The 57,671-nt window shown below is 46.6% G+C and carries 40 protein-coding genes and 2 pseudogenes (1 of these 42 only partly in view); 2 read left to right on the plus strand and 40 right to left on the minus strand.

Annotated features, from left to right (window positions below):
- The first annotated feature begins 9 nt into the window (after positions 1–9).
- Complete coding sequence (locus tag NI000_RS12250) at positions 10–1,146, plus strand: chitinase (RefSeq protein WP_253410870.1); 1,137 nt, start codon at positions 10–12, stop codon at positions 1,144–1,146.
- 222 nt (positions 1,147–1,368) lie between these two features.
- On the opposite strand, the gene NI000_RS36740 is transcribed toward NI000_RS12250, so the two are convergent.
- The 38 genes and pseudogenes from NI000_RS36740 to NI000_RS12435 all read right to left on the minus strand — a co-directional run bounded on the left by NI000_RS36740 (position 1,369) and on the right by NI000_RS12435 (position 53,966).
- Entirely contained in the window at positions 1,369–1,491 is a 123-nt protein-coding gene (locus tag NI000_RS36740) for a hypothetical protein (protein ID WP_301292469.1), read from the minus strand.
- A gap of 106 nt (positions 1,492–1,597) precedes the next feature.
- Positions 1,598–2,491: a hypothetical protein gene (locus NI000_RS12255; RefSeq protein ID WP_253410872.1), complete on the minus strand. Its 894-nt coding sequence runs from the start codon at positions 2,489–2,491 to the stop codon at positions 1,598–1,600.
- A 94-nt stretch (positions 2,492–2,585) separates the two neighbouring features.
- A complete protein-coding gene (locus NI000_RS12260) occupies positions 2,586–3,062 on the minus strand; it encodes a protease inhibitor I9 family protein (RefSeq protein WP_253410874.1) in 477 nt (158 codons plus the stop codon).
- A gap of 286 nt (positions 3,063–3,348) precedes the next feature.
- Positions 3,349–4,224, minus strand: coding sequence for a hypothetical protein (locus NI000_RS12265; RefSeq protein ID WP_253410876.1), 876 nt, complete (start codon positions 4,222–4,224; stop codon positions 3,349–3,351).
- Between the two features lie 94 nt (positions 4,225–4,318).
- A complete protein-coding gene (locus NI000_RS12270) occupies positions 4,319–4,828 on the minus strand; it encodes a protease inhibitor I9 family protein (protein WP_253410878.1) in 510 nt (169 codons plus the stop codon).
- A gap of 149 nt (positions 4,829–4,977) precedes the next feature.
- Positions 4,978–5,138, minus strand: a pseudogene (locus tag NI000_RS12275) (IS3 family transposase); the annotation flags it as partial.
- A gap of 525 nt (positions 5,139–5,663) precedes the next feature.
- Positions 5,664–6,866: a family 16 glycosylhydrolase gene (locus NI000_RS12280; protein WP_253410880.1), complete on the minus strand. Its 1,203-nt coding sequence runs from the start codon at positions 6,864–6,866 to the stop codon at positions 5,664–5,666.
- 247 nt (positions 6,867–7,113) lie between these two features.
- Positions 7,114–8,415, minus strand: a complete 1,302-nt coding sequence (locus tag NI000_RS12285) for a 6-phospho-beta-glucosidase (protein WP_253410882.1) — start codon at positions 8,413–8,415, stop codon at positions 7,114–7,116.
- On the minus strand, positions 8,412–9,395 hold the full coding sequence (locus tag NI000_RS12290) for an N-acetylglucosamine kinase (protein WP_253410884.1): 984 nt from the start codon (positions 9,393–9,395) through the stop codon (positions 8,412–8,414). The genes NI000_RS12285 and NI000_RS12290 overlap by 4 nt, the downstream gene beginning before the upstream one ends.
- A 13-nt stretch (positions 9,396–9,408) precedes the next feature.
- Entirely contained in the window at positions 9,409–10,428 is a 1,020-nt protein-coding gene (locus NI000_RS12295; RefSeq protein WP_253410886.1) for a LacI family DNA-binding transcriptional regulator, read from the minus strand.
- A 56-nt stretch (positions 10,429–10,484) separates the two neighbouring features.
- Positions 10,485–12,074, minus strand: a complete 1,590-nt coding sequence (locus tag NI000_RS12300) for an extracellular solute-binding protein (RefSeq protein WP_253410888.1) — start codon at positions 12,072–12,074, stop codon at positions 10,485–10,487.
- A gap of 60 nt (positions 12,075–12,134) precedes the next feature.
- Positions 12,135–13,001 carry a carbohydrate ABC transporter permease gene (locus NI000_RS12305; protein WP_253411150.1) on the minus strand — a complete coding sequence of 289 codons (867 nt, stop codon included), beginning with the start codon at positions 12,999–13,001 and terminating at the stop codon, positions 12,135–12,137.
- A gap of 62 nt (positions 13,002–13,063) precedes the next feature.
- Entirely contained in the window at positions 13,064–13,981 is a 918-nt protein-coding gene (locus NI000_RS12310) for an ABC transporter permease (protein ID WP_253410889.1), read from the minus strand.
- Positions 13,982–14,339: 358 nt separating this feature from the next.
- Complete coding sequence (locus NI000_RS12315) at positions 14,340–16,118, minus strand: glycosyl hydrolase family 18 protein (protein ID WP_375540964.1); 1,779 nt, start codon at positions 16,116–16,118, stop codon at positions 14,340–14,342.
- A 433-nt stretch (positions 16,119–16,551) separates the two neighbouring features.
- Positions 16,552–21,609: a DUF4132 domain-containing protein gene (locus NI000_RS12320; RefSeq protein ID WP_253410891.1), complete on the minus strand. Its 5,058-nt coding sequence runs from the start codon at positions 21,607–21,609 to the stop codon at positions 16,552–16,554.
- A gap of 19 nt (positions 21,610–21,628) precedes the next feature.
- Positions 21,629–22,048 carry a hypothetical protein gene (locus NI000_RS12325; protein WP_253410893.1) on the minus strand — a complete coding sequence of 140 codons (420 nt, stop codon included), beginning with the start codon at positions 22,046–22,048 and terminating at the stop codon, positions 21,629–21,631.
- 221 nt (positions 22,049–22,269) lie between these two features.
- Entirely contained in the window at positions 22,270–23,067 is a 798-nt protein-coding gene (locus NI000_RS12330; RefSeq protein WP_253410895.1) for a protease inhibitor I9 family protein, read from the minus strand.
- Between the two features lie 386 nt (positions 23,068–23,453).
- The gene (locus NI000_RS12335) at positions 23,454–24,092 is read right to left on the minus strand and encodes a phospholipase D-like domain-containing protein (protein ID WP_253410897.1); all 639 of its coding nucleotides are present in this window, start codon (positions 24,090–24,092) and stop codon (positions 23,454–23,456) included.
- Positions 24,093–24,135: 43 nt separating this feature from the next.
- The gene (locus NI000_RS12340) at positions 24,136–25,014 is read right to left on the minus strand and encodes a hypothetical protein (RefSeq protein ID WP_253410899.1); all 879 of its coding nucleotides are present in this window, start codon (positions 25,012–25,014) and stop codon (positions 24,136–24,138) included.
- Positions 25,015–25,909: 895 nt separating this feature from the next.
- Positions 25,910–27,496: an extracellular solute-binding protein gene (locus NI000_RS12345; protein ID WP_253410901.1), complete on the minus strand. Its 1,587-nt coding sequence runs from the start codon at positions 27,494–27,496 to the stop codon at positions 25,910–25,912.
- Between the two features lie 57 nt (positions 27,497–27,553).
- Positions 27,554–28,432 (minus strand): carbohydrate ABC transporter permease, encoded by an 879-nt coding sequence (locus NI000_RS12350; RefSeq protein ID WP_253410903.1) that lies wholly within the window; start codon positions 28,430–28,432, stop codon positions 27,554–27,556.
- A 17-nt stretch (positions 28,433–28,449) separates the two neighbouring features.
- Positions 28,450–29,391 carry an ABC transporter permease gene (locus NI000_RS12355; RefSeq protein ID WP_253410905.1) on the minus strand — a complete coding sequence of 314 codons (942 nt, stop codon included), beginning with the start codon at positions 29,389–29,391 and terminating at the stop codon, positions 28,450–28,452.
- A 38-nt stretch (positions 29,392–29,429) separates the two neighbouring features.
- Positions 29,430–31,007, minus strand: a complete 1,578-nt coding sequence (locus tag NI000_RS12360) for a glycoside hydrolase family 3 protein (protein ID WP_253410907.1) — start codon at positions 31,005–31,007, stop codon at positions 29,430–29,432.
- A gap of 92 nt (positions 31,008–31,099) precedes the next feature.
- The gene (locus tag NI000_RS12365; RefSeq protein WP_253410909.1) at positions 31,100–32,281 is read right to left on the minus strand and encodes an ROK family transcriptional regulator; all 1,182 of its coding nucleotides are present in this window, start codon (positions 32,279–32,281) and stop codon (positions 31,100–31,102) included.
- Positions 32,282–32,510: 229 nt separating this feature from the next.
- Positions 32,511–33,503, minus strand: coding sequence for an aldo/keto reductase (locus NI000_RS12370; protein ID WP_253410911.1), 993 nt, complete (start codon positions 33,501–33,503; stop codon positions 32,511–32,513).
- 42 nt (positions 33,504–33,545) lie between these two features.
- Positions 33,546–34,937 (minus strand): carbohydrate binding domain-containing protein, encoded by a 1,392-nt coding sequence (locus NI000_RS12375; RefSeq protein WP_253410913.1) that lies wholly within the window; start codon positions 34,935–34,937, stop codon positions 33,546–33,548.
- Between the two features lie 253 nt (positions 34,938–35,190).
- Positions 35,191–36,075, minus strand: coding sequence for an AraC family transcriptional regulator (locus tag NI000_RS12380; RefSeq protein WP_253410915.1), 885 nt, complete (start codon positions 36,073–36,075; stop codon positions 35,191–35,193).
- 238 nt (positions 36,076–36,313) lie between these two features.
- Positions 36,314–37,144 (minus strand): family 16 glycosylhydrolase, encoded by an 831-nt coding sequence (locus NI000_RS12385; protein ID WP_253410917.1) that lies wholly within the window; start codon positions 37,142–37,144, stop codon positions 36,314–36,316.
- Between the two features lie 306 nt (positions 37,145–37,450).
- The gene (locus NI000_RS12390; protein WP_253410919.1) at positions 37,451–38,143 is read right to left on the minus strand and encodes a Crp/Fnr family transcriptional regulator; all 693 of its coding nucleotides are present in this window, start codon (positions 38,141–38,143) and stop codon (positions 37,451–37,453) included.
- Positions 38,144–38,285: 142 nt separating this feature from the next.
- Complete coding sequence (locus NI000_RS12395) at positions 38,286–40,862, minus strand: Ig-like domain-containing protein (RefSeq protein ID WP_253410920.1); 2,577 nt, start codon at positions 40,860–40,862, stop codon at positions 38,286–38,288.
- A gap of 120 nt (positions 40,863–40,982) precedes the next feature.
- Positions 40,983–41,465, minus strand: a complete 483-nt coding sequence (locus NI000_RS12400) for a protease inhibitor I9 family protein (protein WP_253410922.1) — start codon at positions 41,463–41,465, stop codon at positions 40,983–40,985.
- A gap of 65 nt (positions 41,466–41,530) precedes the next feature.
- The gene (gene fliD, locus NI000_RS12405) at positions 41,531–43,312 is read right to left on the minus strand and encodes a flagellar filament capping protein FliD (RefSeq protein ID WP_253410924.1); all 1,782 of its coding nucleotides are present in this window, start codon (positions 43,310–43,312) and stop codon (positions 41,531–41,533) included.
- Positions 43,313–43,335: 23 nt separating this feature from the next.
- Positions 43,336–47,124 (minus strand): S-layer homology domain-containing protein, encoded by a 3,789-nt coding sequence (locus NI000_RS12410; protein WP_253410926.1) that lies wholly within the window; start codon positions 47,122–47,124, stop codon positions 43,336–43,338.
- 1,313 nt (positions 47,125–48,437) lie between these two features.
- A complete protein-coding gene (locus NI000_RS12415; RefSeq protein WP_253410928.1) occupies positions 48,438–50,384 on the minus strand; it encodes a heparinase II/III domain-containing protein in 1,947 nt (648 codons plus the stop codon).
- A 39-nt stretch (positions 50,385–50,423) separates the two neighbouring features.
- Complete coding sequence (locus NI000_RS12420) at positions 50,424–51,305, minus strand: carbohydrate ABC transporter permease (protein ID WP_253410929.1); 882 nt, start codon at positions 51,303–51,305, stop codon at positions 50,424–50,426.
- 14 nt (positions 51,306–51,319) lie between these two features.
- Positions 51,320–51,577, minus strand: a pseudogene (locus tag NI000_RS12425) (sugar ABC transporter permease); the annotation flags it as partial.
- Complete coding sequence (locus NI000_RS12430; protein ID WP_309247892.1) at positions 51,550–53,394, minus strand: stalk domain-containing protein; 1,845 nt, start codon at positions 53,392–53,394, stop codon at positions 51,550–51,552. The pseudogene NI000_RS12425 and the gene NI000_RS12430, both read right to left, overlap by 28 nt.
- Positions 53,355–53,966 (minus strand): hypothetical protein, encoded by a 612-nt coding sequence (locus NI000_RS12435; protein ID WP_253410931.1) that lies wholly within the window; start codon positions 53,964–53,966, stop codon positions 53,355–53,357. Before NI000_RS12435 ends, NI000_RS12430 begins: the two co-directional genes overlap by 40 nt.
- A gap of 533 nt (positions 53,967–54,499) precedes the next feature.
- Between NI000_RS12435 and NI000_RS12440 the strand changes: the two genes are divergently transcribed.
- The gene (locus tag NI000_RS12440) at positions 54,500–55,501 is read left to right on the plus strand and encodes an NAD-dependent epimerase/dehydratase family protein (protein ID WP_253410933.1); all 1,002 of its coding nucleotides are present in this window, start codon (positions 54,500–54,502) and stop codon (positions 55,499–55,501) included.
- A 129-nt stretch (positions 55,502–55,630) separates the two neighbouring features.
- Here NI000_RS12440 and NI000_RS12445 read toward each other — a convergent pair whose 3' ends face one another.
- On the minus strand, positions 55,631–56,533 hold the full coding sequence (locus NI000_RS12445; RefSeq protein WP_253410935.1) for an AraC family transcriptional regulator: 903 nt from the start codon (positions 56,531–56,533) through the stop codon (positions 55,631–55,633).
- A 159-nt stretch (positions 56,534–56,692) separates the two neighbouring features.
- Positions 56,693–57,671: the 3' portion of a glycoside hydrolase family 35 protein gene (locus NI000_RS12450; protein ID WP_253410937.1), read on the minus strand. 797 nt of this gene lie beyond the right edge of the window; only the last 979 of its 1,776 coding nucleotides appear in the window; its start codon lies beyond the right edge, outside the window; its stop codon occupies positions 56,693–56,695.

A 57,671-nucleotide genomic window follows, 5' to 3' on the forward strand; every position in this document is an offset into this window, starting at 1 on the left:
GATTTATTAATGAGCTTTGCACAGATAGTGCTTCGGAAAACAATTAGGAAAGCGTTTTCCTTAATGGTGGTCGCTCTGCTCCTATTATGCCTAGTACCGGCGATGGCGCTTGGTGCGGAAGGCGTGCAAGGGAAGACCGAACCGGCGCCGTCCGGAGGCGGGGGCAAGATCGTCGTTGGCTACTGGCACAACTTCGATAACAGGTCCTCGGTGCTCAAGCTGCGGGACGTCTCGAAGAAATACGACGTGATCAACGTCGCCTTTGCCGAGCCGGTTTCTCCGGGCAGCGGTACGATGACCTTTACGCCATTCAATGCGACGGTGGACGAATTCAAAGCGGATGTCGCGTATTTGAAGAGCCAAGGTAAAAAGGTGCTGATCTCCCTCGGCGGCGAAAACGGCACGGTTACGCTGTCCGATGCGACGAAGAAGCAGGAATTTATCAGCACGATGACGTCGATTATCCAAACGTACGACTTCGACGGGATCGATATCGACCTGGAAGGCAGCTCGGTCGCGCTGAACGGCGGCGATGCGGACTTCAAAAACCCGACCACGCCGGGCATCGTGAACCTGATTGACGCGGTCCGTACACTCAGCGGCACGTTCGGCAGCGGCTTTGTGCTGACGATGGCTCCGGAGACGGCATACGTGCAAGGCGGGATGGTCGCTTACGGCGGTCCTTGGGGCGCCTACCTGCCGATCATCCACGCGCTGCGCGACAAGCTGACGTATATTCACGTTCAGCATTACAACAGCGGCTCGATGATGGGGCTTGACGGCCACTCTTACGCACAAGGCACAGCCGACTTCCATGTTGCCATGGCGGAGATGCTGCTGAAGGGCTTCCCTGTCAATTACAATGCAAACAACGTATTCCCGGCGCTGCGTCCGGAGCAAGTTGCTATCGGCGTACCTGCGGTGCCGAGCGCGGGGCCAGGTGGCGGATATACGTCGGCGGCCGAGGTACAGAAGGCGATCACGTATCTCGTCAAGGGCACGTCGTTCGGCGGCAGCTACAAGCTGCAAAACCCAGCCGGCTATCCCGGCTTCAAAGGACTCATGACTTGGTCCATCAACTGGGATGCGGCGAACGGGTACAGCTTTGTCAACAGCCACCGTGCGTTCTTGGACGGCTTGAAATAACGGCATTGGTGTAACTTAAAAAAGCCTCCGGCTTCTATGGACTCAGTATCCATAGGCTCGCCGGAGGCTTTATTAGCGCGCTTGGTCAATGGCCGGTGGCATAAGTGTCGGGGGAAGCACCGTCCAGAAACGGATTGCGCCGGCCGGTATGGTACACGTACAGCTCGTGCATCTCCCGCGTGTGTAGAACAGCTTGCGCTCGGCTTGTTGCAGTATATGATGTTATTTCTTTCCTGAATAGGACTTGTCTCCAATTACCTTCTTAATTTCCACGCTAAAGATGGCCTTCAGGAGCAGGTATTTAAACATCCGGATCAGGTCTATGGCGTTTAAACCGTTATCCATAGGTACAAAGGAAAAATCCATGAGTTCCCGCAGCTATCAATGGCCTCCCTAATCTCCAAAGGACTTTTTACACCTAATTTAAAATTCTACGAATACCTGCATCACCTTAGCTGCCGAAGGCTGCTCCGTCAGGATTTAAGATTTTATAGTATTGCTCCCACAATAGATCAGTCTGAGATGTTTTCCCTTCCTTTTTGAGCTTTGCGATTTGATTATACAATTCCTCCAACTTCTTCAACTCGTCTTTGCTTAGAGAATTAGGAAAGCCTATCTTCTCTTCTTGAAAAGATGGGATTTCTTCGTATTTACCCAGAAGATCGTAATATTGAATGTCTAAGCTATAACTTTCATCTTGCAGCTTCCGAGCCTGATTAAAGAGAGCTTCCATTTTTGACAAGTCAGATGAACTAATCGATTTAGGCAGATGTTGTTTTTCTTCATCAAATAAGTTCACCGGTAGAGTATAAGCAGGCTCCCTTAATCCATAATAATCTTGAAAAGGGGCTGGCTCTTTTGATCCATAATCGAAAGCAGGCTCTTTTGATGCATAAGGATGTAAGATTTTATAGCATTGCTCCCACAATGGATCAGTCTGAGATGTTTTCCCTTCCTTTCTGAGCTTGGAGATTTGATTGTACAATTCCTCCAACTTCTTCAACTCATCATGGCTTAGTGAACTGGGCAAGCGTTTCTTTACTTCCTGAAAAGACGGGATGTCTTTATATTTACCAAGAAGGTCGTTATATTGAATGTCTAAGCTGTAAATTTCATCTTGCAGCTTCTGAGACTGATTATAGAGAGCCTCCATTTTTGTCAAGTCAGATGAACTAACGGATTTAGGCAGATTTTGTTTTACTTCATCAAATGGGTTTACCGGGAGAGTACCGGCAGGCTCTATTGATGCAGATGGATTAGAACTAGGTGCACTAAAAACAGGGATAGCTAGCATTGAAGCTGACAGGCTAAGTACAATCGAAGCAGTAATTAATTTTTTTTTCATAGGTTGTTCCTCCTATTTTTGGTTTTGGTAACTACGTATCGTTATTGAACTATGTTAGTCAGAATTTAAAATAGCCCTTGCCCCGCATCCTGCCTTAGCTGCCGAAGACCACTTCATCAGACTCTATATAAGAAACAAGGTCAAGATCCTTCAAAACAAGAATTTGCTCTTTCGTTAATTCTGCAGCAAATCCTTCCATTCCAATTTCATCGTACTTAGATGTTGTTTCAAACTTACCAATTTTCTTTTCTAATTCCTCATACACGTTATCATCAGTAGAATCTTCGAGTAAAACGATGCAAGGGATTTTGCCCGATGCCCCCTTAACTTTTTCGAGAAATTCTTTCGAAATTTTTTCAACAGGCATAATACTCACTTCGTCTTTGATTGGTAGAGTGCGATATTGATCTTCCTTAGGAACTACTGGTTGAATCCGCACTTCATCTTTAAGAGCAACTGGCTGAACTCTTACTGGTTCATTTGCTGAAGCGATCGTATTGCCTGTTGCTACGAATAAAACCGAACCAACTAGCGCCATGCACAATAATCCCTTTGCCATTACTTTTTTCATTTAAAGTCCTCCCTTATTTTAAATCCATGGATTTGCTCCAAAAGAATATTGTAAGAAAATCTAACTCGTATAATCAAAACCTAAGTGCAAGGCTTGTCGCGGAATGCCTACCTCGTGAAAAGGTGATCCAAGTAAGATTGCCTTCTACTTATATCTTCACCCTCCTTAGAACCAAATTAATAAGTCCATTGAACTTATTAATTTGGTTCTTAATATCTCCCCTAGCCCATCGATGAAGGCTTCAGATGTTTGTGGAATCGTAAGCCTCTTTTAAAACGTAACAAAATTATTCTTTATATAAGATTTCATAATATTGTTCCCACAGTGGATCGGTCTGGGATGATTTCCCTTCCTTTTTGAGCTTTGCGATTTGATTATATAACTCCTCCAACTTCTTCAACTCGTCTTTGCTTAGAGAATTAGGAAAGCCTATCTTCTCTTCTTGAAAAGATGGGATTTCTTCGTATTTACCCAGAAGATCGTAATATTGAATGTCTAAGCTATAACTTTCATCTTGCAGCTTCCGAGCCTGATTAAAGAGAGCTTCCATTTTTGACAAGTCAGATGAACTAATCGATTTAGGCAGATGTTGTTTTTCTTCATCAAATAAGTTCACCGGTAGAGTATAAGCAGGCTCCCTTAATCCATAATAATCTTGAAAAGGGGCTGGCTCTTTTGATCCATAATCGAAAGCAGGCTCTTTTGATGCATAAGGATGTAAGATTTTATAGCATTGCTCCCACAATGGATCAGTCTGAGATGTTTTCCCTTCCTTTCTGAGCTTGGAGATTTGATTGTACAATTCCTCCAACTTCTTCAACTCATCATGGCTTAGTGAACTGGGCAAGCGTTTCTTTACTTCCTGAAAAGACGGGATGTCTTTATATTTACCAAGAAGGTCGTTATATTGAATGTCTAAGCTGTAAATTTCATCTTGCAGCTTCTGAGACTGATTATAGAGAGCCTCCATTTTTGTCAAGTCAGATGAACTAACGGATTTAGGCAGATTTTGTTTTACTTCATCAAATGGGTTTACCGGGAGAGTACCGGCAGGCTCTATTGATGCAGATGGATTAGAACTAGGTGCACTAAAAACAGGGATAGCTAGCATTGAAGCTGACAGGCTAAGTACAATCGAAGCAGTAATTAATTTTTTTTTCATAGGTTGTTCCTCCTATTTTTGGTTTTGGTAACTACGTATCGTTATTGAACTATGTTAGTCAGAATTTAAAATAGCCCTTGCCCCGCATCCTGCCTTAGCTGCCGAAGACCACTTCATCAGACTCTATATAAGAAACAAGGTCAAGATCCTTCAAAACAAGAATTTGCTCTTTCGTTAATTCTGCAGCAAATCCTTCCATTCCAATTTCATCGTACTTAGATGTTGTTTCAAACTTACCAATTTTCTTTTCTAATTCCTCATACACGTTATCATTAGTAGAATCTTGGAGTAAAACGATGCAAGGGATTTTGCCCGATGCCCCCTTAACTTTTTCAAGAAATTCTTTCGAAATTTTTTCAACAGGCATAATGCTTATTTCGTCTTCGATTGGCAAAATGTGGTATTGGTCTTCATCTTTGATTGGTAGGGCACGATATTGATCCTCCTTAGAAACTACCGGTTGAATCCGCACTTCGTCTTTAGGAGCTACTGGTAGAATTTTCACTGGTTCATTTGCTGAAGCGATCGTATTACCTGTTGCTACGAATAAAACCGAACCAACCAGCGCCATGCACAATAATCCTTTTGCCATTTCTTTTTTCATTTAAAATTCCTCCTTTGTTTTCACTTATTATTTTCCCTTATTTCACCTCCTCAAACGGTTCGTTTCAAAAAAAGGTTGCAATAAAATTAACTCCCCAAAGAAAATTTTTAATAAGTTGCCGTAATTGCAGTGAAGAAGGTGATCCGATGATCGCTATGGAGCAAGGGGCCCGGCTGTTGAGTCAGTGTGTCTAGGACAAATGCTGTATTTTGCTTGTCTGCTCCACAATCTCCCTGTTAAACAAGTCTAAAATACTCGACAGGTACAACGTTTTTCCGCCAAACGTCAAATACGTAATATCGGTGACCAAGACGCCATGTTATTATATGGTGGCATTTCCCAGTAGTTCGTTCAGTCTCAGCAGCACTTTGGAGTCGACGAAGATATTTGCCGATGAACCTGACTATACAATTCTGTCTGTGATAAAGTCACTGTGTTTTTTTGCGGGTTAGCTTATTGTATAAGTAATGAGAATTGATAAAAAAGAAAATGAAATATTCATTGTCACTTTTTGATCATTCTTAATAAAGAGCTATTCTCCGCTGCTGATCTGAGTTTTATCAACAAGAGAGGAAATATTTCTAATGAAAAAAACTATATTTCTGCCGCATTATTGCTATGTATGTCCATTTCAATGGGCGGATTCTGCCAATCTCATCCCAATGGCTTTCATCTTCACTTCCATCGGGTAACTGCTGGTTGTCAAAGCAAAACACCTCCAAGGTTGAATCCATATCTTATGACATGGTCGCATTCTCTTGAAGGTGTTTTATTTTGTCTCACGTCTGGAGGGAAGTCACCAACGATTCTGCCTTGGAAGAAGGCTTATTATTGCTTAATTCGGATATAAGCGAATTTGCGGAACAATCTGCTTCGGCTGCGAAGCGCTCGACCAATACAGTTTGGCTATGGCGTCTTCTGTATTGTCATAAAACTCCAGCTTGATATCGTACTTCTGACCGGCCGTCAGATGGATATTCCCTGACCATTCCGTTTCCGGCTGGTCAATCCACTTATTGATAACAAGCTGATTATTGACCCACAATCTCACTCCGTCATCGGAACTCGTATAAAATGTGTAGGTTCCCGTATACTCTGGCTTCACTTTACCGGTCCACCGGACTGAAAATGTATCCGCCCCCATGGATGACATCGGGGCTCCACGGCCCCAATCGAAGTTGATAGTTGCATCAGTGCGTGTTGCTTTTAATGTAGTGAAGTTCATATCGTCGTAGTATTGTGCTGTTAGCCCTGTTCCATCGTCTTTAGGAAGCTGATCGGCTGGCGTAAATTTAATCCAGTCATATGCAGCCCGGATCGGAGTGCCCGGATAAGTGAACTTTCCTGTCCAAGGTTCAGTCGATCCTGTACCCGACCACAGATTAACCATAATAAGCCCCGGATTCGTCGGCAGCGCTCCCCGTGTACCCGTTTCGGTATGCACCAACTTATCGTCCACAAACCATTTGATATAGGTCGGGGACCATTCAAATGCGTAATTGTGGAAATCTTCAGCTGCGTCGAAGCCAAGATTGATAATCGTGCTATGATCGCCCGCACCTTTGGTAAAGTAGTTGGTCTCCAGTCTCGTCGTATTCTTGCCGAGAATTTCGATATCAATTTCATCGCTCTTTTCGCCTACATTTTCGTAAGTAAACAATGAAGTGACCAAGCCTTCCCCCTTAGCCGCTTTAAAACGCGCTTCTACTCGTCCATAGCCATACTTCGCCTTAGTCGCATACTCGCCGGAAGCAAAGTTTTTTCCTGAGCAGCTTGAAGGACAATTATTATCCAAACGCAGCGCCATGATGCCGTTATTGAATTCCAGATTGGATGCTTTCCATCCGACGCCAAAACCCGGACCATTCGCCCAGTTGTCGGAAGCGTAAAACATATTGCTGTTCATTGCATTTAATGGTTCATAAAATGCAGTATCTGCAGCCAAAGTCTGTTTCGGTAACGTCAGAACGATAAGCAGCGTACAAAAAAACGCTAACAATAACTTCATTCCTTTTTTGTTTGCATCAAGCACCTTCATCTCGTATACAACTCCTTTTTTTAAAGTATTCTCACCAAAATACTCAGGTAAAGCTTGTTGATGCATCCATTCGCGTCATTTGCGTCAATAACGGGAAGATGATGCGCCAGTACCGGGAATTTCACCTCCTTATCTCCGGTAATGACCGCCTTTAACGTCAACTGCTCGTATATGTCTTCCGCATGTAGAAGTCCCTTGTTAGAAGACGTTACAGCGGTTACCGGCTGAGAAATCGGCCCTTGGCAAGTTACTTGAAAAATAAGGGCAAGTACTTTCTGTTCTGCTTCAGCATCTCTTCGAGCAAGCGCTCGGCCACATTCGCAGATCGGACAAGAGGATGGTGTGCAAGTGCTTGCAGCGCGACCCCCTTGTCTCCAGTTACCGCTGCTTCAATCGCCAGCTGTTCGTAAGTCTTGACCGCGTGTATCAGTCCTTTGACAGCAGGTGGCACCTTTGTTGTCGGGATAGGGACGGGACCTTGCTTTGTCACGGTACAATTCACTTCTATACAAGCGTCATCCGGTAAAAAGTCGAGTATTCCTTGATTCGGTACGTTCAACGTCTGAATATCCTGCGAATCGTTATATAACGAATTCATCAAATTGACAGCCGCCTCCGAATAATAGGCCCCGCCCCGCAGCTCAAGCTGTCTTGGCTTTTCCGCCAAATTGGGATCACGATACAGCTCGAATAACTCGTCTTCGACACGTTTGACAACTTCTGCCCTCGTCCCTTCGGTTCGCTGCGCTTCAAGCTGACTTTCTATCATTTCTTTTTGCAAATAAAAGTATTTCAAATAATAGGAGGGAATTGCTCCAAGAGAGCGAACTAACGATGCATTCCAATCCAGTTGAGGCACATTGCGTGCTGAATATGTACCGCCGCCATTTAACAGCTCCTCCAGCTTTGATTCGCCATCGATTGAAATTTGCGTTATCCAATGCAGATGATTCAAGCCAACAAACTCGCAATATATCCGCTCCGGCGCCACTTCATACAGCCCGCTGAGCCATTTGTATGCGGCAATCGGCGAGTTGCACAATCCAATCGACTTGATTCGCGAATACTTTAGAATCGCTTCGGTGACCATCCCAGCCGGATTAGTGAAATTGAGCAGCCAGGCATCTGGACATAAACGTTCCATAGCCTCGCAAATATCGAGCAAAACCGGAATCGTTCGAAACGCCTTTAACATCCCTCCGGGGCCGGTCGTTTCCTGACCGATCACTCCGTATTTAAGCGGAATCGTTTCATCCCAGGTACGTGCTTCCAGCAATCCGACCCGCATCTGCGTGGTCACATAACCCGCCCCGTCTAATGCTTCTTGACGATCCAGCGTCAATTTAACTGTGATCGGTAATCCCGAACTCGCAATCATTCGCTTCGCCAAATTTCCGACGATATTGAGCTTCCACTCTCCTTCGGGTATATCGAGAAGAATGATTTCCTCAACGGGGAATCGTTCGAAATTACGAATGATGCCATCAACTAGCTCAGGAGTATAGGACGAACCTCCTCCGATAACCGCCAACTTCAAGTGTTTGCTCATACTTCACTCATCTCCTTCAATGTCAATGCCGTTCCCAGTTGCTTGTAAACGGTCTGCTCCAGCCGCCTGCCACCCTTCTCTATCGCCAGCATAACCGCTCCCGCGACAGGTTCTAACGTCAGGACCCGCAGCCTGCACCCCAGCGCAACAGGTGCTACTTGGCTTTCCATATGAGGTATAATATGCCTTGTGTTTCCGCGTGTAAGAACGCTTCCGACCAAAACGAGATCAAACGAATCGCTTTGCATGCCTAACCGTTCAATGACGGTAGCCGCAGTTATGCCAAGTTCAATGCCTTGTTTCTGCAAAATGCGCTCCGCTACACCGTCTCCTTCATCGGCTGCAGGAACAAGAAGCTTCGTTAGATCATAGGGAATTGCCGCTTCCCGGTCTAGAAAATCATGAAACAACTGCTCGACCGATGCATAACCGAGCATGGCAAGTACCGCTTCGGTCAGTCGTGTCGGCTCGCTTCGCCCTTCCCAAGCGCGAATGACAGAGCGAAATACCTCAACGGAAAGCCCCGCTCCTCCCCCGAAATCGCCATATGTGTACCCAAATCCTCCGATCTGCAGCGCTCTTCCTTGCCTGTTGATTCCATAACAATTCGTTCCTGTGCCGCAAATGGAGACGACCCCGAACGGCCTTGTCGTACCTGCCCTCAACCCGATAACCGTATCGCATACGATTTCGAAGTCGGGGAAGCCAAGACCATCGATCATCGGCCTCAATATCCGGAAATCTGCCTCCCTGTCGGCGCCGGCCAATCCGAACATCGCATAAGCAATATCGCTTTTCGTTAGCTGCGCTTCCTGCAAGGCCTGACCCACTGCCTTGCGAATGCTTTGTTCTGCGATCTCTCTGCCAACCTGATGATTACCGCAGCCTCCGTAGCCTGAACCGATAATCATTCCCGTTTCGTCAGAAATGACGGCGATTGTTTTGCTGCCTCCACCGTCGATGCCCAAATAATAACTCATCACACGTCATCTCCTATGTATTTTGTCTCTGATCTCTACATATCCCTGTCGATTCCCTGACAATCAGCTCCGGGACTAGCCGGAATTTCGTCAGTTCAATCGGCGAGCCGTTGATGATGTCCAGAAGCACCTTGACAGCGTATTCGCCCATTTGTCCCGCAGGCTGACGAATCGTCGTTAATCTGGGATGTACTTCTGAAGCTAATTCCTGATCGTCGTACCCGATGACCGAGACGTCTTCCGGCACCCGGTATCCGCCTGCCTCCAATGCTTCAACAACGCCTAGCGCAATAGCGTCATCGCCCGCAAAAACTGCCGTCGGGACTTGACCGCTCTGAATCCAGTCCCGCATAACCTGATAACCGCTGCGAATGCCGAAACGACTGTTTGCGATCAGAAAGGGTGACAACCCCTCGTCCGCCAATGCATCTATAAACCCCTTTTGCCTTTCCCGTGCGCTTAAGAACAGCACCTCGCCGCTTACGTGAGCGATACGCGTGTGACCAAGCGAAAGCAAATGTTTCGTCGCTTCATATCCGCCTTTATAATTATCGACATTGATCGTTGGGATATTGGCATGCTCGTTTTGGTTATCGATGACGACATACGGAATCCCTTTTATCTCCAACTCGGCGATATATTGCTCCTCCCGTACTGGAGACAACACAATGATGCCGTCCACACGATCTTCCTGAAATAGAAAACTGCTTGCTTCCTCCATCTCATGATCGGCTTCGTTCGAAATCGATATCGCTAAAAAATATCCGCTTTGCTTCAACCGATCGTTTACCGTTTTAACAATGCAGTCGAATACGGTATCGCCAAGAGCGGTTATCGTGAGTCCAATAACGCCCGTTTTCCCCCTTACAAGCGTACGCGCTGCCGAGTTCGGAATATAGTTCAGCTCTTTGATCGCCTGGAGGACCTTTTGACGGTTTTTTTCCCTAACGCTTGGCGAATTGTTGAGTACGCGAGATACAGTTACGACGGATAGTCCCGATTTTTTGGCTACATCGAATATATTGACTTTCATCTTAAGTCTCCTAGTCATTGGACACCTATAATTAGAGCCTTTTAACTTTCATGCGGCTATTTCAGTTTCTTTACGTTGTCTTGCCACTTCTCCGTTTTATACTTCAGCAGCTTCTCATATCCGGCTTGCTTTGCTTCCTTCTCCGCCTTATCAAGAATCGCCAGTACTTCCTCATCGCTTTTGGCATTGGTTAGCGCTGTGGCTTTGGCCTTGGAATAAATGTCCGCTACGCTTTGTGCGACAATGCCTTCTTCGGAGTCAGGCGCAGGATCGAGGTTGACGAATGCCGTTGCGTTATATTGTGTCTTCCAGGTAATATCCGTTTGCCAGCGTGTTTCCCAGTTGCGCTTTTCAACCGGTAGGGTAGCTTCAAATTTCGCTTTTGACGAATCGATATATACGGTGTTGCCATTCCATTGGAAATTCACGAGCGAATCCATCAGGTGGTTGCGCCCTTCGGTATCCGATATGAATTTATCCGTAAAGACCGGCGTATCATCCGCAGCCGTACCTTGCCAGTACAACCCTTCAGGTCCCCAGAAAATAATCCGCTGTCCTTCCGGACCCGTCAGCCAATCCAAGAAAGCGAATATCGCTTCCGGATTTTTGGCCGCCTTCGTAATAACACTGACATTCCACCCAAGTTGCTTGTAATCGCCCGGGAATATTTTATTTTTGTCCATTCCCTCCTTACGGATCGGCCATACCATGATATAGCCGGCTTTCGGATCCTGGGCGCGCAGTACCGTATCCCCCTTGGCTCCAAACTCGGTCGGGCTGGATGCGGCATAAACGGCGATGCGTCCGGTCGTTATTTTCTCGATAACCTGATCGCGGTTTTGCGACATGGCGTCTTGCGACATCAATTTTTCGCGGTACAGTCTGTTCGAGAACTGCATCGACTCGCGAAACGCCGGATCGGTAAAAATCGATTGCAATTTATTTCCATTTGGCACAGCAAGCATATTATTGAACATCGGCGGACGGTTTTCGGCAAATGCCGAAGTCAGAATGTCACTGCCTTCAGCGCTCTGTCCCGGCTCAAATGGTATGACATTCGGATATTTTTCTTTGACAATTTTCAAATAATTGTACAAATCGTCGACCGTTTCCAGCTTCGGCGAACCAAGCTCCTCATAAATTTTTTTATTTACCAGATATCCTGCGTTTCCGTTCGGTCGCGACGTGTACCAGTTCGGGAATTGGTATAGTTTGCCGTCCGGGGAACGAAGCATATTGATCGTCGAATCGCCGGCCCATTTTTTCAAATTCGGATACTTATTCAAGTACTCGTCAAACGGAACGAGCATCCCTTCCGCGCGAAGCTTTTCGACATCCGCCCCTCGTTCGAGCCAAATGACATCAGGCAAATTGCCGGAAGCGATCATCGTATTCATCTTTTGCTTGGCATTACCGCCGGAACTGATCGGTACGACGTTGATCTTTTTGTTTTCTTTGATCCATTTCGTTGCCGGATCTGCCCCCCAGGGCGGCATCGTATACCAATCATAGTGGCCGTAGAAGGAAAATTCCAAAGACTGGTCGGTTTCCTTGTGCACATTCGTTTCTTTGCTGCATCCCGCAAGCCATAATGTGGAGAGCCCAATCACCAACGATATAGTTAGCAGTTTTTTCCATTTGTTCATGTTTAATGTTCCCCTCGCAGTTTTGTTATATGGTTAAAGCGAATGCTTCAGACCCGGATTTCACTCTTTCAATGAACCGATCAGCACCCCTTTGACAAAATACTTTTGTACGAACGGATATACGCACAATATGGGTACTGTCGCGACGATCATCGTCGCCATCGAAAGCGACTTGGTTGTCACTGTCTTCATTCTGTCCATATGGCTTTTGGCTGCCGAGTCCATCTGCGACATTTGCTCGCTCATGATATTGGAACTCAAGATTTGTTGGAGCTTCGTCTGAATCGGCAGCAGATCGATCTTCGATATGTAAATCCCCGGCGTGAACCAATCATTCCAGTGATACACAGCCGTAAACAACGACAATGTCGCTATGACCGGTCCCGAAAGCGGCAACACGATTCGGAACAGGATCCCCCAACTAGAGCAGCCGTCGAGTTTGGCCGATTCCTCCAAGCCAGCAGGGAGTCCCAGGAAAAAAGTGCGAAATATAATCATGTTCCACACGCTGATTAGCCCGGGCACAATCATCACCCAAAATGAATCCATAAGCCCGAGCTCACGGATTAGCAAAAAGGTCGGAATCAGCCCCCCGCCAAAATACATCGTAATGACGCAAACAACCATATACGCTTTGCGGCCCATCAGCTCGCGCTTCGACATTCCATAGGCAAAAATGGCTGTAGCCATAATGGCCGAAGATGTCCCCGCAACTGTACGCAGCACAGAGATGAGAAAGCCGTTCAGCAGCCTGCTGTCCCTGAAGACAACTTCATAGTTATCCAGCGAAAACTCGCGTGGCCAAAATGTGACGCCGCCCTGCATCGTATCCGTCCCGCTGTTGAACGATACAACCGTAGCGTTCCAGAACGGGTAAAACGCGGCAAATCCCAAAAAAAGCAGCAAAGTATATATGATGAATGTCATCGCTTTATCGCCATAACTTGTTGTTGCCAAGCCGTACCGCCTCCTGTATCCCATCTTCCTGTTCACCACAAGCTATTCCCCGATTTACGGGCTATATAGTTCGCCCCCGCCAACATACCGACACTAATGACCGCCTTGAGTAAACCGACCGCAGTCGCATACGAAAACCGGGAATTTTGTATGCCCACCCTGTACACATATGTATCAATGACATCGGCTACATCCCTTAAAGCCGGATTCGATCCGAGAAGCAAAATATCGTCGAAGCCGGCATTGAGCAAATTACCGATAGCCAGAATCAAAAAGATGACAATAACCGGCATGATGGACGGCAGGGTAATGAGAAATATTTGCTTCAGCCGTCCTGCCCCATCAATCGCGGCCGCTTCGTACAAGTGCTGATCGACACCTGCAATCGCAGCCAGATATACGATAGAGCTGAATCCGATTTCTTTCCATACGCCTGTCGTTACAAGAATTGTCCAGAAATATTCGGGCAACGATAGGAAATTAATGGGCTCGTCTATCAAATTTACCCCTAGCAGCAGGAGGTTCAAGCTACCGTTATCTGTCGACAGCAAGGATGCGACAAAACCCGATACGATCACCCACGATAAAAAGTGCGGCAGATAGCTGATCGTTTGAATCACCCGTTTGAACGTCATATTCTTCACTTCATTGAGCATCAGCGCGAGTATAATCGGTGCAGGAAAACCGATCATGATCTTCAATGAACTGATGATGATCGTATTCCGAATGACTTTCCAGTATTCAGGCGAGTTAAAAAATGCCTCGAAATGTTTGAATCCAACCCACGGACTTCCCAAAAATCCTTTAAACACACTGTAATCTTGAAAGGCTGTCAAAACACCGTACATCGGTATGTAGCTGAACACAAAGATAAAAACAAGTGCCGGCAGCACCATCAGTTGAATGTCCAATTGCTTTATAAAACGTTTGATTGAGCTAGATTGAATCATATGAACCTCCCTTGTCGGTAGTCTGGAGATGACTTTACCAATAATTAAAACCTCTTAACTTTCGATTAAAAAAAGAAGTTATTAAAGCCATCCCCTTTCAAGAACTATTGATTTCGGAGAGAGATTCACGGAATTCCGGTAAACTTAGGAACTGAAAAGATAAACTGTCAACGACGATTTGTATCCGCTTACATTGACTCAGACCGACCTGTAATCAATGCCCGTAAGCGTTGGCAGTATTAGCCTCGACAAGCTTGCTTCTCCCCGCGCCATCGGCACATGCTGCCTTATGGAGGTTCTTATTTGGGTGGAACTTGAAGGCCCATGCGCCTTTAAAGGACATGAGCCCTATCGGCCATTATTTCAATTTCCACAGCGCAGCGGCGTTCGGCGGTTCCCATCCTTGAAGCGATGTATGAGGCTGGAGACAGACGTATGTTTTGCCTCCGTAAGATACTTCGTCGTTCACTTTGTAGTTGACGTTTTCCGCCCAAGGCTGCGCCCCGGACCCAACATCTGTTGTCACTTGAATTGAAGCCCCCGGGGATACGTTGCCTGCAGCGTCTGTCGCTTTTACAGTGAACGTGTAAGACGTATTGGCCCTCAATCCGTTCACAGTCACGAATGTGCCGGAAACGTTCAACGTTGTTGCGCCATAGGATACGATATATCCCGTAACGCCTACATTATCCGTGGAAGCATCCCACGTCAGGCTGATACTGCTGGAAGTTTTCCCAGTGGAACGCAGGTTGCCCGGCACTGTTGGGGCTTGCGTATCGCCACCACCGCCTTGGAGAGCGCCGTGCAATTTGCTCAGCAATGTTTTGTTCCGGTCCCCACTGAACTCCCAGAACATAGCTCCGCCCAAACCTTTCGATTTGACGAAAGCGGCCTTGTAACCGAAAGATTCTACATCGTCGTAAGAAATGAACGTGCCACCGGACGGATTGAACAAGTAAGGAACTTTAGCTACATCATTCCAATAACGGGTATAGCCGTTTTTGTTGATATAGTTCGTTTCAAGATCATAGAAATCGAAATTGCCTTGTTCCCATGTGCCTTTAGGGATGCCCGTGCAATGTTGATATTGCCCGTTGCCGGTAGCCGCACATCCGCTCCAACCGCGGCCATAGAATGGCATGCCCACGACGATTTTGTTTGCCGGTACGCCGGCATCGAGATGGCCTTGCACGCCTGCCTCGACGTTGAATTTTGCCGCGTTTGGCAATCCTGCCGCCACCGCAGCCGGATCGTTGTACAATGGCGAGTTATGGCCGCTGATGGTTTGCCATCCGCCATTGAAATCATAAGTCATGATATTAATCCAATCGACCGTTTGCGCGATCTTGTCTAACTCCGTATTTTGGACATAAGACGGACTTGCACCTGAAGCGATGGTCAGCAAATAATGTTTGCCGTCGACGATGCCTGCCGCATCCAGTTTTTCGCGAACTTTTTGCAGCAGCAGCGTAAAGTTTTGTTTATCCTCCGCCCGTCTGCTGTTGCCTGCCAATCCTCCATTCACCGGGTACTCCCAGTCAAGGTCAACGCCGTCGAACTTGTATTTCCGCAGGAAATTAACGGCCGAATTCGCAAAGTTTTCACGCGTATCCGCACCGGCTGCCACATCGGAGAAACGATTGGACCAGGTCCATCCGCCGACCGAGATGATCGTCTGCAAATTCGGGTTCGCCTGCTTCAACTTCCAAAGTTGCTTGAAATTCCCCTTAATCGGCTCATCCCATGTATCGCCGGGGTAGCTTTTCTGCACGTCAATCCACGGATCGCCTAAGACGATTGTACCGTTCGGAACACTGATATTGCCGACTTCATCCTGGCAGGGCCACGTGTTTGGATTCGGCCCTGTCGGATCGGGGTTTCCGTGTATTCCGTTCCAGCAAATATCGGCAAACGCATAGTTGATGTGCGTTACCTTAGAGACGTCCATCTCATTGACCTGGTAATTACGTCCGGTCGTGTTCGCTCCCCAGGAAGGATAATAACCCACGATTTTATATGCGGATGCCGCCTCGGCTTTCTGATTGCCAATTGAGAAAAACTGGAACATAGTCAAAATGAGTACCACGATTAAGGCGATGATAGTCGTTTTTCGAATGTTTTTTCCTTGTGCGATCATAAATGATTTCCTCCTCTTTCCAAAATAAATATCATGCACCATTTTAAAGCTACATTCCATAATTTTACATCCCTCCCTAGAGCAATCGACGGTTCCCGGAACTACTGAGATTATTGCAGTTTGCAACCAGTTGCCCATAGAAGCCGTTCATGCCAGCATACAGTTTCTAAATGAGCACATCACCTCCCCCATGACGACAAACCTTCGCTAAGTGTAAAATGTTGTCCATAAACGCATTACAGCATGCCACCCAAAGTAATTCACCGCTTTACCTTACCAACAATTGTAACCGTTTACGATCAAGGATACTTCCACAATTCTCCTGCGAAATTATGCTATTTTATCGTTTTATCGTTTATTTCATTAATCTCGCAAGTAGAAGTCGTTGCGGACACAAAGAGCGCCCCTCGTTTGTCGGGCGCTCTTCTGCATGCTATAGCATCGCCAGGATGCTTGGATCTTTAATTTTGCTGTCCTCTGCCAGCAGCAGCAGCTTGGACATAATTTCCGCTGTGCGCGGATCGCTGTCGGCGAACGGCAGGAACAGTCGGCCGCGGCTTTGTGAATGAACAGGCAAAATGGTAAGCGCGCCTGTCCCTTTTTTATGCACGATGCCTGAGCCCATATGGACGGTGTATTCGCCAAGCTTGCCTGCAACATGCGCATGAGAGCCTTCCAGCCGCACATTGTCGACCTTCAGCAGCATGAGCAGCTCTTGGGCAATCGCGATACGCATTTCCACGGTCGAATGGCTGGCCTCCGGATCGACGCCGCCGGCGTGAGCTATGCTGACGACGAGGTCGATGTCGCGCATCACTTCCGAGAAAATAACCGGGGGTACTTCCGCCAGCTTGACCGCTTCCATCGTCTCGCGGTTGAAGAACTGCACCGTCTCCAAGGTTGGCGGCTCAATATCGGCCGGCGTAAACCAGTCGGCCATCGCATACATGCGGGCAATCAGGTTTTCCTTGTAGTACACCTTTTGCAGCCCTTCCTCGTAATCGACGGTCCACGTGCGGCCGCGCAATAATGCTACGGTCCGCTGAGGCTGTACCTGATGGCCGGCGTAACGGCGGGATACCGTAACCGCAGCAGTTTCATCGGCGTTCAGACGGTAATATTCGCGAAATACCTGCTTGAACGGCTGCTTGATCTGCCGCACAAACAAGTCCCGTTGAAATTCGCTCCAGCGCCCGGACGCATAGAGATGAACCGGATGGGCAAGCAGCAGTTCGGCATCCGACTGCAGCGTCAGCAGGCTGCCGTCCGGCTGGCGCAGCGTGAATGCGTCCGCCCCTTGGTCCGGCTCCTGCAAATATCCGATAACGCCTTCCCCTGTCTTCGACCCTGCCGCATCAATCCAGACGAGATGGCGCACGAGCGGCGCAATGACCGGATTGTGAATGATCGCACCAAGCTCTTGCGCAGTGAAGCGCGTACCATTTTCCATCGCCTGCTCGAAGCTGAGCTTCGCACGGGTATACTGATCCTGGAGCTCCTTTTGCGTCTCTTTCATGGCCAGTACCAGTTCATCCTTGCGCAAGGCAGCCGGTATGCTCTTCTGGGCTTTACCGCCCTTCTCAACCTTCAGCTCCACTTGACCTTCATCATCAATTTCCAGCCATAGCTTCGTGCCATGAATATCTTGCGGGGAAAAATAAGCCGCGATTTCTCCGATTTTTTCAGCTTCAAGATCCCAGGTCATCCGATTGACATCGCCGTAGCCTGCATTGCGCGCCAAATTTTCGAGGGCTATGGCACCTGCCTTTCCTTCGCTTTCGCGACGCTGAGCGCCGAAATGCCTGCTTTCTTTCAGGAACTGTTGGATTAACTCATACCGCTCTAACACTTCCCGCTTGTTTCCGGCCGCGATTGGCAGCAAAGCATAGCTGAGCAGCTTGTCCTTATTTCGGGCAGAGCGGATGCCCTCCACCAGTTCCTGCTTATCCAATTTCCCTAAGGTGGCATCGGCGAACAACTGCGCGCGTCGGTGCGAATTGCCGCCATCGGTAATATATTTGGCGCAGCTATACAGCAGGTCAAAGCGCTCTGCGCCGAGCGTTTCATGAGCGCTTCTGAACCAATCTCCGTCGAAGGCGCCGTCATTGAAGCTTTGCGGACTGATCGGCGAGAAGATCGCCACTTCCGTCTCCTTCTGCGCAGAGAAGGTTTCGTTAATATGGGCGTGGAAATACCATGCCGCACTCTTTAGTCCCGACCAGCCCAGGTGCTGCTGCACGATATCAACCCATTGCGGCGCATACATGGCCGCTTCCAGCAAGCGCTGCTCGGTCAGATCCGTCTTCTCCAGCAATGCGGCGAGCTGTGCCGCGTCTTCGCCTTTGGCGGGATAACAGCATTTCAGCAGCGAGCTGAGCACGGCCTTCTTCGTCAGGCTGCTATTGTAGACGTAACCGCGCTGGAACGTTTCCTTCCCCAGTCCGGTCAAAATAGCGACAAAGTAGCGCATGCCTTCAAATCGCTGAATCTCTGACGACAGCTCCGATACATCTGTCGGCAAATCGCCGCGTCGCGATTCGATTTCGACAATACGGCACACCGCCTGCTCCAATAGCGGCCTCACGCCCGGATAGCTTTCCAGCAGCGGCTTGCTCCAATTCGGATGCGTTAACAGGCGGATGAAATCTTTTGCCAGGCTCCCTACCATCTTTTCGCGCAGCAGGACCCCGTCGCTGATCAGCCCCAGATGATGCGCACGCATATAAGAATCAACGGACAACGTAGCGCTGTCGGCGCCCTTTAACAGTCTGCAGCTGGCATAAGCGGTGAAGAAATATTCCGCAAATTGCTCGTCGCTTCGCGCGCACTGCTTTGCGCACGTCAGCCACTGCCCCAACAGGCCCGATCCCAAAGCCGGAAAGGGGGTTCCCTCCTGATGCCAATAAAAGGTTCCTTCATCCAGCTCCTCTCGCGGCAGTACACACTGCTCAACCGTCAGCCGTGCCCGCAATGAACGGTAGATGGCCATACAAACCGTAAAGCTTTCAGTCAAGTCGGTTTCATGAAACAACAGCTGAATCAGCTGATCGGTTTTTCCCTTATGCTTGAGCTTTTCCAGCACCTTGTCCAGCTGCTCCGCTTTTTGCTTATCCCTCACATCCGCATAGAGCTCTGTGAACCATTGCTTTTCCGCGGCATAGCTGATCGTGTGGTTCTCACCTACGAACATGAAGACCAGCATGCGCATCGGCGTCAGCTGCAAATCCCGCGCAGCCTGCCGCCATACCTCCGGCAACGGGTAGCTGTCCAGCGAATCCTCGGCAGCTTCTTCGCCATCGGCTTTTTTTACCTTGGCCAGCCCGTACGTCTGATTGCCGAGCAGCACCTTTTCGGAATAGTGGCCATAATCCTGCCCTTCATACTCATAATTGTAGTGCTCCTCGATGAGCGCTTCGAAATGCCGATAAATCGCCGCAACATCCTCCGGCCGCCACGCCGCATACTGCCTCACATATTCCGCTTCCCGCTCGGCTTGCTGCCGATCCGATGCGTCGGCCAGCTCCGGATGATCGTATTTGGGCGGTATCGCCACGTTCTCATTCACATCGTACAAGCCGAAGCCATTCTCGGCGCCATCGCCCGCATCTGCAGCATGCAGCAGCTTATCGATCAGCACCTGCTCTGGTGCTGTAGCCCGCCCCTTCTCATGCAGCGATTGAACATGGGCCCGTACTTGCGGATAAAGCGCTTGCCGCTGCCCATCCTGCTGCAACGATTCGGCAATCGCAAGCCCGGCCAGCCGCTGCTGTTCATTCGAGGCGGACAAGAGCTTACCCGCCGCACGCAGCAGCTCCTCATCGGTCTGCTGCATGAGCAGCGTAATGCAGGCTTGACGCAGGGTGCCTGTCTTCAGCTTCAATAGCTCAACAATTTTGTCCAGCTCGGCAGCGGCAAGCGCCGATTGCCCGAGCAGCTTAATCGCCGCCTCGCGGTTGCTTGTGCTTTTGTCATTCAACGCTTGCAGCAAATACTCGCGATGTTTTCCGGACGCGGCAGCTCCGATCAAATTAACCAGCAAACCGTACCGCAGGTTTGAGCTCATCCGTTCGCTGCAATCTATCAACTGTTCGATCATTGCGGCATCGCGGTCATAGGCCGCCAACGTCATCATGCGCCGCAATAGCTCATCGGCATCTAGCGTTGCCACCGCCCAAGGGAATACGCTCCCCTTAAAGGTTTTCGTCTCTTTGAGCTGTCTCAGCGACTGCAATAAAGCATGGAACTGTTCGCGCCGCTCTACAAGGTCCCCGCTGATCGGAGAATTGCGCAAATCGATAGCCTCGTCCCCATAATGGTAGTCGATGCGATAGTCGGCATAGAGGCTGTTCATCAGCCAAGCCATCTGCTCCGGGTCATCGACGGCTGACGGCAGATGTCCGCTCGCAATCCGATGCTGCATCTCCGACTGGTTCAGTTGGGCCAGGAAGTATAGCGAAGCCAGCTTCTTATATCTGGCGCCGTCCTTCAACACGCGCTGGATGCGCGTTGTGGCTTCGCCAATATCATAGGTCGCCGTCGCCCACAGCGAGAAATAGTAGACCAACGTATCTTCGCTATGTTCCGCTTCCTCCCGGTAGCTCTCATCCGTCAGAGCTCGCAGGGCAAGCTCCAGACATTTACGGATGACCGCTGGCTTCTGATCGGTAAAGGCAAGCCCTGTCCACGTATCGAGCGCCCGGATCACCGCGCTGAAACGCTCCAACTGATGCTCCAACACGATTCGAATCAAGTAGACGGCGGCCTCAACGGTTCCTTCGTCCAGACTTTCCATAATGTGTTGGCGCAGGCCCTCCTGCAGTCTGGCCGCAATCAGGAGACGCCCCAGCATTTCGTAGGCTTCTACGCTATGGCTCTGCACAATGCCGAGAATCATCGGCCTTGTCAGCATCGCCGTCTGATTTTCGCTTAACATGATGTCTCTAAGCGCCTCAATGACGGTTTCGTTGCCCCTATCGAGCTCGCAGGCGATGCGATCGCCCATAATAGAGTCATCCGGCAGAATGATATCATGCCTTGTCAAATAATCGTGCAAGGTGCACTCATAAGCAAGAGCGTTATAGTAATATGTAATTGTCGCCAGTATGGCTTCCATATAATGAGCCAGATCGCGGGAACGATAACCTTTGCGATCATAGGTTGAAGTTGAATAGGTAAGCAAAATGCGGCGACGCAACAAATCCAACAGCTCGGCCCCGTTCTCCTCTCCGAACAGCAGCGCCAGCGCCGAAGACAGCGGTCCCGCCCACAGCTGCTCGGCATCGGTCATCTCATGAATCGGACATGGATAGGCGCGATTCAGATCGGCAATAAACAACTGCTCGCGCTTTTCCTTGTTCTGGTATGTGGCCGTCAAATAGTCCAGCAGGCTGGAGGCTAACGGATAGTGCTCATGATTCTTCTTCGTCTGCAATTGCTCAGACAAGGCATCCAGCGGCTCACGCTTATACTCAAGATGAATACGTTCTGTCATGTTAAAACTCCCTCTCCTATTAGCCCATCATTCCCGACAGCATGGTCAGTCGTATAAAGGTAAAAACCGATCCGGGCGCAATCGTCAGCGGCGCCTGCAGATCCTCCACAACTGTGTCATTAATCAGCACTTTGTAAATGCCGTCCTCAAATGCCTGCAAAGCCGTCTCGACCGCAGTCACAGCATTTGCCTTCCGGTCGTCATAAGCCGCCTGGAAGCCTACCTTGCCGGATTCAGCTTGTTCCTCCAGTTGCCCGGGACTTAAATAAGGAAAAATAGATTGCTCGATGCTGCGCGCGTTAAAACGCTGAACTTGATCTGTCACAATCGCCCGAATCGCATCCCCCAGACACTCCACATCGTCAGGCAGCGACGCCTCAATGAGCTCCAGCACCGGACGCCTTTTGCCGGCCGCTTTGACTCTGAAATAGATTTGCACCCCTTCGCCTCCTGTTATCAAAAATTTGTCCCTTCGAGGGCAACAAATTTTGATATTAATAGTGTCATTATATCATGCGGCCTCCTCTTGTTCCCTTTTTTTTGTGAAAATACGAACATACGACTGACTATTTTACCCGACCTAGATGTTCCGGTTTCAGCTTCCAGAATGCTTATAAAACGGTTAACGGAATTTTATTCTGCGAATACCCGCATCCCGCCTTAGCTGCCGAAGGCTACTCCATCAGGATATAAGATTTTATTATATTGCTCCCACAATGGATTAGTCTGAGATGTTTTCCCTTCCTTTCTGAGCTTGCAGATTTGATTGTACAATTCCTCCAATTTCTTCAACTCATCATTGCTTAGAGAACTAGGGAAATATTTCTTCTCTTCCTGAAAAGATGGGATTTCTTCGTATTTACCAAGAAGATCGGAATATTGAATGTCTAAGCTATAAACTTCATCTTGCAGCTTCCGAGCCTGATTATAGAGAGCTTCCATTTTGGCCAAGTCAGATGGACTAATTGATTTAGGCAGATTTTGTTTTACTTCATCGAATGGGTTTACCGGGAGAATGCGGACGGGATGAGGTGATGGAATCGGCTCTATAGAGACCACTCCATCAGACTCAATATAAGAAACAATGTTAAGATCTTTCAAAACAAGAATTTGCTCTTTCGTTAAATCTGCAGCAAATCCTGCGAACCCTGTCATATTATACCTATGCGTTGTTTCAAACTTGCCAATTTTCTTCTCTAATTCCTCATACACCTTATTATCAGTAGAGTCTTGGAGTAAAACTATGCAAGCAATTTTTCCTGATGCTCCTTTAACTTTTTCAAGAAATTCTTTAGAAATTTTTTCAACAGGCATAATTCTCACTTCGTCTTTATTTGGAGTGACCGGTTGAATTCTTACTTGGTCTTTTGCAGACACGGTCGTATTACCTGTTGCTACGAATAAAATTGAACCAACAAGCGTCACGTACAATACTCCCTTTGCCAATTCTTTTCTCATTTGAAAGTCCTCCCTTATTTTTAAAAAATCCAACTCTCTAAAAATAATCAAAACGTAAGTTGCCTGTACTGTCGCGGAATGCCTGCCTCGTGAAAGGCAATTTAAGTAGAATCGTCTTTTACCTATAACCAAATTAATAAGTCCATTGAACTTATTAATTTGGTTATATCAATTTAAACCAATTCCTTATCGTCCCCAATTCTTTCAAATTCCTTCTTTAATTTATCAATTGGCTTTTTGTCCCCTTTAAAATCCTTTTCAATCTGGGCAAGGTCTTTCTTCTTCTGTTTTACAATTTCAGCAGCTTTTTCATTTGACCCTCCAATTATCGAATCATCACCACAGTAAACTTGTCACGGCTTATGCCGCTGGTGTCTTCTGTCGTTTTATTTCGCAATTTTCTTCTCAATCGGCTTGAAATTTTTGGTATCATTCCACATCTTTTCGAATTGATCCGAGAAGGTGTTAGCTGCTCCTTCCTCCCGGATCACAGCCAGAACCTCATCGTTCGTTGTGCTGGCGGGCTTGGAATAATTGTATGAGCCTGTTGTAACGACCTTTTTGTCTGCGATCGTCACCTTTAGGTGCATTAGGCCGTTATGACTGTTGACCTTCGTCGGAATCTCTGCACTGCCTAAAATCTTCAATGCCTCTTGTTGCGCCTTTCCCTCAGACTGCGTTTTGTCTGTAATGACTCGCACTGTAACCCCCCGCTTCTTTGCATCTCGGATAGCTGCTACTATATCCGGATGTGTGATGCTGTAGATTGCAATGTCTAGTGTCCCCTTGGCCGAGTTAATCACATCAATCAAAACCTTTTCAGGGTGCTGATCAGCCCTTGTAAAGGCATATTTTACGTCCGCAGACACTAACTGCTTTACAGGTTCCTTTGCGGAAACAGATGTTTGTGGACCCGGCTCGGTTTTATGCACTGGCGCCGTAACTTCTTTCTGCGGTTCTGCCTTCGTACAACCTGAAATCATTAGTATAGCTATGAGTGCGAACAGTCCGAAATACTTTTTCATTGTCTATTTTCCCCTAGGCTTTTTTCAACACTGTGTAACAATTTTATCCTTTATATATGATTTCATCTTTATATAAGATTTTATTATATTGCTCCCATAATGGATCGGTCTGGGAAGTTTTACCTTCCCTTCTGAGCTTGGAGATTTGATTGTACAATTCCTCCAACTTCTTCAACTCATCTTTGCTTAGAGAACTAGGGAAGCCTTTCTTCTCTTCCTGAAAAGATGGGATTTCTTCGTATTTACCAAGTAGGTCGTTATATTGAATGTCTAAGCTATCAATTTCATCTTGCAGCTTCCGAGCCTTTTTAAAGAGAGCTTCCATTTTTGACAAGTCAGGCGAACTAATCGATTTAGGCAGATTTTGTCTTTCTTCATCGAATGAGTTTACCGGGATAATATGGACTGGCTCTTTTGATCCATAATCGAGAATAGGCCCAGGCTCTGTTGATGCATAAGGATCTAAGATTTTATAATATTGCTCCCACAATGGATCAGTCAGAGATGATTTTCCTTCCTTTCTAAGCTTGGAGATTTGATTATACAATTCCTCCAACTTCTTCAACTCATCTTTGCTTAGAGAACTAGGGAAATCTTTCTTCACTTCCTGGAAAGATGGGATTTCTTCGTATTTACCAAGTAGGTCGTTATATTGTCTGTCCACGCTATCAAGTTCATCCTGCAGCTTCCGAGCCTGATTAAAGAGAGCCTCCATTTTAGACAAGTCAGATGAACTAATTGATTTAGGCAGATTTTGTTTTACTTCATTGAATGGGTTTACCAAGGGAATTGGGGCAGGCTCTATTGATGCAACCGGCATAATATGGGCTGGATTAGAACTAGGCGCACTAAAAACAGGGATAGATAGCATTGAAGCTGACAGGCTAAGTACAACCGATGCAGTAATTAATTTTTTCTTCATAGGTTTTTCCTCCTAATTTGGGTTTTGGCGACTACATATCATCACCGAACACAGTGACGAAAGTGCTATGGCAAATGTTGCACATTGATAATTAAAAAATTTTTTTATCGTGCACGCCGGCGGAAAGATTCCGTTTGCCTTGCGTCAAGTATTCCCCATCCTCCTGTGTCGCATCTGTCCCGTCTGACAAGAGCTGGGGATCATAACCTAATACGTTTGTGATACGAAGCGGATGGTGGCCTTTTATCGCACGGCTTCTATGACGGCAATATTCTCCTATGCCTCCAGTTTGCCCAATTCCACCTCCAAGCGGTACATCCAGGATTCGAATCCCGAGAAAGTTGCACCCGACGGAACAACCTCGATCAATAAATAATTTAATTTTAAATCCCCTTTCCATCATTACTTATACAATTAAATTCAAAAAATCTCAGTGACTTTATCACTAATAGACCTGTTTAATCAGGTCCTTACACCTTTCTGGATGTCACTGTTTAAATTTCATGCTGTAACTTTTCTGCTACATTTATTCATCCGTCATACTTTATTTCGATTAGACAGTTCTATCCATAATTTACCGAAACGAATCAAGCTTATGGACAAGAATTCGCGTTTGATCTGAAGTATGCAGGGAAGACAGGAAGATGGTACGTTTAAATAAAAAAAGCCCTTTCTAAATTTCGAAGGGCTTCTATAACCTAATTAATAATTCTACGAATACCAATACGGCTAGCGGCCCCATATGGCCCATATCGTGACTCGTAACAATCAGCTTGGTGATCGAATCCAGCCGAAGTCGCAGGAGATGGCCGCTTTTGAAAAGTCACCAAATCCGGATACCGCAGTCGACAAGAATCACCTCGCGTTCGTCTTGAAGCAGCACCGGCTACACGCCCTACTTCTTTAACTCTTTATACTTGTCGTAAGCTCTTTTTTGAATGCTTTCCAGCTTATCGTAGTTCATCGATTTGACTTTGGCTACGTACTCATCAAATTTACTCAGCGGTTCTTGACCGATAATAAATTTGCTAAGCATGCTGTCGACATACGTATCGATCTGCGTCGTAATCTTGTTATACTCGTCGAAATCGGCATCGGTATATTTAAAGGTCGGTGCCGGGTCGGCGAACAGCTTATTATCCATATAGCTGAACAGTTGTCGGCATACGTCCGGACTGGAGCAAAGCGCTTTCTCATACCGCACATCCTGACGGAATCCGATCAACGCTTGCGTACCGATTCTCCACAGCGCTTTCCGCGGCCCGTCCGGATTTTTCATAATTTTTTCCGTATAAACGAGCACTCCGTCCGCCCCTTTGGTATACGAATCGCCCTCGACGCCGAAGTTCAATAAAATCTGGCCTTCTTCGCTGTATACATAATCGAAAAGCTTCATTGTCGCTTCCACATTTTTATTACTCGCGCTGATCCCCCACGCCCATGGAACGGTAATAAGCTGTTGACGACGGGTTGATGCCTTATCGCCTTTGTGAAGAACCGGAGGTTTGGCTACTTCAAAATGGAACCCGGGAATCTTCTTCGCTTCCGGCATATCGTTGAATTCGGACAAAAACCCGATCCAATGGTTGGTAGCTCCCACTTTATCGTTAAATATGGCGGCTTTGAAATCCTGCTCCTGCCGGGATAAAAACTCTTTATCGATCAGTCCTTCACTGTACCATTTATTCATCGTCGCCAAATACTCTTTGGCGCGCGGATCGATCGGCGTAAAAATCAGCTTATCGTTTTCTACTTTCCAGCGGTTGTGGACATTCAGGTCGATCCCCCATGCATCGGCGAAATTCAAATAATACTTATCATCCTGGCCGCCAACCGAAGAAAACGGAATTTCATCGTTCGGATTGCCATTCCCATTGGCATCCTTCTCTTTGAACGCTTTCAACATGTTGTACCAATCGTCCATCGTTTCGGGCATCGGCAATCCGAGCCGGTCAAGCCAGTCCTTGCGAACGAGCGGTCCTTCCGACGTGCGCACGGCGGATAGCATCGGGATGGCATAGATGTTGCCATCAAACGAGACCGTTTGAATTTTGGCTTCCGGATCGTCCATAAGATGCTTTTTGATGTTGGGCGCCGATTTCGCGATAGGATCGTTTAACGGAATGAATGCTCCGGACTGGCCGTATTTGTTGATGTCGGTGATGCTGCCGGATACGATATCCGGGTATTGCGCCGAAGCGATCATGACCGGCAGCTTCGTTCTCATGGTCTTGATATCCCCTGTTGTGAATTCAAAATCAATGTTTAACCTTTTCCCCAGTTCCTTCCATACCAAAGTTTCGTTCGTATACAAAGCATCTGAAGTACGGCTGGCAATAAAGACGCTCAGCTTAGGCCGCTTTCCGTCCGACGCCGGAGCGTTCGCGCCCGAATCTGCCGTATCCGAATTGCTGCTGCATCCCGGCAGCGATGTCATTGTGAGCGCTGTCACAATACTGAATACGATCCATTTGGAGGTCATTTCCATCCCCGTCCCCTTCTCTTGTTAGCTTAAGATTCTACATTGAACACGACATATTTAACTTTTTATCGCTCCAATCATCACACCCTTTACAAAGTGTCTTTGCAAAAAAGGATAGATGAAAATAATCGGAGCAGAGGTAACGACAACAGCCGCATATTGAATCGTAATCGGCAGAACCCCCGAATCGGACGTGAGCGCAAGCTGCATCTCTTTATCGAAGGAGCTGTCGCGGATAATTCTCACCAATAACGCTTGCACCGGCAGCAGCGACTCCCGGTTCAGCAAGATCATCTCCCAGAAAAACGAATTCCATTTGCCGATCGCATAATACAGCCCGATTGCGGCTAACACCGGCTTCGACAGGGGAAGCACAATGCCGGCAAAGATACGCAGATCGTTTGCCCCGTCGATTTTGGCGGACTCCAGCAGCTCCTTCGGGATGCTGTCAAAATAGCTGCGGACGATAATGATATAGAACGTGGATACAGCTGCGTAAAGCAGAACTCCCACTCGGGAATCCAGCAGATGCAAATTTTTCATCACCAGATAGAACGGGATCATTCCGCCGCCGAACCAAAGAGTAATCGCAAGGAATCCGGTAGCGATTCCACGAAACTTCCAGTCCTTTCTCGTCAGCGGATAAGCCGCCGTTGTCGTTAATCCCAAGCTAAGCAGCGTTCCGCATACGGTATAAAACAACGTATTGCCATAGGCTACAAAGATGCCTTTGTACGTTAACACCGTTTGGTAGGCCGCCCAATTCAGTCCTTTCGGCAAGAGCAGCACTTCATTGCGCATCACGCTCCCGATATTGCTGACCGACAAACTGACGACATAAATAAACGGATATAGCGTTACGATACATACTAAAATAATGAAAGCATAGACAATCAGCGAAAATAACCGGTCTCCCGCTTCAACCCTGCTCTTCATGACTTTCCTCCTCTGCGCTACCAAAGCGATGTGCCGTTTGCTTTTTTGCTTAGCCAATTGGCGCCGAACACGAGAACGAAACCGACGAAGCCTTGGAATAATCCGATCGCGGTGGCGTAGCTGTAATTGCTGTTCAACAACCCTTGCCGGTATACGTAGGTGTTCAGCACGTCCGCCGTTTCGTATGTAGTCGGATTATAGAGCAGCAATATTTTTTCAAAATCGGCGTTCAGCATATTGCCCAAGCTTAGGATAAGCATAATCAAGATGGTCGGAACCAGACTCGGAAACGTGATGTAACGTAGCTGCTTCCAGCGGTTCGCGCCGTCGATTTTGGCTGCTTCGTACAGTTCCGGGCTTATTCCGGACAAGGCGGCGAAGTAGATGATGGCCGAGAACCCCGCTCCTTGCCATATCCCGATAACGACGTAAATCGTCCGGAAATATTTCGGATCCTGCAGGAAGTAGATACTTTCAAAACCAAGTATCCCAAGAAAAGCATTCACGACCCCCGTGCTGGGAGAAAGAAACGTAATCGCCAGTCCGCAAACGATGACGCTGGAGATAAAGTAAGGTAAATAGCTGATCGTTTGCGCCACTTTTTTGAACAAAACCGATCTGATTTCATTAAAGCAGAGAGCCAACAAAATAGGGACCGGAAATCCGAAAAGCAAGCTGTACAAGTTTAGCAGAAACGTGTTTTTCAGAATTTGCATAAAATAAGGATCGGAAAAGATTTCTTGGAAATTTTTAAATCCTACCCATTGGCTGCCGAATATCCCTTTGACCACATTGAATTTTTCAAACGCAATAACTAATCCGAACATGGGCCAGTACGCGAATAACAAGTACCAGACCAGCGTCGGTACAAATAAGAGGTACAGCCATTTGTTCTTGATCAAATCGCTCTTCCATTCCAGGATGCCCGGCTTTTCCCCAGATGCATTCGCCGCCTTCACACGTTCGACCCCCTCGTCATCCCCGGTAGTAATCAGCCTTATCTTCGTTTTGCCGTATCCATCAGATCCTCATGACCTTCTTTGGTTGAACCTGTCTGAGTGAACTTTTCGGCAAATGCTTGCATGCTCTCGTTGCTGGACGAGCAAATGAGAACAACCGTTCCCTGATCCGGCAAAACATCGGCATCGTACGGGTTACGAAGCACCAAACCAATGTGCGGCTTCAAACTGGCGCAATGCTCCGCTAAGGCCAATTGGCCCTGAAACATATGCGCGTTTCTTGTCACCTGAATGACCGCATCCGCATGACTGATTTTGCGTCCTACTTCGATACGCTCATCCTCGGTCGGGTTCATCGAAATGTAAATAATTTCCAATTTGATCCCTTTTTCAAGTAAATACAACTCCAGCATAAGCGGCTTGTCGAACGTCGTATCCGCTTGGGTAAGCCGCTGCATCCTAGGCACGATCAGCACATAACTTCGATCATCAAGCGGAAGCTGCCCCAACGGGTCACGGTGAACGACGATAGACGCTTCTGAGATATGAGCGGCCAATGGGGCCCACTCGGATTTGGGCACAACCTTGGCCCGCTCTTGACATTGCGCCATCCGTTCCTGAAATTGCAAAATCCGGCGTACCGATTGGTCGATACGCTGCTCGGAAATGGCTCCCGACCGTACCGCGTTGACAATACCTTCAAATACGCGTTGCTGAAACTCCGGCGTATGACACATCAATATTTGATCGTTACCGGCCATAACTGCCAGTACCCCGATCTCTTCCGGGGCATAATTGCTTTTGATGGCCTGCATTTCGATATCGTCCGTACACACAAGACCATCAAAGCCCAACTTGCCTCTCAGTAGCTCTTCGATAAAAAAGGGAGACAGCGAAGCCGGAATTCCTTTTGACTCCGGAATGTTCGGGAATACGATGTGGGCTACCATGATGGCGCCGACGCCCGCCTCTATCGCTGCTTGGAACGGGCGTAAGCTGCAGTCCTGCAGCTGCTTAAGCGTCAGGTCGCATACAGTAAGCGCTACGTGAGAATCCGTGGCAACATCGCCGTGGCCCGGAAAATGCTTCACGACGGACACGACGCCTGCCTCTTCCATCCCCTGAACGAAAGCTTCCCCATACCGGGCTACTTGTTCCGGATCTTCGCCAAAAGAACGCACGCCAATGACGGGATTAAGCGGGTTGGAATTGACGTCAAGCACCGGAGCCCAGTTCAGATTAAACCCCAGATCACAGAGCTGGCTTCCTATCAGCCTCCCTGATAAATAGGCCAAGTGGGGATCGTTCGCCAAACCGATTGCGCGGTTTCCTGGCACCGTAGGGAACAGCTCGGAGAAATTGGATAGCGACCCGCCTTCTTCGTCAATTGAAATCATAAACGGTATCTTGGAAAGCAGTCGAGCTGCGGCATGTTGCTTTAGATCGCCGATCAACCGTTTGATTTGAGCTTCATTTACAATATTGTGCGGGAACAGCCCCATTCCTCCGTAAGGGAATGACTTGAGCCGTTCTTTGAGCACGGCATCCGCTTCCGGCAAGCCCGTGCCGACAATGCACATGAGTCCGATTTTTTCCTCCAACGATAAAATGCTCACTACCTCTCACCTTCTATCGAATTAATCACTACAATCATTTTATTTGTACACCATACGTAATAAATATTTAAAAAAAAAGATCGGCACGTCTATCACAAATAATCCTCAAATATTTTATGAAGCATAATTGTCGATGCGCCGATAATGAAATTTTTCTCACCGAAAGTTGCTTGAACGAGCCTGCTTTCGTCGAAGGGGACCACGAACGGAAATTGCAGCAATCTCGTCTTTAGTGCTTTCATAAATTTCTCAGACCGGTTGATCCATCCGTAAAGAACAACAACTTCCGGGCTCATGAAGCTGATGACTACCGACAGCAGCGTATGCACAAAAAGAAAACATGTCCGTTCGAGCACCTCTTCGGCCAACGCTTCCCCTTTGTCGTACATAGCGAGCAACTCGTCGAACGATTGCGGAATCTTCTCGGCATTTTGCCGGCATGCCAGATTCTGAGCCTTCAACAAAATAGCCGACTCGGTCAGTATCGTTTCGATACATCCAATTTGACCGCAATTGCAAAGCTGGCCCTCCGGCTCGACGAAGATGTGTCCGATTTCGCCTGCAGCGCCTTTATAGCCGTTATACACTTTTCCATCGATGATTAGCCCCATACCAATCCCGTCATCCAGAGACAGGAAAGCCAAGTTGTCTGATCTTCTTTTGCCGCTGTAGTATTCGGCGAAGGCCGCTGCCTTGACGTCGTTCACTACGATAACCGGATAATCGAACTCCCGACGCAGCATTTTTTTTACTTCCAGATTGTTGATTTTAAGCAGCGTCGACATGACGATCGTTTCCCCGTTTTCGTCAATGATGCCGGGGGTTGCGACGGCAATGCCTTTCACTTCTTGTTCATCCTTCACCACACCCGATTCCAGCAAATGATTGACGGTGCCTTTGAGGAAATGAAGCACTTGATCATTGCCCTTGCATACCTGCTGCGTATATTCACAAACGATTTCATTCCTGAAATTGACAAGCGCCCCGCTGAAGCGGTTATTTCCTAACGAAATCGATATGATGTAGCCTTTGTCGCGGCTAACTTCCAAAGCAATGCCTCTCCGCCCGGCACCCGGAGACGACTTCTCGCCAACCTCGACGATCAAGCCTTGATGAATCAGTTCATCAACCAGAGAGGAGACCGTCGTTGCACTAAGTTTGGACCGTTGGGTGATTTCCGCTCTGGACAAGCTTCCTTCCCGAAGCAGCATATTGAGAATTAGCGAACAATTTATTTTTTTCATTAATTGCAAATTGCCTTTAATTACTTTCATCGTGAATCGGTTCCTTTCACAATTGTACGTCCTTATTTAGCCTATCTTAATACTAGCCTCATTGCTTAGTAATTTCAACAATTCAGCGATGACCATAAGGAACCGATATGTTTCCCTCCCCGCTGTTTCAAAATTTGAAGCCTGTGAATCCCCCAAAAATCCCGCGCCTTTAGCACAGGACACCCGCCCCACTTCCACCGCTAAAGGCGCGTTCGTGTGACAATCACGCTTACTGCTCCAAGATGGCATTGATCGCTTGCAGTTCTTCCGACGTGAAATCCGGGTTATTCAGCGCCTTGACGTTTTCCTCGATTTGCTCCACCCGGCTTGCCCCAACCAAAGCAGACGTCACTCTGCCTCCGCGCAGCACCCAGGCAAGCGCCATCTGCGCCAAGCTTTGGCCGCGCTCCTTGGCCAGTTCGTTCAGTTGCCAAATCTTCGCCAATTTCTCGTCCGTGATATGGTGCTTTCTTAAATGGGCCACCGGCTTTGCCGCCCGCGAATCGTCCGGAATGCCTTCCAGATACCGGTTCGTAAGCAGCCCCTGTGCGAGCGGACAAAAAGCAATCGTTCCGGCGCCCCCGGTTTCAAGTACATCCTGCAGCCCGTTTTCGATCCAGCGCTCAAACATTGAATACGACGGCTGATGAATGAGCAGCGGCGTACCGAGCTCCTGCAAAATCCGGATCGCTTCCGCCGTCTGCTCCGCACTATAATTGGAAATGCCGATATACAGCGCCTTCCCCTGTCTGACAATCAGATCGAGCGCACTCATCGTCTCCTCGAACGGCGTATCCGGGTCGGGACGATGCGAATAGTAAATATCCACATAGTCCAGCCCCAAGCGCTTCAGGCTTCGATCCAAACTGCTGACCATATATTTTTTCGAGCCCCATTCCCCGTAAGGCCCAGGCCACGCATCGTATCCGGCTTTCGTGGAAATGACGATTTCATCCCGGTAGGGAGTTAGATCGGATTTCAGTACCGCCCCCAGTACCTGTTCCGCCTTAAGCGCCGGCGATCCGTAACCGTTCGCCAAATCGAAATGCGTAATTCCCAGATCGAAGCTGCGCAGCAGGATTTCCCGCGCATTTTCATAAATATCTCTGCCGCCGAAGTTGTGCCACATCCCAAGCGAAATCGCCGGAAGTTTAAGTCCCGAACGTCCGCAGCGGTTATATTTCATATTGTCGTAACGATCCGATGCTGCAAGAAAAACCATTGTTCCGTCCCCCTGTTTACCTGAATTGGAACCACTTGCTTCTTACGTTCTAGGTCCCCATGGCATCGTGCGGTATGAAGTATAGTGATGAATTGCATAGCCGGCGTACGCTGCCGATGCGGAATAATGGGCTTGAACTTTGACCAGTTCCTGATTCATGTAATGTTCTCCTTCTTGATAAAAAGTCACGATCTGCGGGTCACCCGGAACATCGCCCGTTTCAACCCCAATTATGACTTTTTTTCCGGCAGTTGTGGCGTAGTTGATCTCGTTCTGGGCATGTTCAATAATACCGTTAGGCCCTACGGCAAAATCGCGATAATCCATGATCGTAATATAGTCCATCCGGTCGATGATATGTTTATACAGTTCTTTGTTCACTCCGTTGTAAGTGACGGAAACCGTTTCATACCAGAAAGGGATATCCCCCGAGTATGTCATATTCGAACCGGCATCGATCAGCATTTGTTTCGACTTGCGGGCAAGCTCCAAATAATCGACCGATAACGATTGCTTGTTCTGCTCCCAATCCTGTAATGTGTACGGTTCGTTGTCATGGTGAATGCCATCCAGTTTTTCGTTTGCTGCAGATGACGCATTATAATTCAGAACGTCCTGAATCCGGGAAAGCGGAATACTGTGATTAGCGGCGCGCACCCATTCGGATGCCCCATCCAGCGACTCCACTCGAATGCCTTTTTGATGAGCGCTTGCGATCAATGCGCGGTAATAATGCGGATAAGCGGTCAGATAATTAACATCTTTGTAATACCCGGTATTCACATAAAGGAGGTTGATGCCTTTGGAAAGGGAGAAATTGATCAACGCTTCGCGATTAGCGGCGGTTGCAATATCGGAAGGCTCCCATACCCACATCGCTTTGCGGCCTGTTCCAATACCGCCAGGGTCTCCCGGACTTCCTTCCCTCACTAGCCGGATGTCATCGACATAGGCGTATCCGTTCACGTTCGGGTTTTTGTATATGTACACCTGAATCTGCGTTGTGCCGGGGACAGTCGTGAAACTGAGCGTCTTCCCGGTATACGTTGTCGTATTGAAAGCAAGCTCAAATTTCCCGCCTCCCAGTTTCGTTCCGCTGCTGTTCATACAATCGACTCCGATTAACGCCGTTTCTCCGCCTGTGCTCACTCTTCCGCTGCCGCTCAACGTATAAACGGTCCCCTCCGAAATTCCGGAAACGATCTGGCCGCCTCCACTCTCGCCGGTTCCCATTCTCGCCGCTTTGCTTCCGCTTGCTACCGGATCGGTGACGATGCTCACGCCTCCCCAATTGGTCCAATGGCTCAAATCTTGTTCGAAGCCGGGATTGACGATTAAATTCGATGCATCCGCATATCCTTTATGGCTAGCCTCCGCGGATACAACCGCGGCGCAAAGCAGCGTAAAGCATAGTACGATTCTCATCCATTTCATGAACATAGGAACACCCCGCTCTAGTTTTTGTAAATCCCTTAACCGACTTCTAATGTTTAATTATTTTGTTTAGTGTCCTTATTAAATAAAGTTGGCTCCTCCATCTAATAAAGCTAAGCAATGATTCAACGAATAATACTAAAAACTTTGACACTCACCTCCCGCATAATTAGTAAGGACACCGTAATAATTATATCTTATTCTCGTTTTATGAAAGCGTCAACATTTTTTTTTATGTGGTCATGACAACATCCTACTTTGCAAGCAACCGTCGTCTTGCTTCCCGCGGGGAAAAACCCGTTCTCTGTTTGAACAACCGGTTAAAATTAGATAAGCTGCGAAAACCGCATTCATGCGCGATGTCGACAATTTTGCGGTCTGTCGTTTCCAAAAGCTTGGCTGCGTTTTCCAACCTGATTTGGATCAAGTATTCCAACGGTGAAGTCCCTACGGTATTTTTGAAGATCGCGCTGAATCTAGAAGGGCTCAAGTAAGTAAGCTCCCCCAGTTCCTCAATCGTCCACGGGTAAGCGAACTGCTTCTCCAGTATGGAAATGATACGGCGCATCTTATCCAGTTGGAAACTTCCAACTTTTTCATAGCATGCAATGGCTTCGTTGTCCAATTGGAAATAACGGTTCACATACGCCAAAAATCGCAACAGATTCGCACGAACGACCGAGACGTACGAGGCATGTTTGTTCTGATGTTCGGCTTGGATGTCTAGCAAAGTCATACGAAGTAAGTCCATGCTCGGGTGACTCCGGTCCAGCAGATTCGTAAATCGTCTGCCCATCTCCGTATAGGGCAACAAAATGTTCGGGTCGTATCGCAAGTCGCTCAAAAACCACGAAGCATCAAATGTAATGACTAGTATGATCAAATCGCTATTTTCATAAGCACAGTGCAAATCGTTGGAATTGATCAGCAAAATGTCTCCTTTTTCAAAATCAAACCGCTGCCCATTTATTATATAGTAACCAGTCCCTGACTTGATCAAATTGATCTCTAGTACGTCATGCCAATGCGGTTTTTGGTAAAGCACCGTTACCCCCACCGTTTCAGCGACGTAAATGGGGTAAGCCTTGGGAAGCAGGACTTCCTCGCGAGGTATCATTTCAGTCCGAATATTCACCATTCTGCTTCACTCCTCTAAAAAAGTATTTTATTCAAAGGATAGTGAAAAAAGCAAATACTTTGGAAGATATTATGACTTTAATAGAAGAAGAAGGGAAGCATCCATAGACTAAATTACATTTGATCCTCGTCAATTGATCTTGGGGGTTACCCACCCTCTACATCCGATTCATAAATAAGAATGAAGGCAACCATTGAAAAGAGGCCGCCTTCCGACAAATCGACAATATCAGGTCAATTCAAGTAGCTTTCATGTTCAGCCCTTTGCCATGGCCGTGTTGAAGATCAGGAGCCGGAATATATTTAATCCAGTCGTAATAAGCTCTGACCGGTGTGCCAGGGTATATGAACTTCCCGGTCCAGTTTTCGGCCTGTCCTGCACCTGACCACAGGTTGATCATAATTTGGCCCGGGTTCGTTGGTAACTTTCCTTTTGACCCGGTTTCTGTATGGACAAGCTTTCCGTCTACAAACCATTTAATATATGTAGGAGACCATTCGAAGGCGTAATCATGGTAATCAAGTGAAGCATCAAACCCAAGTTGGATTCGTTCGCTATGGTTACCTTCTCCGTCTGTGAAATAGTTCGTCTCCATTATCGTCGTGTCCTTACCGAGAATTTCAATGTCAATTTCATCATTTTTACTGGTGTCTCCATCTTTCGCATAGTAAGTGAATAAGGATGTGACCAAACCATCGCCTTTCGCTACCTTGATTCGGGCCTCGACCCGCCCGTACCCATATTGTGCTTTCGTTGCATATTCGCCCGAAGCGTAGTTTTTGTTTGAGCAGCCTCCCGGGCAACCTACATCGTCCAGACGGAGCGCAAAAAGTCCGTTTTCGTTTTTAAACTCGATATTGGAGGCTTTCCATCCGACTCCAAAATCATCGCCGTTCGCCCGATCATCGGAAACTGTAAATAACTTGTCATTTTTTTCGGCTAACGGTTCATAGAAACCGCCATCGCAATACCCAAAAACAGAGTTAGGCAATACCAGAGCAGCACCTAGCATACAAATAGCCATTAGCCGCTTTATTGGTTTGCGGTATGTTTTGATTCCCTTTTCCATGGATATAACACCTCTTTCATGTAGTGGTATTCAAACAAACGATCGGACTATAACATGTTACTTTTCTCATCACATCCATCCTCCGTGGCCAAATATGCTTTTACTTTCGGCTTTACATTATTTATTGTAACCGCTTTCTAAATCAGAAACTTCTTCAATTCCTCTGTATAGTTATATTATTTTACTTTTTTTCAAATATTAGTTTATATATTAGGAGTCGCCATAGTTAGGGAAGAGTAGGTAGGCGGTATTGCCGCCCCTCCCTCCCCCAACAGATCATAGAGCTACCGTTGATACAAAGTTCTATTAGTCGGTAACCGTATGTTCACGGCAATCTTTATTCAACAGTACTAACAACTTCCGATGTTGAATGTGTGTAATCTGACCTCGCTCTAAACGCAATAATCCCTCTTTCTCCATCGACTTTAGCGTCCGACTGATTACTTCGCGAACAGTCCCCAGTTCAATTGCTAAAATATCGTGTGTAATGGCGAGTGAATCGTTATCGTTACTTGTTTTTTCTATCAAATATTTGCTAATACGAGTGCGTATTGACTTAAAGTTCATGGTCTCGATCAAATTGGACAAATTATTAAGATGAAATGCGAACGATCTTAATATAAATTGGCGAAATCCTTTATATTTGTCCATCCATTCTTGTGAAATCTGAATTGGAACGATCAGAATTGTAGTTGGCTTCTCAAAACAAGCCCAAGCTTCAAATTCACTACGTCCTAAAATGCCCGCTGCCATTAAGGGACTGCACTCGCCGTTGCTGATCCGAAATAAAGTGACTTCTCTCCCGCTATCGCTTAGTTTGTATATTCGGATGGACCCTTCCAAAATTAGGGCTGTCGATTTCAGAAACTCCCCTTCATAAACAACAGAGTTAACAGGCAATGAGACAATGGAAATCCCCTCTTCTTTCCATTCTTCCGGAGAAATATCAGCGAGAAATGGGAAACGAGTAATCACATCCTCGATCTGATGCTTTTGCATACTGCAGCTTTACCTTCCTTTGAACAAGATGACATTACAAGACTACCGAAAGGCTTATAAAGCTAGATATTTAGGTTAGACTGCATTCCCCTGCCTTCAAGAGATTCTCATTTGCTCCCTTAAAGGCAGTATCCGCCAGCGTTTAGTTGACATTCACCGCTACAATGGTACGTTTATTGCCATATGCCACGGTAATAGTCGCCTTCCCCTTCTCGACCGCTTTGATGAACCCGTCCTTTACGTCGGCAATCCGAATGTTTGATGAACTCCATAGTCCTGAAACTGTAACATCTTCTTCTGTACCGTCGAAGAATGTAGCTAAAGCTTTAACTCGCGTTGTTTCCCCCGTCTTCATTTTGACGGTGACCAAATCGGTTTTTAAATATTTGATGTTATCGACATCTATTGGAATCGAAACGCTTTTCCCCCCAAAGGTTGCCGTAATCGAGGTACTGCCTGAACTGTTCGCCTTAATCAAGCCTCCTTCGACTTCAACCAATTTGTAGTTGTTGGATTTCCATTGTGCTTGGGTAGACACATCTTTTGTGATCCCCTCAGCCGTCGTAGCCATCAATCGAACCTTGAATTCCCCTCCAGTCTTCATCGGGATATAACGTTTGTTCGGTATCAAATCCAGAATAGAACCAATCTCTACCGGAATCGAAACCGTCTTCCCGCCATATTTTGCTGTAATCGTCGCTTTTCCGTAGGCTAATGAAGTGATGCTGCCTTTTTCTACTTGGACGATTGCCGGATTACTAGAGGCCCACTCTGCCGTATTCGTCACATCTGCGGCCTTTCCATTCTCATCCATAGAGGTCAATGTAACCGTCCGAGTTTCTCTCAAATCTAACGTAATAAAGGAAGGGCTTGCCTTTAACACACTGGCCATATCGACCTGAACAGTGATCGTGACTGTCTTGTTGTCAACTGTCGCACCGATCTTTGTTTCGCCAGAGGTTAATGCTTTAATCGTTCCCTCGTTTACGGTTGCGACTTGGGGATTAGAGCTGTTCCAAACAGCATCCAGGGTGGAATCTTTACTTCGTCCATCTGTATACGTAGACGTAACGGTAACCTTACGAGTATCCCCTTTTTTTAAAGCTAAGTTGGTTTCGCTAGCGGTCAAGTCTTTCAGTATGCCAACCGAGACATGAATTATGGCTGAACGGTTCCCGAACTTTGCAGTTACCGTAGCAGTGCCCGTTGCAACCCCTATAATCATACCGCGACGGACCTCGACAACCTGGTCGGAAGAAGAAATCCATTCTGCTTTTTGGGTTATATCCTCCTCTTTTCCGTCCGGGTAAACTGCTTTCAAGTTGATTTGTTCAGATTCTCCTATCTGCATACTAATCTTTTTCTTATTCGGTACTAATATATTAGGAATATCCACCAATACTTTTGCAGAAGTGCTTTTTCCCCCGTATTGTGCAGTTACGGTCGCTTCACCTGCTTTCACCGCACTTACTTTGCCGTTAATCACGCTGGCGATCGTTTCTTTATCTACAGTCCATTTGGCTTGGCTTGTTACATCTTCAGTACTACCGTCGCCATAGATGGCTTGTAACATAAGTTGTTCCGATTTATTCGAATTTAATGTAACGGTTTCTTTGTTCAGTTCCAAACGGCGGGGTACGTCTACTTCTACGATGACCGAAACGGATCTCTCGCCGTACTTCGCCTTTATCGTAGCTTCTCCCGATTTATTTGCACTAATTTTTCCTTTAATCACATAAACAATGCTCTCGTTATCAGATGACCATTCGGCACGATCGGTAATATCTTCGGTGTTCCCATTCGGGTAAGTAGCTGTCAATTTCAGCTGCTCCGTGGTGTTTTTCTTTAATAAAAGGTTTTGTTTGTTAACATCAAGCTTGATGGCGTTATCTACGTCCACTTTTATCTTAGCCGTTTTATTTCCGTAACTTGCGGTAATGTTCGCTTGACCGGGGCCGAAGCCGGTTATCTTGCCTTTCAATGCATCTGCGATACTCGGATTATCGGATGACCACTCGGCAATCTCCGTCACGTCTCTTGTCGTACCGTCAGGATATGTAGCGGTTAAATGGACCGTTTCGGATTGATTCAATAATAAGGAGACCCGGGACTTTTGAGCATCGACTCGTTTGACGATCTCCACGGCAAGCGGAATAGTTGTTGTCTGATTGTTATATTTGGCTGTAATAACACCTGAGCCGGAGCCTAATGCGGTTACTTTTCCATTAAAAACAGTGGCGAGCGAACCATTGTCGATCATCCATTCCGCTTTCATGGTCACGTCTTCAGAAGTACCGTCATCGTAGTAAGCTTTTAAGTTAATTTGCTCGGATTCGCCTTGGCGTAAATCAATTTTTTGTTTGTCTTTAATTAATGATTTGACACGTTTGGTAACCGTCACATTAACAATAACGGTCTTTGACATATAAGTCGCTGTAATGATGGCTTTCCCTTCTTTTTTGGCCGTAATCACTCCGGCATAAATCGTCGCGACGTCTGGCGTGCCAGAGTTCCAGTCTGTTTTAATGGTTACGTCCTCTGTTCTCCCGCTATCATAAACCGCAGTCGTTGTTAGCGTTGCCGTACTGCCGGCATCCATAGATAATTCGTTTTTATTTAGTACTAAATTTTTGATTGTCTCTGCGGCCGTTGCGCTCCTGGCATCAAAACCGCCTATAACCCACAACAAAGGTAACAATAACAAGATCACTCTCGACATTGTCAAATCCAAATCCTTTCACGAAAAATAATAAAATAATCGCCGCTGTTGGATGTAGCGACGATATGGAAATAACATAAATCCTACATGATTCATAAGACAATTTGATTATTCCTGTACTTATTGAGTAGTCGCGACATTGTCTAACTCAATAAATTTAACAAAATCAAGTTCTTTCATCCGATGAATTTGTTGTTTCGTTAGGTCCACTGCCAATCCTTTAAATTCTCCATCGTATTGAAATTTAGGGTTTAACACTCCAAACTTTTTGGATATTTCTTCATACGTTTTTTTATCTAAGGATTCATCTAGAACTACGATGCACGGATATTTTTGATTGGCGGGTTCTTTATTTAAAATATCGCTTAATTGGTTGGAAATTTTGTCCTTTATCGTTTTATCAATTGGCATTATTTTCACTTCGTCTTTTACATTATTTGTATGATCGTTTTTCATCGTTTGTTTTTTTTCAGCAAATTTCATCGCTTCCTTGGAGAATTGAACCTCATCGCGTTTCTTTCTATTCCATGCTGCCGGTAATCTTTCGCTTCGCATATTCTTATAGGAGCTTGCATTCATAAAACCATGCTTATTTACTTTCATATAAAGCACCTCTTCCTAATATAAAATGTTACGATAAACTTGGATGTCTAAGTCTATTTGGAAGACTACATTCTTTTAGATAACCATGAGAGATTTGCATTGCTTTTTTGGATCGCTTTTTCCATATTGGCAAATTTCGCATAATAGAAATCTTCTTTTTTCTTCATCTTAGATTCCAACGTGACGATTTTGCGTTCCATTGTCTTGTTCACTGCACCTAGTGTGGAGTTAATATCATCTTCTGCGGCTCCTGTTCGTCCAGCTTTCCTAATGAGCTCATTGGACGAGGAATCGATCTCATCGTACATGCGATGTGCAATTCCTCTTTGCTTCAACTTTTCAGCTGGAGGAAGTGCAGGATCGATTGGGTTATTCGTAAATAAAGCAATTGCCGATTCAGGTTTATCTGCCAACACTGCCTTCAGTTTTTTTTCGTCAATTTTTAACTTTGCGTTGTCTTCAAGCTTACTAGGGTTGAATGGCATTGTAGAAATACCGATTTTATCAAGCGAGTTATAATCCTTTGATATGCCTTCTACGGATTCACTCGTTATTTTTCTCAAGGTTTTCAAGGCTCTATAGACAATATCATCTCTTCGAATGAGACCGCTCTTCGCCTTTTCTTCCCACTGCTTAATGTCCGCCTCTTTCATGTCTTTCTTCTCGTCATCGCTCAGCGGATGAAATCCCCGATACTTGTCCTCGTTTAATCGCTTACCCATAAACTCGACCATCTCATTATACTTTGAGACAAAATTTACGATTTTGTTGTATAATGCGTCCGTATCTTTGGTAACCGATACGTTTACGACTGTCGATGGAGCTGTGGTCTGATTCAGTGTATAGGTTATACCCTCCTTCGTAAATGTATTGGAACGTTCTAAGTATTGAACACCGTCTATATTGACACTTGCGTCTTGACCATAAACGGAGTTGCTGTCAGCTAATTTCAATCCCGACAAAATCGAATTATCGGTCCCTGTTAGATCCACCTTAGCCGTGCTTCCAATATCCTTGGACGTGAAAGTCACTTTATCATTCGTCACATCGTAGCTCATACTAACGCCTGCGGGAGATGTATTGATTTTCGAGATCATGTTGGACAAAGAATCCCCAGGCAATATGGCTATGGATGTGCCGTTAATGACCAGTTTTCCGGACAAGCCCATTGCGGATCCCGGATTTAGTCTATTGGAGCGCTGACTTCCGGAAGGGAAGCCTAGGGAAGTCAACGCCGTACTACCTGTAGAATCTGTCAATAAAATTTGGCCTGTACCTGAAAATTTTAGCTGATCATTCCCAGAGCCGGTTAAGCTGACGGATATCGAGGAACCGAACGCAGCCGAGAGCTGCGCATTGATCTCATCTTTTAATGCGGCAGGCGTATAAGATGGATTCGGAGTCAGCGTAATTGTCTTTTTACTTCCATTGAAAGCAACTTCAAATTTATTATTGCTGTTGTTTATGGCAATAGTCGCAGCCAAGCTTTTTCCTATCAGCTCTCCGCTTATAGCCGAACTGCTGGATTTCACTGCCCCGCTTGCCAGTCGATCAACTACGATAGTGTGATTTTTTGCAGCTGCGCTACCATCGGAGGACACCGTTACTGCAGGATGCGTAGAGACTGCTTTGGTCGCTTTCCAATCACCACCGAGCCGCATATCGCCGAGAACGGATTTAAACCCGATTAGTTTGGCATTGACCTCACGATACAGACCCATCTTCCATGTATTAACGGTTTTCTGTTGATTAATTTTCGTTAACGGTGTACGTTCCGCTTTCATCAGGTCTTTCACCATTTTATCGATGTCCATACCTGAACTCATTCCGCCAATTCTCATCGGCATAGTAACACCCCCTACTATTTAACTCATTTTGGGAATTTCTTCTGCTGCTTCAATACACGCTCGAAAACAGCTGCCGCTTGAACACGTGTAAGGTTCTGACGAGGATCGAAGCGATATGTCTTTTTCTTTTGTCCCGGTAGCAGAACATTTTCTATGCCTGTAATAAATCCGGCTTTGGAGACCGCTTCAACTGACGCAGCAGCATAAATATCGATATCTTTCGCATCTGTAAATTGCTTTTGAAGGTTAGTTGTGGACTTGGCGCCATCGGAATTGATCTTCATCTCAGCAGCTCTTGCAATCATGACTGCCGCGTCCTGCCGCGTAATCGATTCGTCAGGCTTGAATCTGCCGCCTGCGCCACCTCGGGCGATCCCGACTCGTGCCGCAGTTTCGATATACTTGTAGTCATAAAGCGGATTACTGCTGCTAAATTTTTGTACATCGCTAAATGTCAAATTACCAGTATACTGAAGCGGAATATCGAATCCTTTGACAAGCAGTGTAGCAAATTCACCGCGTGTAATGGGTTCATTAGGCACAAAGAGTGATTGAAGCTTATTAAGCATGAATCCTTTGGAATACATGGTATCTAACGTATCCCGTCCCCACTCATGACTGGTGATATCGTTAAAACTATCGTACATATACATCACTTGAAAATAGCCAAAATGGTCGATCGGAGCGGTGATCGTGTTTTTTTTCGGATCAACAACCCCGCCAATGTTTTTCCAGGCCAAGGCTGTCATGCCCCGGTAATCCTCGTAAATGTCCAGTTGATATATCGTGACATATTTCCAAGCATCATCCCGCATTAAATTATCGTATTTTAATGTTAGTTTGCCGCGTTTGGACGGAACCACCATATTTTTAAGTTCACTCTCATTATTTTTTTGATAAAATCTCACGTTGCTGCTGTTCGGATCGATATTGTAAGGGTCTCGTCCAGAACCTGTCAGAGCTTCTTTCAGTTTATCCTTATCCAAATAGTCGTCTTGATTAATGCTCCCTCCGTTGATCCAGAAAAGCTTGCTGGCCGGACGGAATTTACCTGTAGGCTCTTGCAGGAAGAACGAAGCATTGTTGTCAGTATTGTAAGATTTGTTGACACGTCCGTCCTTCGCATTGGCAAGGCCGAACAGCAGCTTTCTATCGCTGGTCAAGTAGGGATTCGTCGCTCCTGGATCATTACGCATCAATTTCGTATCTTTCGGAAAATCAAGCTCAAGCTCCCCTTCGAATATTTTAATTTTCGTCTGCATCGGCAACAGCATCTGCGCTCCTTCCAACGCAGTGTTGACATTATTAACGTTAAAGCTTCCTTTGGTGCTTTCTTTGCCCCGATTTACTGTAAAGTTAATGACATTGTGACCTGCCTTTAAGTTCTCATAGCGATAATAAAAATAAGGCTTATTGTCGGAAGGATCGATTTTACTAAACACACGAATGTTTTTGTCAAAGGTAACGCTGTCCGCATTCTCTGCTTCTAACTTAATATCTACAAAATTGCCATTGACATTAGCCACTTCTTCCTTGTTCGTCTTAACGAGGATCGGCTCAATGATACGATACGGTACCGGCTCACGCGAGATGGTAATCGTCCGGGTTTCCGTAATTCCCGATTTGTTGGAAATCATAAACTCAAAAATAACGTCTCCTTGAAAAGGAAGGCTAATAATCGCTGTATTGATCGTGCCTGAAGACACACTATTCAAATAATTCTGTTGACCGCTCGCCGGATTCGCAGGATAAGCCCATCCGTTGCTGCTATCCCTGTTATCGAAAGTGACAAGCGGCTTGCCTTGAGCATCTTTTTTACGGACGGTCATTTTGATGCTGTCCGCATTAACGAACGATCCTACAAAAGAAACACTGTTCGAGTGTGTAACATACTTATCGTTCGTCTGCGCTTTCGTAAATTTATCCAAAGGATTTGGCAGAATGTCTCCTACAAATTGCGGAGTTGGCAGAGTAAACTTAAAGATTTCATACTGAACCGTCGTTACGATGCCACCATTTAATTTAAGATGAATTTTTATCGTGTTACGACCTTCTTTGAGCAATTCTTTCCCGTCGTTCGGCATCCAACGGCTATCTGCTTTATTTACGTCTAACATAAAGGTCGATTTTGCAGCAGGATCCCGGAAATCACTCGCCACTAATTTAGTTGCATATCCATTTACGGACACTTCGACGTTACCGTACTCTGAGGCCGGTAAGTTCATAATCCGTGCTTGCAAACAAGGCATTCCTCCCGTTCCGGGGTTGCAGTACGGTGTATCCGACGCAGCATTTTTAATAACCATATTGTTATAGAAGTTAACCGGAATAAGGTATGGCGCGCTTGTAATGACCAACGGAAAATCCAGCTTGCCGTTGTTGTTTCCATTAGGCATAACGGAGAGAGAGGTTTTACCATCCCGAACGCCTTCGAGTTGAAACTTCCATTTTTGTTGAGTACCATCCTGTCCGACATACGCTGCATTAATATCGGCAGCACCCGTGATTCGGGCAACGACACTGCCTGCCGGTGAACCAGAAGGCGGATTTATACCGGTTGTATAAACGTAAAACGTTGAAGGCAGCTCGCTAATTTCGTTATCCCCATTTTCATTAAGCACGACTTCGACGGGTTGATTCGTGACCTTATCTATGCCGAGATCTTTTGTAACTTTTGTAACATACGGTGCGTTTGGATCGAAGTAATTAAACGAAAACGTTTGTTGCGGTGCTTGACCGACTAAGCCACTTCCGGTATAAAAGGTGACAATCATTGTTTGTTTCCGATTTACAGGCAAGGTTAGAGGAATAGAACCAAGATCGTACACTTTATACAACGGAGTCGATTCGCTAGGGATTTCCTGAAGCACAGGCGCTTTTCCTGAAAAATAAACTCTCGTTGTATTTCCGTTAACTACTTGAATATCTGCATAAACATATTCTGTAACCGTCGTAGAACCGGGGATCAGGTTGACCTTCATTTTACCCTTCAGGTTCACCGTAGTTTGGTTCAATTGAGGAAACGGATCATTAATGAGCTTTTGTGTTGTGCCTCCGGCTTCCAAAGCTCCTTCAAATAGAAAAGGTTTGCCATTATTAAAAATAAATTTTCTTGTGGTCGTGTACATGTTCGTGTTGTTGCTGGCGACAATTTTAAAGATGTTGTCTCCGCCTTGCATATTAAAATCCGAACCCCGGTTTGGGATAAATGTAAAATCCCCGTTATTGCTGCGAAATGCACTAATGGAATTCGATTGGCCGAGCAAGTAACCTTTTACTGTTGTCGCATTCGGGGATTTTCCGGTAATGGTATAGGCCGATTGCGCGGGATCTTTCGGATACATTTTGTTATCTTCCATCGGTACGTCGTTAAATTTCAGATCTGTGATGTTTGTTGTAGGCGTAAATGTAATATAAGCGGGCTGGGAAGAAATTTTGCTTGCGTCTCCCATGACAAAGGTAACTTTATTGGTCCCTTCAGACAATTTAACGTTGTTGAACGTCAACTCATAAGGAGTCGTTTTTACTCCTTTATTGGACTTGTTCTCTACTGGTTTGCCGGGATTAGTCGTGACATTCTCAATTTCATAATAAATAGAAGCAATTTGATTATCGTTAATATTGTTAATTTCAACGGAGATATTCACCGTTTCGCTAGTAACGGGAGTAGGTTTAGTTGCCTCAGTACTGAACCCTTTAATCTTTATTAGAGCTCCCCCTGCAGCCATTGAAGAAAAAGGCAAAAATAGCGAACAAAGCATCGTCAAGATGACTGTGAAGACAATAACAATATGATTGGTAAGTTGTTTCATGAAAGTTCCTCCTTGAGTAATATGAGCAAGTTTTCTCAAATAAAAGCTGCTGCTTACAAAGACAAACACCTCCTCCATGAAGCAACTAGTTTTGCCTTTCGAACCAGGTTGAAAAGGTCTGACTTTGTAAATAAATTCACCTCTTGCACTATGACTATGAAAAAAGGTCTTATTTTTTTTCTGAACAGTCCATATAATTCCGAATAAAGATTATCATTACCAGCAAGAACAAAAAAAGCCGAGAAAATAACTTGATTATGCTCAATATGTATTCAATAAAAGAAATGTAAGAGTACAAAGTAAAGTTGCTCTTAATATTCATTACCTGGAAGGATAACAGAAAACCTAATTTTTCGGACAGTGTATTTATAAATGAACTCTTCTTCACTTTATTGGCTAAACATGAAGGTGTTTCGATTAGGATCAGTAAGTAAATGCAGGAATGATGATTCCAAGTACAGATTAAAAGCCATGTTATTGACCCGCTTTGCTATTAGACCTTACATTACAACAACTATTTTTTATATTATTCCATTCAAGAAAAGTTAAACAGTGACAAGGTCACAAAATACTTTATGTAGTACTAATATCACTTCCTCTTTTGCTGAGACAATAGATATTACCTGAAGAAATAAATAAAATCGAACCTGCCAGCATCATACACCATAGTTCTTTTGACCTTCATTTTCTCATCGAGAGTGTACCTCCATTATCTGTAATGTCCATGAGTCATTATTTTCCTCATGTCACTTGATACAAACGTCCTACTTAAAAAAAAGGTTGCAAAAAAAAATCTAACTTGATAAAAAAAATCTGAATTGAAGACTACAGACATATTCTAATTTCAGGAATTATATATGTTAGATTATCTGTCATGAAGTTGACCAATTGATCTCTTTTTCACGCTCGTTGAGTAGTGAATGGAAATGTGTATTGGATGACAATTATGTTTTGAATGCAAAAATCCAGCAAGCTCAAGACCTGGCTGGATTTTTCCCGTATTTTTAATTATAAATAAAGTTTTCGACAGAATGTCGCAGTTGCAAATATCCGGATTCGTATCGGCATGAAGTCGCCATTGGGTTGTGTTGGCCATCTACTGGCTTTCATCGCCACCTGCATCCATTTTCCCATCGTAAGTGATGTATCGGTGCGTGCTTATATAATAAAAAAATGGCTAACGCTAAGAAACTACCTAAAGAACAAATTGAGATGAATTCGGTCTATGTTCCTCGCAGCGAGTGAAAAATTTGAGGATCGAGTAAGACTATTGGTAGTCCAACAATGGTCCATAATATGGATGAACAAAGTAATTAAAATCGAGTCTGCTTGAACTTAAATATTCGAATTAGTCCATTACATCGACTAAGACTGCCTAAAACGAATCGTATGCCCCCCGACCGTTTGGAGGCTTTCGCCTGAAGGATGATCCTATACAAACACTCCCCCCAAGCATTGCGGAGTTTCATGTCTTCCAATAATATCGTCTCAACCTCAACATCAAATTGAGCGCTGTCATAGTCCATCTTCAGTGATATATCTCCATTTCGGCGCAAGTCGATTCGCCCTCCAACTGCAATCACGGGCTCGCAGCAAGTCATAAAGTTTAGCGTAAACTGGCGCGCCTCATCATTTGCAAACATATACCGTTCTTCCAACTCCACAACTGATAGTGGCGATCGCAGCAACCGGCAGCTACGCTGCCATGAAAGGATACCGGCTTCCACCGGATAAGCTCCCGCTATCTCAAGTGTCAACTGCGTTCTCTCTTCACTTGCTTCATAGTTAGGATACTTTGCGCGGAACTTGCTTCCGTCTTGCTGCATGCACCCATTGATCATCGGCAAACTGTGGTATGCGGATTGCATCGTCCAAATCTCATATCGCTGTGCGCTGAATGTTTTGGCTGTGTATTCTTCTACACCGACATCGATGAAAACAGGAGCCCCGTCTGCATAAATGACAAAGTGACCGACATCATTGTGGTTATGGCTTTCCTCATTGTGACCGCCTTTCATAGCAAGATACAAACCTTGATCCGATGCGCTAGTCTCGCGTGCAGACAAAACCTGAATATTTTCCATCCACATCTCTTTATGAAATGTTAGCGGCTTCTGATCGTTCTCGATACGTTGGTAATTGAAAAGCGCCGGCAGAACACGCAGGAAGGATAAAAATTTCATGTTTTTCCAGCCTTCACTGCCAAACATGCGGTTCGCAGCTATGCCGAGCGCAATCATATTGTCATCCGCGATTCGAGTGCCATATCTGTACACCAGATCCGCCTCTACTAAAATTCGATGAGGGCCATCGGCAAAATTCAAAAAATACCGTTCATGTATATACGCCTTATAGATGTACTGCCCTATTTTTCGAATCAATGGTTCGGTATACAGGTTGAACTTTCCGTTCGATGCCTCAAACAGCAGTTCCAAACAATCGAACAGCGAAGCGCCGGCTTTGTTCCAATAGCCCGGACCTTCATCACAGCCTCCGTCAGACGGAAGCTTAGCTAAATAACGATCGAGACTACTGAGCGCTTTCCGCACCGCTTGTTGCCTGCGCTCAGTATCCTCCTCAATAAGAAGAACTGCACTTAAGCAGTTGGATGTGCACCATGGCGTCCAATTATTCAGCTTATGATCCTCTTCTCGGATCCCCATCCACCAGCAGTCTACCCGCTCCAAATACGGTTCAAGTATACGCCGGCGCACTTCAAGACGAATTCTTTCGCTAATCAACGGATTGATTTGATCTAGAGCAGGACGCAGCAAATAATGAACCCAAGCGAACATATTACCGGTTTCGGCCGCAAAAAGATCGATACCAGGCTGTGTAGAGATATCCGGTAAATCCGGATACCGCTCCTGAGTCATCCGGTTATGAGCGGAAATTACCCAATTCGACTCCTCACTGATCAGCCATATTCCATCAATAAGATCTTTCAGAAAACGCCCTTTATTCTCCACGCACTCCGCAAGCACAAGACTCGTCACAGCCCGTCTGCGCTGATGATAGGGATCGTCAAACCTTGTGCGGTTGCCATTTTGAAGAAACTCCATATACATAGATGCCGTTAACGCCGGCCAGTTGAAATCAATATATTTCTCGCCCTCCGAAATGACGGATTGCCGAATACTTGCAGGAAGTTCATCCCACTCGTTCCGCTGCCCAATGAATGGAAAGGGACGATAATCTGTTTGAGACAACAGATTATCGTCTAAGTGCAGGTCTGAAAACAGTTGATTCAGGCTTATCATGCGTCTTTGCTCCTTTTAAAGCGCTCGTTAATGCTAACGTTAACCTTTAAGTGACCCTACCAATGCACCCTTAACGAAGTACTTCTGCACAAATGGATATACGCACAAAATAGGCACTGTCGCTACCATAATGGTTGCATACTTGATCGTTTCACCGATCTGGAACCTATCCTGATTGGAAGCTGCCGTTGCCATGCTTTCAGTCGAGTTCGCAATCAAAATCTCACGTAGCACGAGTTGTAAAGGATACAGTTTCGTATCTTTAAGGAAGATGGACGCATAGAACCATCCGTTCCATTTGTCGACAGCATAGTAAAGAATCATAACAGCAATGACCGGCATGGAAAGCGGTACAATAATCCGGAAGAAAATCGTAAAATGATTCGCACCATCAATTTTTGCAGATTCCTCCAGACTGTCTGGGATGGACTGAAATGCGGTTCGCATAATAATCAGATTGAACGTACTGATAGCAAAAGGGAAAATTACCGCCCAAAGCGAGTCAATGAGACCAACACCTTTTACGACCAAATAGAGCGGAATTAACCCGCCGTTGAAAAACATCGTCAACACGATGATAATCATGAAGATTTTGTTCCAGAAGACATTTTTACGTGATAGAACATAGGCACCAAGCCCGGTCAGAAACAGATTTAACGTGACCCCAAAGAAAAGGATGAACAGTGTATTTCGATAACCTCTCAAAATACCAGGATTCTTAAATACGCTGGCATAAGCCTCCAAACTAAATCCGAGCGGTGTGAAAAGAAAGCCGCGGTGCGCAACCAGTTTACCTGCGTCACTAACTGAAGCGAATGCGACGTATATCAGTGGATACAGTGTTACAAGGACGAGAACGGAAAGCACAGCATAAACAAAAATATCTAAGAGCTTCTCGGAAAGACTATAATTTTTATCCATAAAACTACTCCTCCTTACCACAAACTGTTTTCACTGATTTTTCGCGTAATGCGATTTGCGATGATCAACAAAGTCAAATTGACAACGGTGTTAAATATCCCAACCGCAGTACTGTAGCTCCAATTAAACTCAAGAAGTCCTTTACGGAAGACGAATGAAGCAATAACGTCAGCGGTATCGTAAGTCAACGAGTTATAAAGCAGGATGATTTTTTCAAAACCAACATTCAACATGTTGCCAATTCTCAAAATAAACATAATTGAAATCGTCGGCCGAGTTTCTGTCCTGGCGTGTAAGAACCTGGCTCATACCATAGCATTTCTAATTCAGAACCTGCGTTCTTATATTTAATTTTATTATCCAAATGCACGGAGGCCAGTCGTCGGTCGTGAAACTTCTTCGCGATCCATAATTCTTCTGGTGAACTAATTTTGCCGTTTGAAGCATCCCCATAGTTTAGGGAACCTACCGGACCGGTTAAGTACGATGGAAAATATGCAGTTTTGTTGAGTCCTGGTGTCTGGTCATAACCGTAACTGGTTCCCAGCGCTGTTTCCATGGAGGAAATGAGCTTAACGATATACTCCAATGTGTATCCCCAATAGCTCGGACCTTCCGCCCATGCCCCGTCAGGCGTGAATTCCAGTAAAATATAATCCTCCAGCGCGTTAAATGCGATGTCCAGCACTTTTCCGCCAAATTTCTGAAGTGTTACCTTTTCGCCTGAAGGAAGGACAATGTCTTTGTCCACATCGCCAATTGCCATCAAAGAGAGAATAGCAGCGCCATTACATACCGCGTTCCAATTATTTGTCCTTGGATAGGTTTGAATCCACCAAACATTTTTATTATAAGCTTCGAGTGTTTTGACAAGCCCTTTTTGAAGGATCGCATTTTCAAGGATACCTCTTTGCTCCGGAGTCCAAGCGTCATACAGCCAATCATAGGCAATTGCAAGACCCTCCATAAATTCCGCTGTATTTAGAAATTCGTTCTCTTCATTCCAGTCATGAAACTGCGATACGGTATACACTTCATTCCAAATTCTCTGCTTATATTGTTCCTTCTTTAATGGGTCGTCGCTCAAATGATAAAGCATCCCCAAATTGATTACGAGCGGCCCTACCTGTCTGGAACTTACCATTCTTCTGCCGTCCGGAAGATCGTTAGTTGGCAGCGACAGCAGCAAATTTTGCTCTCCTTGTTTTCGGATATCTTCATACCACTTGGTGATCGTCGCTTCTCCACTTCCGAGCATAGATTTAATTCGGGTAAAATCAGACTGTGTCGCTAAAATTCTCGGATGCTGCGCATGTCTATTTTGCAATTGTGCAATGGCTTCATCCCCGGTCGGCCTGTCATAAACAATCTCTTTAATCGCCTCTTCGATATAAAACTTTTCATTGTCCTTCGCCTTTATATTTTCATCTACCACATCAAGCGCATCGTCAAAGGGCTTCGTCTTATCGCCAATGACAATAAGCCCTCTCCCTTTACGATCCGTATATACTTGCTTATGAATGATTGCTGCAACGATGTTGGCAGGAACCAACACATCATCAGAAGTAAACTGAATGTGAGGAGACAGATAAGACTGCCCTGCTATAAGGGCTTGCCCCTTTGTAACCACAATGGCTTGACCATCCACCGTTGCTTGAGCACTACCTCCATTGACCTGTACATCAACGCCAAAATATTGGCTTACAAAACGCAAAGGTACGAGCGTATCTTCCCCTACTTTTTGCGGTTTGTTCCATTCAGCGATCGCATACGCCGTTCTCACATTATCCATCAATACATTTGAACTGTTGACCACCATTGTCAAGGCTCCGCCAAGTCTGTCTTTAACAGAAATACCTAGGTCATTGTTAAAATCCATGAGTGAATCCGGCGAAACCGTTGCTAGCAGTTCATCCACGGTCTTTAGCTCGGTGCCAGTATACACGCTCATATTATCCACCAGTGTTGTGAAGCTCTTGGTGCCGTTCATATCATTGGTTAGTGTTGATGGCAGATTCCTTTTGGGCCGAATCCGGACATAATTGATTCCTATCGCACTGCTGCTGTTAGATAACTTGACGGAATCCATTTTTTTACACCGTCAACATATACAGACGTAGTCTGCGCCGACTGTTGATAATCGATCATAAAGGAAAGCCTATGCCATTGAGTAGGAGTCATCACCACACTCTGATCTCCAACCTTTAAGAGGCCATCCGCTCCAAGAGTTCCTAGCGTAATTCCTTTATTATTACTGTCTTTAATTTCAATAAATTTCGACCCGTTGGTATCCAATGATTTAATATCAAAATCAATAATAATTTTCCCAGTTAAGTTGTCAGTTCCAAATCGTTTGGCCAGTCCTACATCGGGTTGATCTGGAACCGATTCGTTAATGCGCAATGCTACACTTGTCCCGTTCGGAACCGTATTACCATCTCTTAATGCCCCGCTGGTTTTTTTCACATCAGCAATACCGGTCAACTCAAAGCCACTTGGTGGCGCGCCTGTCTGTGTATAACTCTCGAAGTCATTCGCTAAGTAAACTGTGGTATCCGATTCCTCTGCGTATACTTGCAAAACGTTTGAGACTCCGCTAATTCCTATTAGGATGCTTAAAAATAGACTAATCCGTTGAAACAAAGTTTTTCTTTTATTCATACACTTTGCTCCTTTCAAACACTTTTCTGATTTTCATAGCTAGGCAGTTCACAATCGCTCAGTTTAATCGTAAAGTAAGCGCATTCAATTTGTTAAAAATTATTATCTTCGAATTTGAAAATCCCCCCCTTTAACAGACTGAAACTGTAGCTTGATTATCCGTCATTGAATACAATAAAAAAATCGTATAAATCTACATTCTTATCGATAATTTCTTTAGCGCGATTGATTCTTTCTCTAGTCTCATCGACAATTTTTCACTACACGAGTGCGTAAAAAAGTACCGTCATCTGCGATACTTTTACGCATTTGACGATACTTTTTTAATTTAAGAATTGTCTTGGGTTGATATGATATTCGAAGCTTGCGGCCCCAATTCGCTTAGCGTAGGTTGCATTTGGTAACAATGTGTAGTGGATCTACTAAAACCAAATGTAGAGAGTGGAAGGCCGTTTTACTTTAATTGACAACCAACGCATATCGTAATAAAATATTTTTACGTAAATATATTTTTTTATAAAGGTGGTGGCTTCATGAACCTGTTAATCTTGGGCGGTACCCGGTTTCTGGGGAGGTTCTTGGCAGAGACGGCGCTGGAGCGGGGGCATACGTTGACGCTCTTTCATCGCGGCCGGCACAGTAAAGACGCATTTCCCGAAGCGGAGCACATCATAGGGGACCGGGAAAGCGAGCTTGAGCTGCTGCAGGGCAGAACGTGGGATGCGGTGATCGATACGTGCGGCTTTGTTCCCCGCGTCGTACGCTCCTCCGTCGAACTGCTGAAGGACCGTGTAGGACATTATACTTTTATTTCGTCCGTATCGGTATACGAGGATCTAACGCGGTTACATGTAAAGGAAGACGCGCCTGTCGCAACGCTAGCCGACGAGAGCACCGAAGACGTGTCGCAGCATTACGGCGCGCTCAAAGCGCTTTGCGAGAAGACGGTCGAAGCCGCTATGCCTGGCAGAGCGCTGCACATCCGGCCCGGTCTGATCGTCGGCCCGTACGATTATTCGGACCGGTTCACGTACTGGCCCCATCGGATCGCGCAAGGGGGAGAAGTGCTGGTGCCGCCCAAAGAGGGGCGCATTCAGGTGATCGATGTGAGAGACCTCGCCGCGTGGGTGATCGACTTGGTCGAGAAGCAGACAGTCGGCACGTTTCATGCCAGTGGTAGCGACTCAACGATGGAGCAGCTCGTCGACGCGTGCACCCGGTTCAGCAGCAACCCCGCCGAGTTTACCTGGGTTAACGAGCCGTTTTTGAGAGAGCAGCAGGTCGGCCAATGGATCGAGCTCCCGCTCTGGCTGCAAAGCGACAGCTTGCTCGGGTTATTCGCCATCGACAATACGAAGGCTTTCGCTTCCGGGCTGACGACCAGACCGTTAATCGATACGGTTCGCGACACCCTCGCATGGGATCGAAGCCGCTCGCCGGAGGAGAAGCGCAAAGCCGGACTGGACCCGACCCGCGAGGCGGAGCTGCTCCGCCTGTGGAATAACAGGGATGCCGCTGCTTTCGGGGCAAAGTGAATTGAAGCGCTTCCAAAATTGGAGGTTATTCGTTCTGGAGGCGGCCGCAGCCGGCAAGAATCACCGGACAACTCCCCCGCGGCGGGGCAGCGCTCAAACGAAAAAACAAGCGCCCCCTCTGCCGCGGAGTTACGAGCAGCCGTCGTGCTTCGGCTTGTAATCGCTCGGGGCTTGACCGGTCCATCGGCGGAATTGCCGTGAGAAGTGGCTCGCGGATTGAAACCCGAGCCGTTCGGCGATCTCCGTCATCGGCAGGTTCGTCGTCACCAGCAGCTCCTTCGCCAAACTCAGCCTTCTTCGGCTGACGTACTGCTTAGGCGACAAGCCGTACACCTTGGAGAACAGCTTCGAGCATTGGCTGCGGCTCAGGTGCAGCTCCTCGGCTACGGCGGAAATCGTCGCCTCTTCATGAAAGCTTCCGGCTAGCCGCTCTTCGATCGCATGAGCGACATCGATCGCAAATAAAGTAGCCTCCTTGGACGAGGCTTGACCGGCGTGCGCATCCCGCTCCCGGATTAACGCAAGTACATCCCGAACGATGAGTAACGTATAAGATTGCAGCAGCAGCCGGTCCTCGAACCGGGGATTCAGCTCCTCGTGCCAAGACACATCTCCATGCGTATCGGGAGCGGCGTAATGCCGCATCATTTCTTCCAATTCCTGAACATAGAACGGAAGCTTCCCGCGGCTCGCAGATCCGGACGGAATATGGGAGTAAGGCGCAGCCCCGAGCACACTCCGCACCTCCGCGTCGTCCAAGTCGAAGTGCACGTTGAAGAATCGGTAATGCGAGCTTGCGGCTGCCGCGGATTCGTGACGGATGCCCGATTTGATCAACAGCCAGTCCCCCGGACGAAGCGTCAAGGAGGTCCGGTTAATGTCATGCACCGATTCGCCCTCCAGGCAGCAGATCAATTCATACAAATGATGATGATGCCGCGGGTACCGCCAACCCGGCGGCTTGATGCCGAAGTGACAGCCGGTCACCTGCAGCGTCTGTGTCATATTAGGAAAATGGAATAAACGGTCCATGCCGGTGACCGCTCCCTTCTGGCCAAATCCACGCTTTCCCTCAATGTAACATGTTTCGCAGCCCGATGTCATCTTGAAGCGGGTTTACAAATATTCCTACAAAGCACAAAAAACCGGCGCCAACCCTTGTCAGGTTGGCACCGGCCTCATCGTATACTATTATACCGTTACCTGCGATACCGGTCCGAGCTCCGGCTGGTCCGTGAACGTCAGTTCCCGCTTCTCCGTTCCATGAAGCTCAAACACGACGATCTCGTTCTCGCCTTGCCGCAGCAGCGGCGCAGGGATATACAGCGTCTGCTGCGGCCCGCGCTTCCAGTAGCGGCCCAGATGGAAGCCGTTGACGTACACGATGCCTTTGTTCCAGCCGTCGAGGCGCAGGAACGTATCCGCCGGCTGCCCCTCGATCGGCAGCACCGCGCGGTAAAAGCCCGGGTATCCCGGCTCCGCTTCCTTCCCGTCAAAGCTGACCGGGGCTACGTCCTCCAGCGGCAGCGGATAGATGTTCCAGCCGAACAGGAACTGGTTGCCGTGGCGTATGCCTTCCGTGATACCTTTGCGGTCGAGCATGAACGGCCCGTAGTTGATCCGGCCTAGATTTTCGACCAAAATGCGCAGCGTCGCTCCGCCCTCTGGCACGGCGAACGATACCTTTTTGCTCGGGTCCCAGCGCTCGATTACACCGAGGAACTCGTCGTTCACATAAACCAACGCCCGGTCGCGGCAATCCTGCAGCACAAGCTCCCGTTCCTCCCGTGGTCCGGAGATGAACGTTTCGTACAGGATAAATCCGTCGTTTTGCCCGACCGCTTCCATCGGCTCCGGGCACGTGTGGCGAACCGGCTCCGACAGGCTGTCCAACTGCCCGAATAGCGAGGCTGCTTCGCGAACCGGCACGCTTCCATAGGCGGCCTTCGGAATCGGCTGCGGCAGCTCAAGCGGCGGCAGCTCCATGTAGCGGGACAGCGTTTCCCGCACCGCGTAAAACTTATCCGTCGGCTCGCCGGATTCGTTCAGCGGCACATCGTAATCGTAGCTGGTGATCGTCGGCTCGTAATGATCGCGCTGCGGACAGTTCGCCCCGCTCATATAGCCGAAGTTCGTTCCGCCGTGGAACATGTAGAAATTGACCGAAGCG

The sequence above is a fragment of the Paenibacillus tyrphae genome, assembly GCF_024158745.1.
GTDB lineage: Bacteria > Bacillota > Bacilli > Paenibacillales > NBRC-103111 > Paenibacillus_G > Paenibacillus_G tyrfis_A.

Excerpts from the sequence above, each read along its gene's own strand:
- NI000_RS12250 (WP_253410870.1), top strand. The coding sequence starts at position 10 with ATGAGCTTTGCACAGATAGTGCTTCGGAAAACAATTAGGAAAGCGTTT.
- NI000_RS36740 (WP_301292469.1), bottom strand. The coding sequence starts at position 1,491 with ATGGATAACGGTTTAAACGCCATAGACCTGATCCGGATGTTTAAATAC.
- NI000_RS12255 (WP_253410872.1), bottom strand. The coding sequence starts at position 2,491 with ATGAAAAAAAAATTAATTACTGCTTCGATTGTACTTAGCCTGTCAGCT.
- NI000_RS12260 (WP_253410874.1), bottom strand. The coding sequence starts at position 3,062 with ATGAAAAAAGTAATGGCAAAGGGATTATTGTGCATGGCGCTAGTTGGT.
- NI000_RS12265 (WP_253410876.1), bottom strand. The coding sequence starts at position 4,224 with ATGAAAAAAAAATTAATTACTGCTTCGATTGTACTTAGCCTGTCAGCT.
- NI000_RS12270 (WP_253410878.1), bottom strand. The coding sequence starts at position 4,828 with ATGAAAAAAGAAATGGCAAAAGGATTATTGTGCATGGCGCTGGTTGGT.
- NI000_RS12280 (WP_253410880.1), bottom strand. The coding sequence starts at position 6,866 with ATGAAGGTGCTTGATGCAAACAAAAAAGGAATGAAGTTATTGTTAGCG.
- NI000_RS12285 (WP_253410882.1), bottom strand. The coding sequence starts at position 8,415 with ATGAGCAAACACTTGAAGTTGGCGGTTATCGGAGGAGGTTCGTCCTAT.
- NI000_RS12290 (WP_253410884.1), bottom strand. The coding sequence starts at position 9,395 with ATGAGTTATTATTTGGGCATCGACGGTGGAGGCAGCAAAACAATCGCC.
- NI000_RS12295 (WP_253410886.1), bottom strand. The coding sequence starts at position 10,428 with ATGAAAGTCAATATATTCGATGTAGCCAAAAAATCGGGACTATCCGTC.
- NI000_RS12300 (WP_253410888.1), bottom strand. The coding sequence starts at position 12,074 with ATGAACAAATGGAAAAAACTGCTAACTATATCGTTGGTGATTGGGCTC.
- NI000_RS12305 (WP_253411150.1), bottom strand. The coding sequence starts at position 13,001 with ATGACATTCATCATATATACTTTGCTGCTTTTTTTGGGATTTGCCGCG.
- NI000_RS12310 (WP_253410889.1), bottom strand. The coding sequence starts at position 13,981 with ATGATTCAATCTAGCTCAATCAAACGTTTTATAAAGCAATTGGACATT.
- NI000_RS12315 (WP_375540964.1), bottom strand. The coding sequence starts at position 16,118 with ATGATCGCACAAGGAAAAAACATTCGAAAAACGACTATCATCGCCTTA.
- NI000_RS12320 (WP_253410891.1), bottom strand. The coding sequence starts at position 21,609 with ATGACAGAACGTATTCATCTTGAGTATAAGCGTGAGCCGCTGGATGCC.
- NI000_RS12330 (WP_253410895.1), bottom strand. The coding sequence starts at position 23,067 with ATGAGAAAAGAATTGGCAAAGGGAGTATTGTACGTGACGCTTGTTGGT.
- NI000_RS12335 (WP_253410897.1), bottom strand. The coding sequence starts at position 24,092 with ATGAAAAAGTATTTCGGACTGTTCGCACTCATAGCTATACTAATGATT.
- NI000_RS12340 (WP_253410899.1), bottom strand. The coding sequence starts at position 25,014 with ATGAAGAAAAAATTAATTACTGCATCGGTTGTACTTAGCCTGTCAGCT.
- NI000_RS12345 (WP_253410901.1), bottom strand. The coding sequence starts at position 27,496 with ATGACCTCCAAATGGATCGTATTCAGTATTGTGACAGCGCTCACAATG.
- NI000_RS12350 (WP_253410903.1), bottom strand. The coding sequence starts at position 28,432 with ATGAAGAGCAGGGTTGAAGCGGGAGACCGGTTATTTTCGCTGATTGTC.
- NI000_RS12365 (WP_253410909.1), bottom strand. The coding sequence starts at position 32,281 with ATGAAAGTAATTAAAGGCAATTTGCAATTAATGAAAAAAATAAATTGT.
- NI000_RS12370 (WP_253410911.1), bottom strand. The coding sequence starts at position 33,503 with ATGGTTTTTCTTGCAGCATCGGATCGTTACGACAATATGAAATATAAC.
- NI000_RS12375 (WP_253410913.1), bottom strand. The coding sequence starts at position 34,937 with ATGAAATGGATGAGAATCGTACTATGCTTTACGCTGCTTTGCGCCGCG.
- NI000_RS12380 (WP_253410915.1), bottom strand. The coding sequence starts at position 36,075 with ATGGTGAATATTCGGACTGAAATGATACCTCGCGAGGAAGTCCTGCTT.
- NI000_RS12385 (WP_253410917.1), bottom strand. The coding sequence starts at position 37,144 with ATGGAAAAGGGAATCAAAACATACCGCAAACCAATAAAGCGGCTAATG.
- NI000_RS12390 (WP_253410919.1), bottom strand. The coding sequence starts at position 38,143 with ATGCAAAAGCATCAGATCGAGGATGTGATTACTCGTTTCCCATTTCTC.
- NI000_RS12395 (WP_253410920.1), bottom strand. The coding sequence starts at position 40,862 with ATGTCGAGAGTGATCTTGTTATTGTTACCTTTGTTGTGGGTTATAGGC.
- NI000_RS12400 (WP_253410922.1), bottom strand. The coding sequence starts at position 41,465 with ATGAAAGTAAATAAGCATGGTTTTATGAATGCAAGCTCCTATAAGAAT.
- fliD (WP_253410924.1), bottom strand. The coding sequence starts at position 43,312 with ATGCCGATGAGAATTGGCGGAATGAGTTCAGGTATGGACATCGATAAA.
- NI000_RS12410 (WP_253410926.1), bottom strand. The coding sequence starts at position 47,124 with ATGAAACAACTTACCAATCATATTGTTATTGTCTTCACAGTCATCTTG.
- NI000_RS12415 (WP_253410928.1), bottom strand. The coding sequence starts at position 50,384 with ATGATAAGCCTGAATCAACTGTTTTCAGACCTGCACTTAGACGATAAT.
- NI000_RS12420 (WP_253410929.1), bottom strand. The coding sequence starts at position 51,305 with ATGGATAAAAATTATAGTCTTTCCGAGAAGCTCTTAGATATTTTTGTT.
- NI000_RS12430 (WP_309247892.1), bottom strand. The coding sequence starts at position 53,394 with ATGGATTCCGTCAAGTTATCTAACAGCAGCAGTGCGATAGGAATCAAT.
- NI000_RS12435 (WP_253410931.1), bottom strand. The coding sequence starts at position 53,966 with ATGAATAAAAGAAAAACTTTGTTTCAACGGATTAGTCTATTTTTAAGC.
- NI000_RS12440 (WP_253410933.1), top strand. The coding sequence starts at position 54,500 with ATGAACCTGTTAATCTTGGGCGGTACCCGGTTTCTGGGGAGGTTCTTG.
- NI000_RS12445 (WP_253410935.1), bottom strand. The coding sequence starts at position 56,533 with ATGGACCGTTTATTCCATTTTCCTAATATGACACAGACGCTGCAGGTG.